Below are 55,908 nucleotides of genomic sequence, written 5' to 3'. Positions count from 1 at the left end.
CGCAGGGCGGGTGTCATGCCCCCGGCGCCGGCCGGCCCCGGTTTCCGGGTGCTGCGGAAAATTCTTGACGCGTTTTTTCGGGAACCTGGAACCGGAGGCGTCATGAACTCGTTACGTGCACTCGATCTCGCATTCCTGCGGTGAATTGGGCGTGATGGATGATCATTTTTCATTCGGCGTGCAGCGCGGTCCGGTGCCCATTGATCCGGAGCCTTTGATTCCGATATACCGGCAGGTAGTGATCGAGAGCGTGCGGAGAGTGATGAAGCGGTCCGGGTGTGGCGTAAAGGTGCGGCTATTGGCGTGATTTCGGCCGTACGGGAGCCACCGAAGCCGCGGTTATGTACCGAACCGTTTTTCGATTGAGCCGCAGGTTTAAGTGTCTCCGCATGGCGGTCGTTGCCCCCTCGGTCGGTAGGTAACTAGCCTTCCAATTCATCCCACCTCCACGCGAAGTTTCATGAAGGGGATCTTCCTTTGCTGAATTCAGTCCCCACGCTCATTGATTCGGCCGGGTTAGAGGCAGGCGGCGACCCGATGGGCCGGGCCGGCGGCGCGGACGCGCACCAGCAGCCCGACCAGCAAGGCATGTGTGTGGCGGGGCTCGACGCGGCCCTGACCATCCGGCAGGCGAACCAGGAGTTCTTCCGGCAGTTCAGCGGCTCGTCGGAGGAGCTGTGCGGCCGCAGCATCCGCGACGTGGTGCACCCGAGCGTCCAGCAGCCGCTGATGCGTCAGTTCTCCCACTTGCTCGAAGGCAAGCACCAGCGCTTCGTCACCCCCGTCATCGCCGTGCGCCCCGGCGGGGAGTCCGCCTTCACCGTTCCCCTCACCGCGATCGCGGTGAGCGGCGGACTGCCCGGCACCAACGCGGTCCTCGTCATGATGCCCACGGCCAAGGGCACCGAGGAGACGCGGGTGGTCACCAAACGCAAGAAGGTCCTCTCCGCGATGGACGCCCGCATCCTCGAGGGCATCGCCGCGGGCATCTCCACCATCCCCCTGTCCTCACGCCTCTTCCTGAGCCCGCACGGCGTCGAGTACCACGTGACCTGCCTGCTGCGGAAGCTGAAGGTGCGCAACCGCACCGCACTCGTCTCCCGCGCCTACTCCATGGGCGTGCTCAAGATCGGCACCTGGCCGCCCGAGGTCGTGGACGACTTCGTGAAGTGAGCGGGCCGCGAGGGCCGTGGCGCGGCAACCTCCCGTCCTGACGGTGGCCGCGGGGCATGGCGATGGGTCTCGTCCGGCCACAGCGCGGAGGCTCGCGGCAGGATGTGGCCCATGACCACCGACGTTTCGCCCGCGCAGCAGCCCACCGCCGCCGAGCAGGAGCGCGTCAGGCGCTTCTGGCAGGAGCTCGGGCTGCCCGGGCTCATCGACGTCCACACCCACTTCATGCCCGACCGGGTCATGCGCAAGGTGTGGGCCTACTTCGACGCGGCCGGTCCGCTCACCGCCCGGCCGTGGCCCATCACCTACCGCACCGGCGAGGACGAACGCGTCGCAAGGCTGCGCGCCTTCGGCGTGCGCCGGTTCACGGCCATGCTCTACCCGCACAAGCCCGGCATGGCCGCCTGGCTCAACTCCTGGGCCGCAGGCTTCGCCGCCCGTCACCCCGACTGCCTGCACACCGCCACGTTCTTCCCCGAACCCGGAGCGGCCCGCTACGTGCGCCGCGCCGTCGAGCAGGGCGCCCGCGTCTTCAAGGCGCACCTGCAGGTCGGCGGGTACGACCCCAACGACCCCCTCCTCGACCCCGTTTGGGACCATCTCGCCGGCCAGGGCATACCCGTCGTCGTCCACTGCGGCTCGGGACCCGCCCCCGGCGCCCACACCGGACCCGGCCCCACGGCCCGCCTGCTGCGGCGCCACCCCGGAACACGCCTGGTCATCGCGCACATGGGACTCCCCGAGTACAGCGACTTCCTCGACCTCGCCGACCGCCACCCCGGCGTGCACCTGGACACGACCATGGCCTTCACCGACTTCACCGAAGACGTCGCCCCGTTCCCGCGCCGGGAGACCGCACGCCTGCGGGAGCTCGGCGACCGCATCCTCCTGGGCACCGACTTCCCCAACATCCCCTACACCTACCACCACGCCCTGGAGTCCCTGGCCCGGCTGCGGCTGGGCGACGACTGGCTGCGAGCCGTCTGCCACGACAACGCCGCCCGCCTCTTCGGCCTGTGAACACCCCGTTCCGCGATGACGGGCGGCGGACGGGGGAGAGGCCGCGGCCGCGGCGGGGGACGGGCATGACAGCATGTGGCATGTCCATCACGCACCCCGGCGGCGATTACGCGATCACCGTCATCTACTCCGTACCCGCCGACGCCTGGCACCTGGAACTGGAGCTCGTCGCCGAGCAACTGACCTTGGTGCTCGCGAGCGTTCCCGACGAGGACCCGGCGCGGGAGCCGACGATGTCTTTCGACGCCGGCGGGCGGCACCTGCACGTCCCGCGCGACGTCATGCACTGGTTCATGGACCGCGTCGATGAGGAGATCCGCACGTCCCGCGCCTGGATGCGGCTGCGGCGCGAGCTCGTCGAGGTCATTCACCGGCTGCGCCAGGAGTACCTGGGTGACATCGATGACGACGATTTCCCTCGCGTTCTGGCGGAGGTACGCGCCGCGGTCCCCGAGGCGGACATTCCCGCCGTTCTTGAGGCCGCCTTCGGGCGGAGGCCCGACGGCACCTCCCTGCACCATGGAGGACCGGTCGGGTCCTGACCCTGCGTCAGTCTCTCCCGCCCCTTGCCGAGACGGACACGCAGACACGTCACGGCGGCCCCCGTCGCCGGCGGGGCGGCGTCGGCGAGGGCGGAATCCCGGTGGCGTGCCGCCGCCCGCCGTCCGCCGTCCGTCAGTGCCCCTTGGGGAAGGCGGCGCGCAGCGCGGAGCCGCGGGTGATGAACGCGACGCCGATGACGGGCAGCATGCAGACCACCTGCATCACGGCGTACCACGGCGGACAGACACCCGGGATCAGGTCGACGCCGATGATCGCGATCGGCATGATGACGGCGAGGGCGCTCACCCGCTCGAAGGCCCGCCGGGATCCCCGGGCGGCGGAGGCGGTCACCCGGTGGATCAGCACGGCGAGCACCGGCAGCAGGACGGCCCGCACCCACATGAACGTGTTCACCGTATGGCCGGTGCCCGCCACCGCGATGACCGCCAGGAGGGCGGCGGTGCCGAGTGCGCCGTAGATCTTGATGCTGTTCTTCGCCGTGGTGAAGGCGCTTTGCGTGCGGGGGTCGTTGAGGAGTGCCGCCGCGGCCGTGGTGTGCGTGCTGGTTTCGTTGGTCTTCATGCTCACTGACGCTACGAAGCGCCCGGCCGGCCCGGTATGGGCCTGGGCGCACGGGTGGGTGGGGCTAGCCCCACTCCTGGGCTGACCAGGGCAGGAGCGGGCTCCGCACGGTGCACAGTGGAAGCATCGAACGGGAAGCGGAGGAAGATTCATGAGACGACTGGGGACGTGGCCGGCACGCGTCGGCGTGGGGTTCGTACGGGCGTGTGCCGTGGCGGCCGTCAGCCTGCTGGTTCCGGCCGTGTGGGCCGCGGCCGCGGCGCTGGGGATCTGGTGGGGGCCGGGAAACCCCTGGTCGTGGACGGCGCCGTTCGCGATCGTGTGCGTGGGCACGCTCGCCCTGCCCCGCCCGGTCTGCCGGACGATCCGCTTCCTCGTCGCGCGGTGGGCCGCCACCGTCATCCCCGCCGGATACCGGCAGGGCGGCCCGGTGACGCGGTTGTCCACCGGGTACTGGTGGAACGGCTTCTCCTACGAGCGCAGCCGCCGGGACGCCGTCCTGGACCAGAAGATGCGGCTCTGGTGGAGCGACCCCGCCAACTGGCGCGACCTGCGGTTCACGGGGATCGTGCCGTTCACCGCGGGCGTGGTCGCCGCCCTCCCGCCGGCCGGAGTGGCCGCCGCGGTCCTCGGGTTCGCCCGGCCGGAGACCGCCGCGCACCTCGTCGGCGGACTCGGCCTGGTCGTGGCCGTCGCCTCCGCCCCGTACGCCTGGCGGCCCGTCGTACCGGTGGCCGTCCGCTTCCTCCGCCCCTCGCCCGCGATGGCGCTGGCGGACCGGGTGGACGAACTGACCGCCCAGCGCGCGGACGCGACGGTCGCGCAAGCCGCCGAGATCCGCCGCATCGAACGGGACCTGCACGACGGCGCACAGGCCCGCCTGGTCGCGCTCGGGCTCTCCGTGGCGACCGCCGGGAAACTCATGGATAGCGACCCGGACCAGGCCAGGGCACTGATGCGGGACGCACAGGCCGGCGCCACCGCCTCCCTGGCCGAACTCCGCGAGCTGATCCGGGGCATCAGCCCGCCCGTACTCAACGAACGGGGACTCGCCGACGCCGTCCGCGCCCTCGCCCTTGACATGCCCCTCGACGTGGCCGTCAGCGCCGCCACCCCGCTGCGCCTGGACCCGCCGATCGAGTCCGCCGTCTACTTCGGCATCGCCGAACTGCTGACCAACGCGGTCAAGCACGCCCGGGCGACCCGGGCGTACGTCACCCTCACCCGGGACGACACCGGCGTCATCGCCGAGGTCGAGGACGACGGCCGGGGCGGCGCCGGCATCCGGACCGGCGGCGGGCTCGCGGGCCTGCGCCGCCGCCTCGCCGCCTTCGACGGCACCCTGGAGATCACCAGCCCGCCGGGCGGTCCGACACGGGCGAGGATGATGGTGCCATGCGAATCGTTGTAGCCGAAGACCTCTACCTCCTGCGCGACGGGATGGTCCGACTGATCGAGGCGTGCGGACACGAAGTGGTGGCGACCGCGGCCACCGGACCCGAGACGCTCGACGCACTGCGGACATGGCGCCCGGACGTGTCCGTCATCGACGTCCGCATGCCGCCGAACCAGTCGGACGAGGGCCTGCAGGCGGCCCTCGCCGCCCGCCGCGAGATGCCCGGGCTGCCGGTCCTCATCCTCTCCCAGCACGTCGAGCAGCTGTACGCGCGGGAGCTCCTGGCCGACGGGTCCGGCGGTGTCGGCTACCTCCTCAAGGAGAGCGTGTTCGACGCCGACCAGTTCATCGGCGCCCTGGAGCGGGTCGCGGCCGGCGGGACCGCCATGGACCCGTCCGTCATCGCGAAACTGCTCTCCAACAGCTCCCCGGGCCGGGGGCTCGAGCAACTCACCGAACGCGAGTACTCCGTGCTGGGCCTCATGGCCGAGGGCCTGTCCAACCAGGCCATCGGCCGCCGCCTCTTCCTCAGCGACAGCGCCATCAGCAAGTACACCACCACCATGTTCGGCAAGCTGGGCCTCAACGATGACGACGACAGCAACCGCCGCGTCCGCGCCGTCCTCACCTACCTGAACAAGCCTTGACCCGATCAGGCGCCGTGATCGCCGCGTCGCCGGCGACCTGTGCCCGGCATTGCTCACGGCGACGGGGAGGAGCGTCACCGCCACGCCGCCTGGAGTACCAGCGCCCCGCACGCCACCACGTAGGCGGCGAGCCCGCACCACGCCCCGCGGTGGCCCATGTGCTCCGCCCGGGTGGGGCTGCCGCCCCGGGAGGTCCAGCTCCAGGCGAGGACCGTACCCGCCACGGCGAGGAGGAGGAACGCGAGCGTGGTGAGGTGGAGCCGGTCGATGAGGGTCAGCCCGGTGGAGCTGGTGATCACGTCATTGGCCTGCTGCATGTTGAGGACGACGACGAACAGGCCGCCGCCCAGGACGCCGAGCCTGTTGTGGATGCCCTCCAGCCGCGCGGTGGTCTCCAGCTCCTCGCGGTGGGAGGAGACGAGGAAGGTGGAGACGGCGATGAGTACGGCGAGGTAGAGCGGGATGGTCAGTTTCCAGAAGACGGTGGGAGCGGAGCGTTCGAGGTCGATCCGGATGTGCACCTGGTCGTAGGTGCTGCCGTTCTTCAGACTGTGGTCGCCGTACGTGGTGGTGTAGTGCTTGACGGCGCTGACCAGCCGGAATCCGGTCAGGTGCCAGCCCTGGGGGCGGATGTCCGGGTTGGTCTGCGCATCGGCGTTGTTCACGGTGAACCGGAAGTGGTTCGTGTCCTCCGGTGCGGTCAGGACGATCTCGATGCGGTGGCGGTCGAAGGGGAAGTTCCGTACGTCCCAGCGCTGCCGGAAGCTGGACTGCACCCGCACCTGGTCCAGTACCTGCCCGTCCTGCTCGATGATGTTCGGCTCGGAGGCGTTCGGGTCGTCGGCGTTGGCGTAGGAGACCTTGGGCAGTGGGTCGGCGCTCTTGTCCGGGCAGATGGTCCACAGCCACAACCGGGCGGAGAACCTGCCCTTGGCGGGATCGATGTCGTACAGGTCGCTGACGTAGGCGCTCAGCTCGCACCTGACGGGGCCCGTCCGGCCGGGCGGGACGGCGGTCGTCGCTGAGGCCGGGCCGGCGGCCGGCAGCCAGAGGGCGCATGCGGTGCCGAGAACGAGGAGGACGAGGGCCGTCACGGGGGATGACCGGGGGAGGGTGCCTTCGTGCCGCGGTTCCGTGGTCATAGGGCCCTAGGCTTCCCGCCTTCGGCCGGGCGGGAACGGTCGTGCGGACGCATGAGCCGCTGCCGGGAACGCGACTTTGCGCCGCCCTTCAGCGGGGGCGCCGGCCTTCAGCGGGGGTGGAACGCCCGGCGTCGCGGGCGCAGTACCATCAGCCCTCTGTAAATGATCACATCAACCGTTCCTGTTCCCGTTCCTGCTCCGGAGCAGGAACGGGAACAGGAGGGCAGAACTGTGTCGGGTGGAAAGACGTCCTGGCTGGCGGCGAGACGAGCGGAGCGGGCCTGGCTGGAAGCCGTCGGCCTGTTCGAGCAGGGAGCCACCGACCGGGCGGCGGCGCGCTTCGCGGACGCGGTGCGGGACGACCCCACCGCGGCCGACGCCTGGCTCGGCCTGCACGCCACGGGCCGGCGTCAGGACGAGGCCCTGGCCGCCATGGAGCAGCACGAGGCGAAGTTCGGGGCCCTGCGGGCGAAACACAGCAAATCCCTGGTGTCCCAGTTCCGGATCGGCGCGTACGTCAACTTCCCCCTGGTGACGAGCCGGGACCTGTGGCTGGCCGTCCACAGCGCCCTCCTGGACGCCGGCGCCCTCGGCGAGGCATGGCAGACGATGGCCGAAGCGGAGCCGGACTGCGACGGGATGCGCTTCCTCACCACGCGGTACGCCTACCTCTCGGAGGAGTGGAACTGGGTGCTGTCCTCCTCGACCGACATCGAGGAATCCCTGCTCGTGGCCGAGGCGCAGCTCTACGCCGCGCAGGCGCTCATCGCGCAGAAGGTCTGGCACGAGGCCCTCAACACCCTGACCTGGCTGTCGGAGGAGATGGAGGTCAACAGCCACTTCGAGGCCGAGGTGGCCTACTGGAGCGGTGTGGCCCACGAGGGGCTGGGTGCCCAGGAGCAGGCCCTCAAGCACTTCCAGTACGCCTACCGGCACTACCCCGGGCTGTACGACGTGGCGGAGCGGGCGCAGGTCGTCCAGGCCGGGGGCGGCTCGGCCGCCGTGGCGGCGGGGCAGCGCGCGGAGCTGCTCGCCCAGGCGCGGGCCGAACTCGACGGCATGATCGGCCTGGAGTCGGTCAAGCGTCAGGTCCACACCCTGATCGCCCAGCTGGAGATGGCGGGGCTCCGCGCGGAGCAGGGCATACCCACCCGCAGCCGGCCGCAGCACTTCGTCTTCGCCGGCCCGCCCGGCACCGGCAAGACCACGGTGGCCCGCATCGTGGGAAAGGTCTTCGCGGGGCTCGGCCTGCTGGAGCGCGGTCACGTCGTGGAGACGCAGCGCGTCGACCTGGTCGGCGAGCACCTCGGCTCCACCGCGCTGAAGACGTCGGCGGTCATCGACTCCGCCCTGGACGGCGTGCTCTTCATCGACGAGGCGTACGCCCTGGTCAACGACGGCTACAACGGTGGTGACGCGTTCGGCAACGAGGCGCTGCAGGTGCTCCTGAAGCGTGCCGAGGACGACCGCGAGCGCCTGGTCGTGGTTCTGGCCGGCTACCGCCGCGAGATGGAGGGCCTCCTGGCCACCAACCCCGGCCTGGCCTCCCGCTTCACCACGCACGTCGACTTCCCGTCGTACGCGCCGGAGGAACTGCGGGAGATCGCCGGCGTGCTGCTGGACGACAACGGCGACGTCCTGTCCCCGGCGGGCGCGAGCGCCCTGGAACGGAGCCTCAGCGGTGCGGCGGACAGGATCGACGCCCTCGGCAACGGCCGTTTCATCCGCAACCTGTGCCAGAAGGCCGCCGCCCACCGCGATCTCCGCCTCGCGGCAACGCCCCGCAACGGCGAGCCGTTGACGCGCGAAGACCTCGTCACCCTCCACGCGCCGGACGTCTTCGCGGCCTTCGACGAGCTGATGGACAGCGCTAAGGCGAGTACGGGCGCGGGCGGGCGGTCTTCGGCCGGAGCGTAACCGGAGAGTAAGGCGAAGGTTCCCGTAAGCCGTCGGGCCGGCCGCAGCGGTGGAGAGACCGCTGTGGCCAGCCCCCTCGGCTGCCGGGGCTCCGTTCCTAGCGGTCAGCCGGGAATCGCCCCCGCATCGGTGACCTCCGCGTTGCGGTCGCACCACACGAGCGAAGTGCCACCGGAGCGGGCCCGGTTGCCGAAGCGGAGGTACAGGTAGCCGTCGGGCTGGTGGCAGACGGCGTACCCGGTGAACGAGCTGCCGTAGCACTTGATCGACGCACCGTGCCCCTTGGTGCCCCTCTCGTACCGCCATGCGTCGCAGGAGAGGGCGGGCGCGGCGTCGCGTGCGGAAGCGGAAGCGGATCCGGATGGCGATGCGGAAGCGGGCACGGCGAGGCTCACCATGCCCCCGCCAGCAAGAGCGAGGGATGCGCTGACGGCCGCGACACGGTAGCGGAATCTCATGTGACCCCCTGTAGACGTTGCGGTCGATCGATGCCGAGGGGCGACGCTACTCACGGAGGCGGGCGCCCGGTAGGGCCCGGGCGGAGTTGGCCGGGAACCGGCTCTCGGAGTCCGCCAACGGCGCTGCCGGAGGTGCGACGGGGGTATACGAGCCGTTCGCGTTGCGGAGGAGCATTATCCGCTTCTTGTGGGTAAGTGCTCTCGTGACGTACGGGCATGACAGGTCACGACCCGCGACCCCAGGAGGAGAGCTACGTGATCGCATTCTCGCGGCCCGCGCTGGGCGACCCCGAACTCCGGGCCGTCGCGGAGGCCTTCGACAGCGGGACCGTCGGCTACGGGCCGCGGTCGCGGGACTTCGAGGGGCGCTTCGCCCGGCACCTCGGCGTCCCACCGGAGCACGTCGTCTTCCTCAACTCCGCGACCTCGGGCACGTTCCTCGCGCTCGAACTGCTCGGCCTCACCGAGGGGGACGAGGTGGTGATCCCGTCCCTGAGCTTCGTGTCCGGGCCCAACGCCACCCGGGCGCGCGGCGCCCGCCCCGTCTTCTGCGAGGTCGACCCGCGCTCCCTCAACCCGTCGGTCCGCGACGTCGAGCGGGTGCTCACCCCGCGCACCAAGGCGGTCCTGGTCCTGCACTACGGCGGCTGTCCCGGCGACATCGCCGGCCTGGCGGAGCTCTGCGCGCGGCGGGGCGTCGCCCTGGTCGAGGACGCGGCCTGCTCCGTGGCGTCCAGCGTGCGCGGAAGGGCCGCCGGGACCTTCGGCGACATGGGCGTCTGGAGCTTCGACCAGATGAAGATCATGGTGACCGGTGACGGCGGCATGCTCCACGTGCGCGACCCCCGCCTCGCCCGCCGGGCCCGCCGCCTCGCCTACCACGGCCTGGCCCGGCCCGACGACGGCTTCACCCCGCCGCCGTGGCGGTCCTGGGAGTTCGAGCAGCGGGAGATCGGCCGCCGGCTCGTCGGCAACGACCTGACCGCCGCGATCGGCGCCGTCCAACTGTGCCGCCTGCCCGGTCTCGTCGCCCGCAGGGAGGAGCTCGTCCGCCGCTACGACGACGCGCTGGCCGGCGCCGCGGGCATCCGGCGGCCGCCCCCGCTCCCCGGCGGGCACGTCTCCTCCCACTACCTGTACTGGGTGCAGGTGGACCGCCGCATCAGGGACGAGGTGGCCCGCCGCCTGCACGCCGCCGGGGTCGAGACGAGCTTCCGCTACGGGCCGCTGCACACGGTCCCGGCCTACGGGCCCGTACGCTCCCTGCCCGTGTCCGAGCGCGCCGCGGCGGAGACGCTGTGCCTGCCGCTGCACCCCGGGCTCACCGACGACGACGCACGGACCGTCGCGCACCTGTTGCGCGAGACCGTCCGCGCGCTCCGGCCGCGGGCGGCGTGACGCTTCAGAGGATGCCGCACTTGCCCGGCGTCCAGTGCGTCTGCGTCTTGACCGCGTACCGCGGCCAGCCCCGCTCGGTCACGAAGTGGCGCACCACCGCCCGGCAGGTCGCCGCTTCTCCCGCGACGTAGGCGACTCCCGGCCCGGGAGGCAGCTCCAGCCGGCGGACGGCCGCCACCAGCACCGGTGAGGCGGCCGCCGAGGCGCGCCCGCGGTGCACCCAGCGCAGCGTCCGCGCGCCGTCCGGCGCCGGGAACTCCGCCTCCGGGCCCGTGGTCTCCAGCACCCCGTGGGTCACGGCCCCGGGCGGGAGCGCGTCCACCATGGTGAGGAGCGGCACCGCTCCCGTCTCCTCGCCGACGAAGACGTGGTGGCGGGCCCGGGGGTCGAGCACGATCCGGTTGCGCGGGACCCCGGTCCGTACGCGCGCGCCGGGCGTCACGGCGCCCGCCCACGCGCAGCCCGGGCCGCCCGGGCGGTGCAGCGCGATCCGCAGGGTGAGCGAGGCGTCGGCCGGGGTGTGCCGCCACACCGAGTACGTCCGCAGGACGGGCCCCTGCGCGCCACCGGGAACCTCCACGGGGAGGTGGGCGCCCGGCTTGCAGGCGAACCGGGCGAAGGCGGGGCCGCGCAGCGTGACGTCCGTCATGCCGGGCACGGCGGCCCGGACCGCGGTGACCTTCGCCTCCAGCAGCCGCTCGTCCCGGAACCGCCTGCCCGGATACCCGTTCCGCTCCGCCTGGTGCATGTGCTCCGCCTTCCGCTCCCGGTGTCCCTCCCATTGTGCGGAACGTCAAGTGCCGCTTTCTTTCACCCCGCTGACAGGAGCGGAGGCACGGGTGATCCTGCCGGGCATCCTGGGCCGTGGTTCCCGTGATCGCTTCCCGCGCGCCCGGGCGCGCGGGCCGGCCGATGGAATGGAGAGGCAGCATGCTCGACAGGCGGACTGTGCTACGGGCCGGAGCGGTGGCGGCGGCCGCTGCCGCCACCGGCGCGACCGGTGCGGCGGCCGCGGGCCCGGCGGGTCCGGCCGCGCGGCGCGCAGGCGGCGGCGTCGACTGGAACGAGCTCGAACGCCGCCTGTCGGGCGACCTCGTCCTGCCTTCGGACAGCGGCTACGAACGGGCCAGGAAGCTCTACAGCGGCCAGTTCGACGGGATCCGGCCGCAGGCCGTGGCCTACTGCCGGAGCGAGGAGGACGTCCGGACGACCCTCGCGTTCGCCCAGGACCACGCCCTGCCCCTCGTCCCGCGCAGCGGCGGGCACAGCTTCGGCGGCTACTCCACGGGCGAGGGGATCGTCCTCGACCTCTCGCGGCTCAGCACGGTGGGGCTGACGCCCCGGAACACCGTCGTCATGGGGGCCGGCACCCAGCAGGTGGACGCCCTGACGGCGCTGTCGCCGCGCGGCGTCACCGTGGCGGGCGGCAACTGCCCGGGCGTCTGCCCCGGCGGGTTCGTCCCGGGCGGCGGGCTGGGCTGGCAGACCCGCAAGTACGGCATGGCCTGCGACCGCCTGGTCTCGGCCCGGATCGTCCTGGCCGACGGGCGGGCCGTCACCGCGTCCGCCGCCGAGCACCCGGACCTGTTCTGGGCGACGCGCGGCGGCGGGGGCGGCAACTTCGGCGTGATCACCAGCCTGGAGCTGCGGCCCACGGACGTGCCCACCCTCGTCAGCTACAACCTCACCTGGCCGTGGGAGGCCGCGCAGCGGGTCGTCGAGGCGTGGCAGCACTGGATCATCGACGGCCCGCGGGACCTGGGCGCCGCCCTGGCCGTGCAGTGGCCGGACGCCGGGACCGGCGCCCCGGTGGTCGTCGTCACCGGAGCCTGGCTCGGCGCGCCGGACGCCCTCGACCCCGTACTGGACTCCCTGGTGGCGTCGGTGGGCCGGGCGCCCGCCACGCGGTCGGCCAAGCGGCAGTCCGCGCACGACGCGATGATGGCGCAGTACGGCTGCGCCGAGCTGTCGCCCGAGCAGTGCCACACCGTGGGCTACTCGCCCGAGGCGGCCCTGCCCCGGCAGAACTTCTCCATCGACCGCAACCGGCTCTTCTCCGCGGCCATCCCGGCGCGGGGCGTCGAGCGGATCCTGGAAGCCTTCGCCGCGGGCCCCCGGGCCGGGCAGTTCCGCTTCCTGAGCTTCTTCGCCCTCGGCGGCGCCGCCAACCGCCCCGACCGCTCCACCACCGCCTACGTGCACCGCGACACGCAGTTCTACCTGGGCTTCTCGCTCGCCCTGAACAAGCCGGACTACAGCCGCGAGGACGAGACCGCCGGCCGGGCCTGGGCCGCGCGCGGGCTGCACACCCTCGACCCGCACTCCAACGGCGAGAGCTACCAGAACTTCATCGACCCCGAGCTGACCGACTGGCGCACGGCCTACTACGCCGAGAACTACGGCCGGCTGACCGCGGTCAAACGCGCCTACGACCCGCACCGCTTCTTCTCCTTCGCCCAGGCCGTCGGCTGACCGGAGCGCCCCTCGCAGCCGTGCGCCGCGGACTTCCGTGTGATTGAGTGAAGTCCGGTTCAATGGTGGACAGTTGAGGTGGAGGGGGCGCGCGTGCCGTTACTGCCGGGAGAGAAGGTGGAGCTGATCCGCTGGCCGGCGGAGTCCGACCGCCGGGAGCGCTGCCGCGACCGCGGGGTCATGCGGATCCTGGTGCTGGAGGCGGGCGCGGAGGCGCCCGCGAGCCCGGACCTCCGGGAGGACTGGGTGCGCGCCCCCATCAGCCCCGGGGACCTCCGGGCCCGTGCCGAGGCGCTGCGGATGCGGGCGGCCGCGGAATCCCGGCCCGTCGTCGAGCCCAACGGGGTCCTGCGCTTCCGCCGCCGCTCCGCCCTGCTCTCGCCCACCGGTGCGCATCTGGTGGCCCGGCTGGCGGCCTCCTTCACGGAGGTCGTCGCCCGCGACGACCTGCTCGCCCCGCAGCCCGGCCGGCCCCCGCTCAGCCGCAACGCGCTCGACCTGCACATCATGCGCATCCGCCGCCGGCTGTCGGCCCTGGACCTGCGCGTGCGCACCGTCCGCGGGCGCGGCTACGTCCTGGAGGCCGCACACCGGGCGGAGCACTGAGCCCGCCCGCACAGTCCGCACTGCCCGCACAGTCCGCACTGCCCGTGCCGTACGCACTGCCTCGTACCGTACGCACCACCCCGCACCGATCGCGTCGGCGCGCACCCGCGAGCGCCGGCGTACCCACGAGCGAGGAGGGCCGCCGTGCCGCAGCCGCAGCAGAACCCCGCCGGACGCCACAGCCCCGTCAGCCCAGGCGGTCCCGTAAGCCCTGTCGGTTCCGCCGGCCCTGTCAGCCGTGTCGACGTGCGGCTGGGGGAGCGCTCCTACGCCGTCCACGTCGGGCCCGGGGCGCGGGAGCTCCTGCCGGACGTCGTGGCGGCACTGGGCGCCCGGCGTGCCGCGGTCGTCACCGCACGGCCGCCGGAGACGGTGCCCGACCCCGGCGTGCCGTCGACGGTCGTCCAGGTGCGCGACGGGGAACGCCACAAGACCCTGGCCACCGTGGAGGACCTGTGCCGGCGGTTCACCACCTTCGGCATCACCCGCCACGACGTGGTCGTCTCCTGCGGAGGCGGGACGACCACCGACACGGCCGGGCTGGCGGCCGCGCTCCACCACCGCGGGGTGCCCGTGATCCACCTGCCCACCACACTCCTGGCCCAGGTGGACGCGAGCGTCGGCGGCAAGACCGCGGTCAACCTCCCCGAGGGCAAGAACCTCGTCGGGGCCTACTGGCAGCCCGCCGCCGTGCTGTGCGACACCACCTACCTGGAGACGCTGCCCCCCGAGGAGTGGACCAACGGCTACGGCGAGATAGCGCGCTGCCACTTCATCGGCGCGGGCGACCTGCGCGGACTCGCCGTCCACGAGCAGGTCACCGCGAGCCTGCGGCTGAAGGCGTCGATCGTCTCGGCCGACGAGCGCGACACCGGCAGGCGGCACGTCCTCAACTACGGCCACACCCTGGGCCACGCCCTGGAGACCGCCACCGGATTCGCCGTCCGCCACGGCATCGGGGTGGCCATCGGCACGGTCTTCGCGGGCCGGCTGGCCCTGGCCCTGGGGCGCATCACGGCCGGCCGCGCGGAGGAGCACGCCCGGGTCGTCCGCGACTACGGCCTGCCCGGGGCGCTCCCGGAGGACGCCGACGCGACCCTGCTGACCATGCTGATGCGGCGCGACAAGAAGGCCGCCGGCGACGGCCTGGCCTTCGTCCTCGACGGGCCGCGGGGCGCCGAACTCGTTCCCGGCGTCCCCGAGGACGTGGTCCTGCGCACCCTCGACGGAATGCCGAGGCAGAGCGGCCCCGCGGGGCTGTAGCAGGAAGGGCGTAGCCAGGAGGCCGTACGCCCCCGCGCCGGCGGCTCGCGGCGCGGGGGCGTACGGGCCCGCGGGCTCGTGCCCGCTCACCCCTTCCGCGTCACGGGCGCCGGGCCACGAGCAGCAGATAGCCGAACTCCCTGATTCCCACCAGGTCGCCCGGGTCGAACTGGTCCACCATCTCCTCCCCGAACTCCTCCGCGAGCTGCTGCTTCGCCGCGTTGATGCGCTCGGAGAGCAGGACGAACGTCTTCTCCAGCGTCTGGTCGCTGATGTCCAGGAACTCCTCCAGCCACAGCCCCGCCCCGCGCAGCAGGGGCGGGTAGGACTCGGCGGTCACCATCGTCATCATGAAGTCATGCAGGTAGCGCCGTACGGCGGTCTGGCCGGCGGCGGGGATGGGGGCACGTTCGAAGAAATCGGTGAGCACCAGCCGGCCGCCCGGCCGCAGCACCCGGCCCACGTGCGCGAGGACCTGGGCGCGGTCGGGCATGTGGATGATCGACTCCAGGGCGATGACCGCGTCGAAGCTGCCGTCCTCGAAGGGCAGTTCCATCGCGTCCGCCTGCCGGAACCGTGCCCGGTCGGCGACGCCTGAGGCCTCCGCCAGCGTGTTGGCCCGGGCGATCTGCTCCGTGCTGACGGAGATGCCGGTGACGTCCGCGCCGGTGCGGCGGGCGATGCGCACCCCGGGCGTGCCCACGCCGCAGCCCAGGTCGAGGACGCGCGACCCGGCGCCGATGCGCAGCCGGTCGGCCATCATGTCCGTGAGCCGGTCGGTCGCCTCCTCCAGCGGCACCCGGCTGTCGGGGGAGTCCCAGTACCCGAAGTGCAGGTTCTCGCCCAGGGAGGCGGAGCCCAGGGCGGTGAACCGGTCGTAGAGCGCGCCCACCTCGGCGGACACGGGCGACGGCATGGGCAGTTCGGTCAGGTCGGAGTGCGGCATGGAAACCCTCTCTGGAAGTCGGAACCGGACGTCGGACGTCGGAGGTCAGCACAGACGGAGGTCGCGGTACACGGCGTCGGCGATGCGGAGGATCCGCTCGCGGTGCCGTTCGTGCTCCACCTTCCCGTTGAGGTGGACGGCCACGGTGAGCCCGGCGTCGGGGTCCGCGAACGCCACCGCGGTCCACAGCCCGTCGTGCCCGTAGGACCGCGGGGAGGCGTGAGTGCCGAAGCTGGTGAACTCCTCGCCCAGGTGGCGGCATTCGAGGCGGAACCCCATGCCCCAGTCGGCGTTCCCGTACCGGTCGCGCAGGCCGGTGCGGTGCCGGGCGGTCAGCGCGGCGACGGTCGTCGGCGCGAGGACGCGCCCGCCGGGGGCGGCCCCGCCGCGCAGCAGCATGGTGAGGAAGCGGCCGAGGTCGCTCAGCGGCCCCCGGGTGTTCACGCCGGGGATGCACCGCGTGGTCGCGGCCTCGGTGGACCACCAGTGGGTGGGCTGGGGAGCCGACCGGGGGTTGCTCACGTGGATCAGCGGAAGCCGGTCACCGAAGGCCGTGAAGTCCTCCGGCGTCAGGTGCACGCGCGTGCCCGTCATCCCGCACGGCCCGAGGATCTCCTGCTCGACGTACGGGCGGTACTCCCTGCCGTCGACCACGGGAAGGATCCGGGCCAGGACGAACCAGGCCCACCACTGGCTGTAGTTGACGCCCGGGGCCCGCCGCGACCATGACGGGACCGCGACGCCGAAGGCCCGTCGCAGACGCTCGTCGTCCGGTCCGGCGACCACGCCGTGCAGCGGGTCGTCGCCGGTCGGCAGCGGGCCCGTGTGCGTGAGAAGGTCCATCGAGGTGATGGACTCCTTGCCCGCCCGGCCGAACGCGGGCAGGTAGTGGGCGACGGGCAGGTACGGGTCGTACGCCCCGGCTTCCCAGAGCCGGCCGAGCGCGGCCGACAGCAGGGGCTTGGCGCAGCAGTACCACAGCGGCAGCGAGCGATGGGTCATCGGGACGCCGGGCCGGGCCTCGCCCAGCCCCGCGTCCGCCAGGGTGACTCCGTCGAGGGAGACGTGCAGCTGGGCCCCCGGAGTCGAGGTGCCCACTTCGCGTTCCATCTCGCGCACGGTCCCGGGCAGGGCCTCCCGGGCGTGCTCAACGGCCTCGGCCACCCCGGCCGTTTCCCCGGCCCCGGCTGTCCCAGCAGTCTCCGCAGCCTTCCGGGGCCGGGGCTGAGGCAGTCCGGCCGCACCCCGGAGCGCGGCCACGTGCCCCGACCCGTCCCGCCGGAGCGCCGCGTCGATGAAGAACAGCAGGCTGAAGTTGCCCTCGGCGCGCACGTCACCGCGCTCGAAGACGCCGGCGCGCTCCTGCGACGAGCCCAGCAGCAGCGCGCGGGCCGCCGCGTGCGGCAGGGTGATCCGTAGCCCCGGCGACTCGCCCGCGGCGGCCGCGACGCCGAGGCGCCCGGCGGCCAGGTCCACCTCCACGTCCACCGCAGGGGGCGCCCCGGGCGGCGGATCGGTGATCTCCAGCCGGAGCCTCACGGTGTCGCGTACGCCGGCGGGCGGGCGTTCGAGGGAGCGGCCGGCGGCGAGCCAGGCCGTGGACAGGAACGGGTCGGCGGGTTTCGTACCGGGCACCGGGCTCATTCCTCCGCCTCCTCTGCCTTCTCCGCCCCGCCGGGACCGGTGTCTGTGCCGACGCGGGGGGCGATGTCGGTGAGGAGCCGGTCCAGACTCGTGGTGTGCGGGTAGTCGCGGAACCACAGCACGAACTCCTCCACGCCCGCCGCCAGCAGGCTCCGCGCGCGGTCCACGATCTGATCGGGCGTGCCGTACAGGCTCCGCCGCGCCAGCAGGTCCGGGTGGTGGCTCCAGAACTGCACCTCGTGCGGGGAGCACAGCCACCGGTCACGCTCCAGCACAGAGTCGAAGACCCGGCACTCGGCCGCCCAGGCGTGCCGCACCCCGCCGGGGTCCGTCCCCAAGGCCGTCCTGCGCTTACCGAACTCTTCGACAGCCGCGGCCACTTGACGCGTCTCGCCCGTCCACTGGACGGCGGAGCACTCCCGTACGGAGACGTCCGCGGGCAGGCGCGCCCCGGCCCCCTCCTCCCCGGCGTCCAGGCGCAGGACCAGCGGCAGCGGCTCCTGGTGCGGCGCCGGTACGCAGTGCGCGGCGTCCAGCCGTACGTGCTCCCCGGCGAGGGTCACCGGCCGGCCGCTCCACAGCGCGCGCAGCGCCTCGGCCGTCTCCCCGACGGCGCGGTGGGCCCGGTCGTCGCCGGCGGAGACCTCGCCCGGGGAGGGTTCGTCAGGCGGGGCGATCCCGGTGGAGCGGTGCTCCGGCACGTACGCGGCGGCGGTAAAGCCCAGTGCGAGCCGCCCGCCGCAGATGTGGTCCGCGCTCGCCGCCCGCTTGGCGAGCAGGGCCGCGTTGCGGAAGGGCGCCGGCGGGGAGAGCAGGCCCAGCTCCAGCCCCGGCACCGCGGCCGCCAGCCCGGCCAGCGCCGTCCAGCCCTCCCACACGGGCTCGGGCGCGCGCCGCGGCGTGGTGTCCGTGCGGTCCAGCAGCCACAGCGCGCCCCGCCCGTGCCGCCGGACGGTGCGGGCGGTCTCCAGCAGCAGCCGCCAGCCCTCGGCCCCGCCGGTGCCGGCCAGTTCACCGGCCGCCCCCTGCGGGGCGACGACGCTCCAGCGCGGGGCGGCCGCCGTCATCCGCGCCCCCCGCCGCACACGAGCGCGAGCAGGTGCCACGGCTGGTCGAGCAGGAAGTCGGGGCGCTCGGCGCGCAGCCGTTCCGCCGAGCCCTCGCCCCAGGTGACGCCGGCGGTGGCCGTGCCGGCGGCGCGCCCGCTGCGGATGTCGATCACCGCGTCGCCGACCATGACCGCTCCGTCGGCCGGTGCGTCCAGCCGGTGCAGTGCCTCGCGGACGATGTCCGGGTGCGGTTTGGGCCGGGGCACCTCGTCACTGCCGACGACCTCGTCGAGCAGGGGCAGCAGCTCGGTCCGGTCCAGGACGGCGCGGGCCCGGGAGCCGGACTTGCCGGTGGCGACGGCGGTGCGCACGCCCCGTTCGCGCAGGACGGCCAGCAGTTCCGGTACGTGCGGGTAGACCTTGACCCGGTCCATCAGCTCATGGCTCGCCCGGACGAACGGCCCCTCCATCTCGCCGGGCAGCCCCATCAGCCGCATGATGTCCGGGAAGTAGCGCCCCTGGTGGGTGACGTACTCCTCGAAGGGCGGTTCGCCCGTGCCCACCACCTCGCGGTAGGCGATCGCGAAGGCCTCGCGCATGACGTCGAAGCTGTCGATGAGGACGCCGTCGAGGTCGAAGACCACGGTGGCGAAGCGGCCGGGAGCGGGGGCGGCGGTCCGCGGCGGTACGGCCGGGGAGGCCGCGGCGGAGCGGGGCGGAGGAGTCAGGGGCATGGCAGGAGCTCCGTGGGTAGGGACGCCGGGGCCCAGACCCCGGCGTGGCTGACGACTTTCGTGAAGCGGTCCGTGAGCCGGTGGAAGACGGCTCCCGGGGACCCGGCGGGCGGGTGGGCCGCCGCGTCCAGCCCGCCCCAGGCGGCCATGGCCCGCAGCAGCAGCGGATCGGCCGGCACCCACCGGCCGTCCACCAGGAACTCCGCCCAGCAGTGCGGGGTGGAGTACGGCCTGGCCACGAGCAGCCCGAAGGCGAAGCGGACGCCGAGCCCACGCCGTTCGCCCTCCGCCACCAGCCACGCGGCCGCGCCCCCGCAGTCCGCCATGCGCGTCCGCCACATGAACTCCGGGTCCCAGCGGACGGCCTCCGGCAGCAGGAAGAAGCCGACCGGCTCCAGGGCGCGCAGCAGCTCCAGGACGGGCGGGGGGAAGGCCGGCCACTCCGGATGCGGCCGTACGGTGAGCCGGGCCAGGAGGGCGTCCGCGGGCGGGCCCGCCACCACGCGGCGCCGCCCGCCGGGCAGCAGCACTCCGTACGGGCAGGGGCCGGCGTGGCCGGGCACCGGGCACGACGCCTTCACGTCGACCAGCAGGCTCGGGGGTGCGGGGACCGAGGCCGTGCGCAGGGCCGCCGCCCAGGAGCGGATGGCCCGCCGCTGGACGGAGGCCAGTCCGAGGTGCAGGGCGGTGTTGCCGAGGTCGTAGCCGTCGAAGAGCCGGCCGGGGCCGTGGCCGGCGTGGGGCAGCCCGGCCGCCGTGAGCTCGTCCAGCAGCTCCGGTCCGATGCGGTGCAGGCGGCGTGCGCCTTGTTCGTCCACGGCGAAGCGGCGGTGCTCGTCGGGGACGAGCAGCAGCCGGTCCACGAGGGGGCGCAGCTCCCGCGCCGGGGGCGGCCGGGTCGGCACGTGAACGCTGATCTCCTCATCCTTTCGCCGGGGCGCGGTCGGCGCGGCCGTGGCAGGCTCCTACTGGATCGTCAAGCGGTCTGCGGGAGCGGTTCAGTCGAGGTAGCCGAGGGCCTGGAGGCGGGCGGCCACCTGTTCCTCGTCGCCCTGTGTGTAGGCGGGGCGCGGTGCGTAGGGGGTGTGGTCGCGCAGCGCGGGGATCACCTCGCGGGCGAACAGTTCGAGGGACTCGGCCCGGTGCCGCTCCTCCAGGCCCCCGAAGGCGAACTCGCCCAGCACGGTGTTGAAGTGGCCCTCCGCGGCCGCGGCCCGGATCCTCTCGGTCACCGTCTGCGGCGAGCCGACGAAGACCAGGTTGTGGTCGAGGAGGAAGCCGAAGTCGCCGGACCCGGCGAGGATGTCGGGCGTGCTCAGTTTGCTGGCCGGGGCGTGCTGCTCGCCGGAGCGCCGCACGGAGCTGTACTGGAGGGTCTTGGTGAAGGTCTCGGTGATGTGCGCGGCCGCGCGCGCCTCGGCCTCGGCGTCGGTGGGCGCCACGTGGACGAGGGTCCAGTAGCCGATGTCGGGGTCCGTGGCGTGGCCGTGCCCGCGCCACCAGTCGAGGTAGTGGCGGTAGACGAGGCCCATGGAGGCGCGCGGCACGATCATCGTCGAGCCCGTATGGGCGCCGACCGAGCTGAGGTGGCGCAGGGTGTTGCGGTTGGTGGTGGGCACCCACAGCGGCGGGTGGGGGCGCTGCAGGGAGGGGAAGGAGAGCGTGACGTCCCGCACTCGGTGCACGGGCCCCTCGAAGTCGATCGTGCCGTCGGTGCCGAGCGCGGTGCGCAGCAGCTCCACGGCCTCCCGGGTGAGCTCGTGACGGCCTGCGAAGTCGGCGCCGAAGGGCAGGAAGGGCTCGGGGCTGACGCCCGAGGCCAGCCCCACCTCCAGCCGGCCGCCCAGGAGGTGGTCGAGGGTGGCGACCTCCTCGACGAGGTGCATCGGGTGGCGCAGTGGCGGGACCCAGCCCATCGGCCCCACGCGGATGCGCTCGGTGTGCAGGGCCGCGCCCGTGCAGAACACCGCCGGGGAGGACATCCAGCTCTCGTGCGGCGTGCAGTGGTGCTCGACGGAGAAGGCGTAGTCGAGGCCGAGCCGGTCGGCGTCGCGGATCTCGCGCCACAGTTCGGCGTAGCGCTGCCCGGGGGTGATGCCGGGCCGGCCCCAGACGTGGGTGAAGTAGGCGAACTTCATGAGACCTCCCGCAGGGTCCGGCCGGCGGCCGAGTAGATGTGGTCGATGCAGGAAGCGAGGATGGTCACTTCGGCCATCGAGCCCTCGCCCAGGCCGGACGCCGGCCGCCCGCCGCCGGGGCCCCCGAGCCGGCGGGCGAGCTCGTCGACCTGCCGCTCGTATTCGATGCCCACGGGCTCGTCCGGCAATGCGACCGTCTCCTCGCGGCCCAGGCGCAGGACGGTGAGGGAGGAGCGCGGCAGGCGGTGCGGGCTGAAGCCGAAGGTGCCGCGCAGCGTGGCCACGCCCTCGGTGCCCTCGACCGTGAGGGTGGTGACGTCGAGGGCCTGGTGGGAGGCCCAGCGGGTCTCCAGGGAGATGCCCACCCCCGTGTCGGTGACCAGGAAGCCGCGGGCGGTGTCCTCGACGGGTTCCACGGGCCGGGCCGCCGGGCCGTCCTGGGGGCGCGGCCGCCAGTCGGCCGTGGCGTCGCCGCGCTCCATCCAGTCGGCCGACATGGTGCCGGCCGCCCGGACCACGCGCGGCCAGCCCAGCAGGTGGAGGCCCACGTCGAGCAGGTGCCAGCCCAGGTCGAGCAGGGCCCCGCCGCCCGACAGCCGCCGGTCGACGAACCAGCCGGTGCGCTGCGGGATGCCGGTGGCCCGGATCCAGCTCAGGCCCAGGTTGCGGATGGTGCCCAGGGTGGGCAGGAGCTCCGCCAGCCGGCAGACGTCGGTGCGGTGCCGGGCGGCGCTCCACGAGTACAGCGTCAGGTCACCGATGCTGCCCCGGGCGAGGTGGTCCAGGGCGAGTGCCTGGGCCTCGAAGAGGGTGCGGAACACCGGCTTCTCGACGAAGACCGGCACGTCGCGTTCGACGAGCGCCTTGGCCACGGGAAGGTGCAGGTGGTTGGGCAGGGCGATGACGGCCGCGTCCACGATGTCGGGGCTCAGCTCCTCCGGGTGCCGCAGGACGCGGGTGTGCCCGCCGCGGGGCACGGCCGAGCGGGCGGCCGCGGGGTCGTCGTCCACGACAGCGTCGACCCGGAACGCCGGGTGCGCCTCCAGCAGGGGCAGCCACACCTGCCGCGCGACCCAGCCCGCCCCCACCACCGCCAGCCGGAGCGGTTCGCGGTCGGCGGGCCGCGCGGATCGTTTGCCGGGTGCCTTGTCGGTGAAGGTCATCAGAACCGCGCACCGCCGTCGACGACGAGGGTGGTGCCGTTGACGTACGAGGCCGAGGGCGACATCAGGAACGACACGGCCGCCGCGACCTCCTCGGGCTCGCCGAGCCGGCCGGCCCCGATGAACTTGAGGACCAGGTCGCGCTCCGCCTCCGAGAAGTCCATCACCTCGGCCCGGATCGCCCCGGGGGCCACGACGTTGACGGTGATGCCGTGGCCGCCGACCTCTCCCGCCACGGACGCCGCCCACGGCTGGAGGGCGCCCTTGGTCGCGGCGTAGGCGCCGTGGCCCGGCAGCCCGCTCGTGCCCGCTCTTGAGCCGAAGAGCACGATCCGCCCGTAGCGGGCCCGCATCATCGGCTTCAGGCACGCCTTGGCGAGGTTGACCGCACCGGCCAGGTTCAGCTGCAGCAGCCGCTGCAGGCTCCGGTCGTCGGTGGCCAGGGCGAGCCGGCGGGTGCGCAGGCCCGCGGCCGCCACGCAGCCGTCCACCCGGCCGAAGCGCTCCACGGCGGCGGCCACCAGGGCGTCGGCCCCCTCGGGCCGGCTCAGGTCCGCCGCGACGGGCACGAGCGTGCCTCCCTGGCCCTCGGCCTGCTCCTGCAGTTTGCGCGCGGCCTCGGCACCGGTGTGGTAGCCGGCGACGACGGCGGCCCCGAGCGCGGACAGCTCCAGCGCGCAGGCACCGCCGATCTGCCCCGACGCTCCCGAGACCACGACCACGCGGCCGCTCAGTCCGAGCCGCTCCACGGCCCGTTCGGTGACGCTGCTCATCAGCCGGCCTCCTCGGCGGTGATCAGATGACACAAGGACTCCTCCAGCGGCAGGTGCCTGCTGATGCGGGCCCCTTCCCGGGACAGGCCGGCGATCAGGTCGCCGGCCGTGGGCCACGCGGTGCCGCCGTGCGTGAGCCAGTCCAGGGCCAGTTCGCTGCCCGCCCCGGCCGGGGGCAGGAAGACGTCGTCGACCAGCAGCCGGCCGCCGGGGCGCAGACTGCCCAGCAGCACGGCGGGTTCGCTGCCCGGGCCGGGGCCGTGCACGGCGTTGGCGACGACGCAGAGGTCGGCCGCGCCCCGGGGCGGCTCGGGGCCGGTGGTCACCCTGCCCTCCGCAACGGCCGCGGCGACGGCGGGCGCGGGCGGCCCGGAGAGCCGGCCGACGGTCAGCAGGTGGCCGCCGGCCGTGGGGTCGGCGGCCAGCAGGCGCTCCAGGTAGCGGCCCGGCCCGGCCGTAATCTCAACCATCCGTGCCCCCCTCTCCGGCTTCAGCAGCCGCAGGCCCAGTGCGGCCCGGGCCCGGGCGCTCGGGCCGTTCATGGCGCCCTGGTAGACGGTGACGAGCCCGTCCGGTCCGGCGGGCCCGGTCTCTTCGAAGGGCCGTCGCGCCACCCCGGTCCGGGCGACGGCGGCGATCTCCTCGCGGGTGACGGGGCCGCGCGAGAGGTGCTCCTCCAGCCGGACGAACGCGGCCAGTTCGGCGGCCCGCACGCGCGGCTCCCCGTCCCCGGCCGCTCCGGTGGTCAGTACCCCCAGCCCGGCGGCCGTCCGGAGCACCCACTCCAGCGCGTCGGCGTCGCACTCCAGCTCCCGGGCGAGGTCCGCCGCTTCGGCGCCCTCCGCCAGCCGGTCCAGCGCGCCCAGGCCGTGCAGCGCGAAGAGGACCTCGGAGGTCTTGTAGGCGCGCGCGGCCTCAGCCGCCCGCCGGGTCAGCCGGTAGCGGGGGGCGGCCCGGACCTTGCCGGCGGCGCTGGTGGGCAGGGCCGTACGGATCAGGAACTCGTCGGGCACCTTGTGCGCGGCCAGTTCGCGGCGGGCGTGCTCGCGCAGCGGCTCCGGCGCGAGTCCCGGCCGCAGGGCCGACACCTCCGCGACGATGCCGTCCTCACCCGGGTGACGCCCCCGCCGGGCGGTGACCCGCACCTCGCGCACGCCCGGATGCCCCCGCAGCACCTCCTCGATCTCCAGGGGGGACACCCAGCGGCCGCCCCGGCGGATCGCCCGGTCCTTCCGGCCGATGACGCGCAGTCCGTCCGGCACGGTCACGGCGAGGTCCCCCATGGCGTGCCAGATGCCGTCCACGCGGACGTGCAGCAGCCCGGGCGTGCCGCCGGGGACCGCCTCGCCGTCCTCGCCGGTCAGCCGGTACGCGATCCCGGGCAGGGGAGTGCCGACGCAGAAGGGCTCGATACGGGCCCGCCCGGCGAACACCGCACCCGTTTCGGTGGAGCCGTAGTTCCGGGCGAGCGGGGTGCCGAACGCGTCCTCGAAGGCGCGGTCCAGCCGCTCGTCCACCGGGCCGGCGCCCACCATGGCCAGCCGCAGGGCGGGCGCGGCGGCCGGGTCGGGGCGCTCCGCCGGGCCCGGGCCGTCGCCGGGCCGCGGCCGGGGGCCGCCCGCGCGCAGCCGCCGGGCCGCGAGCAGCCGGGCGATGCTGGGCACCAGCGCCACCACCGTGGCCCCGCCGGCCAGTTCCCCGGCGATCCGGCCCAGGGCCGTCGGCGGGACGGGCCGCAGCGAGGCACCGGACAGCAGCCCCCCGAAGAGCCAGCCCAGCGCGTAGGCGTGGGAGAGGGGGACCGGCAGCAGCAGGGTGTCCCGCCCGGTGAGCCCCACGCCGTCGCGGTAGCGGCGGCCCTCCGCGAGGAGGCTCGCCTCGTCACGTACGACGATCCTGCTCGCGCCGGTCGAGCCCGAGGTGGGCAGCAGGACGGCCGGGCCGGGCCCGGAGGGTTCCCCGGGCGGACCGGACAGCACCGGCGGCAGGTCGCCGTCCCCGTCCGGAACGGTCAGCGACCTGCCCCCGCCGGCCGCCCGCAGCAGCCGCCGGGCCTCGGCCTCCGGCGTGCCGGCTTCCAGGAGCAGCGGCCTGGTCCCGGCGGCCAGCAGGGCCAGGAAGGCCACCACCCACGCGGGGCCGTTCCCGGCGCACAGGGCCACCGCCTCGCCCTCCACGGTCCCGGCCCCGATCTCGTCCGCGGCCTTGCGCACCCGGTCCAGCAGCGTGCCCGCGTCCGTGCCCGGCAGCAGGATCCGCCCCGGCGGCAGCGCGCGCACCGCCTCCAGGAGGGTGTCCGCCTCGCCGTCGCCCATGTCACTTCCCCCCGGTGCGGAGGTAGTCGGCCTTGGCGTCGGCGATCATCCGGCGGATGCGGGGCGGCGAGTAGGTGGGCGCGGCGCACAGCTCGTCGAGGGTGATCTCGTCCTCGAAGTACATCGAGAGCGTGTCCCAGGGAGTGAAGCAGCCGTGGCACGCCGAGAGCCGCGGCCGGGGAGCGAGCAGGGCCCGGTAGAGGCCGCTGGTGCCGGCCTTCTCCAGCGTCTCCTCCCAGCTCTCCTCCAGGGCGTTGCCCATGTCGGAGAACCAGATGTTGGGGCAGGGGGTGACGACCCCGTCGCTGAAGGTGGAGACGACGAGCCGCGGCAGGTGGCAGCGGAAGGTGCGGCGCCCCTCGCGGTAGAAGCTCAGCAGCCGGTCGAAGTAGGGGCGCGGCGGGAGCACGGAGGCGAACTCGTCGTAGCGGTCGGCCAGTTCCTCCACGAGGCCGTGCTGCTCGGGACGCACCGCGAACCTCTCCGCGTCCGGGCCGCGGACGGGGAAGGGGAAGTACACCGGGGGCCGGGAGAAGCCCGTCAGCCACTCGGCGAACGCGCAGACCTCGGTGACGCTGCGGTCGTTGAGCACCGAGTAGATCTCCACGGGCAGCCCCGACTCCAGGATGCGGGAGATCGCGGCGACGACCTTGCGGTGCAGCCCCTCGGTGGGCACCCGGTGGCTGTTGCCGTGGTGGAGGTGGCTGTCCAGGGAGACCTGCAGGACGACGTTGCCCCAGGCGCGGAAGCGGTCCAGGTGCTCCTGCCGCACCAGCACGCCGTTGGTCTGGATCACCAGCACCTCGTGCTTGCCCGCCTCCTGTTCCAGGAAATCCATGATCCCCCGGACCAGGAAGATCTCGCCCCCCGTGACCTTGAGCAGCGGCAGCCCGAAGTGGCCCCGCAGCCGGTCGGCGACGGCGTCCAGCCGCTGCCCCAGCGGGCTGCCGGGCTCGTAGCTGTCACGCCGCGGCGGTTCGAAGATCAGCTGGAGGGAGTGGCCCTCCTTGAGGTTGCTCTGCCCGGTGAGGCAGTACGTGCAACTGAGGTTGCAGGAGTCCTCGTTGACGACGAGGTCGTTGCCGATCAGCGGCAGCAGCCGCTGCCCGGGTCCGGCAGCCGCCGACGAAGGAGTTCGCGGGGACATGAGTGCCCTTTCTTCGGTCATGGGGGCTACGCGCGGCGTGGGTCACGGCCTCCCTCCGCCGTCCGGGCGGGCCGCCCGCCGGCCGCGGGCAGCCAGTGGCGGTCGGCGAGCCGGTGCCCGTCACCGTCGCCGTGCCCGCGGGCCCGGGCGAGCAGCGCCTCGCGCAGTGCGGGGACCGAGCCGAAGTGGGCCCGGGCCTGGCCGGCGTAGCGGCCCGCGGCGGACAGCCAGCGCTCCACCGCCCCGGCCGGCAGCGGCTCGGTGCGCGGCCGCAGGCCCGCGTGGTCGCGCCCGCGCAGCCGGTAGGGAAAGTCCTCGTACCAGACGGTGCGCCCCGGTGCCAGGGCCTCGACCGCGCCCCGGACCAGCCGGTGGTCTACGTGCCCGCCCGCCGCGAGGGGCGCGTGCACCGTCACCGGCCCGGCGCACAGCGGGGCCAGCGCGGCGCGGACCTCCTCCAGCAGCCGCGCGTCGGCGGGATGCCGGGGGCCGAGGAGCCGCCGCGGTGCGGAGTAGAGGAAGCCGGAGCCGCCCGCTCCGGTGCGCAGGGCGGCGTCCGTGAAGCCGAGCGGTACGAGGACGGCGCCCAGTTCGGCGCAGGCGGCCGCGTCCTCGGCCTGCCGCACCCGGGGATCGGCGGTCTTCCGCCAGGTGCCGGACGCTTCGGCCGGTCCGGCGGCAGGACCTGTGAAGACCGTTTCGGCGGGGCCTGTGAAGACCGTGTCGGCAGGACCTGAGAAGACCGTGACGACGGTCGTCCGGCGGCCCTCGGCGGCCCAGCGCGCCAGACGGGCGCCCACGGACCAGACGGCGTCGTCCGCGTGCGGGGCGAGCACCACGTGACCGCCGGGCGCGGCGTGCGTACGGGTCGTCATCGCGTGCCGCCCCGTACCGTCGCGTCCGTCGCGGCGGCGACGGCGCGGACGTACTCCCCAGGGGTGCCGCCGGGCCCGAGCAGCGCCTCCAGGGCGTGCACCGAGGGGCGCGGGTGAAGGGCCCGGAAGCGGGTCAGGTTGCGGTGGTGCTGCTCCCAGCGCCCGGGCCGGGCATGGCTGAGGTGGACGCCCAGGGCGTCCGCGGCCAGGGTCCTGCGGAGGCCCGCCGCGTGCAGGCGGAAGCCGAACTCCAGGTCCTCGCAGCCCCAGGTGACCCCGAAGTCCTCGTCGAAGCCGCCCGCCCGCCGCCAGCGGTCGCGGTCGACGGCGGTGTTGGCGCCGACGAAGCCGAGCCAGGGCGCGACGTCCGGCAGGGCGCCGCCGGCCATGGCCTCGATGGTCCGCTCCAGGGCGTTGGCGACGAGCCGCCGGTGCGCGGCGGGCCCGGACGGTGCGAGCGCAGGCGCCGGGCCGAGGGCGGCGCGGGCCCGCCGGGCGTCCTCGGGACTCCCGCCCTCCAGGCTCTTCAACAGCCGTGCGGCGGTGGGTAGTTCGCGCGTCCGTCCGTGGGTGAAGGTATCCGGGTCCGCCGCCTCGGCGTGGGCCGTGAGGAAGTCCGGCCCCACCAGCACGTCGTCGTCCAGGAATACCAGGCGGGCCCCGCGGGCCGCGGCCGCACCGGCGTTGCGGGCCGCGGCCCGCCCCCGCAGCGGCCCCCGCACCACCCGCACCGGCAGGTGGCGGGCCAGCTCCCCGGCCACGGCGGCAGGGGTGGTTCCGTCGCCCGCCGGTCCCGGATCGTCGCCCGCCGGTCCTGGGCTGCCGCCCGCCGGCCCCGGATTGTCGTCGACCACGAGCACCTCGAAGGACGGCGTCCCCGGCCCCTGCCCGGCCAGGCAGGAGAGCGTCGCGCGCAGGCGCACCGCCGGCCCGCGGCTGGGCACGACGACGCTCAGCCGGGGAGCCGTTGCGCCACTGGGCACAGGCATCGCGTCAGAGCGCGCGGACGAGGCCCGCGAAGACCTCGGCCAGCCGGTCCAGCACCGGCACGTCGGCGAGCAGCACCCGGTGGTGCAGCCACACGCAGTCGCCGCCGATCCGCTCCGCCACGGGACAGTGCGCGGCCAGCTCCTCGGCGTCGCCCGGGACCGGCCCGTGCCGGAATCCCTCGGTGCGGTAGACCGGCGGGAAGCCGACGAAGGCGGGGACGCCCCGCTCGATCAGCCCGTCCACCAGCGCGAGCCGCCGCTGCGCGGTGATGCCGGGCAGCCGCACCATGGCCATGTAGTGCGCGTGCAGGGTGCCGCGCTCGTCCCGGCCCTGGGGCACCACCCCGTCGATCGCCGCGAGCGCCTCGCGCAGGTGCGCCCAGCGCTGCTCGCGGACCTTCAACTGATCGTCCAAGCGTCCTAGCTGGGCGCGCAGTACGCTCGCGGAGAACTCGTTCATGCGGTAGTTCGAGCCCTGGGTCAGGTGGGCGTAGAGCCGGTCTCCGGGCGGGCGGCCGCAGCAGTGCCGGAGGTACGCCTGCCGGTGGGACTCCTCGTCGGGCAGCAGCAGGGCCCCGCCCTCGCCCGCGGTCATCAGCTTGCCGTTCTGGAAGCTGAAGGCGGCGATGCTGCCGAGCTCGCCGGCCCGCCTGCCCTGCCACCGTGCGCCGTGGGCGTGCGCGGCGTCCTGCAGGAGGGGCACCCCGGTGTCCACGGACAGCTTCTCCAGCGCGTCCATGTCCGCGAACTGGCCCGCCATGTGCACCGGCATGATCGCCTTGGTCCGCGGCGTGACGAGCGCCGCCGCCGACTCGGGGTCCAGGCAGTAGGTGTCGGGCCGTACGTCGGCGGGCACCGGCACGGCCCCGATGCGCTGCACCGCCAGCGAGGAGGAGATGAAGGTGAACGCGGGCACGACGACCTCGTCGCCGGGGCCGACGCCCATCACCTCCAGGGCGAGTTCCAGCGCGTGCGTGCCGTTCGTCGTCGCCAGCGCGTACGGCGCTCCGTGATGGGCGGCGAATTCCCGCTCGAAGTTCTCGACCTCCGATCCTCCGTTGCGCCACCAGCCTTCCTGCGCGAGCGCCCGCAGAAGGCCGGTGCGCTCCTCCTCGCCGTGCTGCGGCCAGGAGGGAAAGAGCAGTTCTTCACCGGAGTCCGGCATGATGAGCAGCCTTTCGGTCTCGCGCTTGTGGTGGGCCGACTTCAGGCGCCGTTCGACGGAAGGACGGAAGGACGGAAAGCGATCCGGGGCCGCAGGAGCAGCCGCACGCCGCGTATCTCGCGGCCGGGAAACAGCCGGGAACAGGCGGGAATATGGGCCGGCCGAAGGGTCCGATGGGCGGCCGGGCAGGGGACATGCGATCCGGCCCCCGGTCGTGGGCCGGATCACATGCCCGTACATGAGCGTCCATCGGGGTAGTTGCCGGAGTCAACACCCCGGAGCACAACTCACCTACGAGCCACAGGATTTCGCCGCACCCGCCATGACCTGCGAACTCGGCGCCGCACAGACGGCCCGGGCGCGGTCGGAGGGGGTCACACCGGTCCGCGCGGACGGTTTTTCCGCCGGTGAAGTGGCGCAAATCGCGTGCCTGGAGCCGGCGGCGGGGCAGGCGTATGGTGGAGCGGGTTCCGTCCGGATACGTGCCGTGTGAAATCTGCCGCTGTACCGCCGAATCCGTACCGCCCCCGAGGGGAGAACCCTCCTGCAGGGGAGAACCTCCTGAGGGGAGAGCGCTCCCGAGCGGAGAGCCCTTCCGAGGGGAGACCGCTCCCCGCACCCGCCGTCCGCACCGTGGACGCTCCGCTCAGGGGCTGTTAATGTCCTCGGGCCATCGATGACCGGACGATTTCGCCTGCGGTCATGATGCGTCCAGAGCTGGAGGCAATTTCGTGCCACCTTCTCCGCCTTCCCCTCCTTGTCCCCGCGCCCTCGTCATCGGCATCGACGGAGGCACATTCGACGTCATCGACCCCCTCGTCGCGCAGGGCCGTCTGCCCCACATCGGCAAGCTGCTCGGCCAGAGCGCCCGGGCCGTCACCGACTGCACCTGGCCGGCCCACACGGCGCCCGGCTGGAGCACGTTCGTCAGCGCCAGCCGCCCCGGGGGGCACGGCATCTACCAGTTCCACGACACCCAGGACCCCGGCTACGGCGCCCGCGTCACCCGCTCCGCCGACCTGGGCCGCACCAGCGCGTGGGACTGGCTCGCCGCGCAGGGCCGCACCCTCGGCCTCGTCAACATCCCCATGTCCCACCCGCCGGCCGAGCTGCCGGGCTATCAGGTGACCTGGCCCCTGGAGCGTACGCTGCGGCACTGCCGGCCACCCTCCCTACTGCGCGAACTCGCCGCGGCCAAGGCCCACTTCCAGTCCGATCTGGCGACCATGTTCCGCGGCGACATGGCCTATCTGGAGGAGGCGGAACGCAACGTCGAGGCGCGCGTCCGGTCGGTGCGGCACCTGATGACCACCCGGCCCACCGACGTGGTGATGGTCGTCCTCACCGAGGCGGACCGCGTCGGCCACCACTACTGGCACTTCGGCGAACCGGACCACCCCGGCCACCTTCCGGCCCCGGAGGGCAGCGGCTGGGACGCCGCCGTCCCCCGCATTTATCAGGCCGTGGACCGTGCCGTGGGGGAGCTCCTGGAGCTCGCAGACGAGGACACCAGCGTCGTGCTCGTCTCCGACCACGGCCTGGGCACCGGGCGCCACGCGCTCGCGCTGCACATGCTCCTGGAGGAGGCCGGGCTGCTGGCCACCGCCCCCGGGGAGCGGCCCGAGGAAGGGGCGGCGAGCTGGTTCGCCGGCGCGGGGCGCCACGTGGACTTCCGGCGCACCCGCGTCTACATGCCCGTACCCGGCAGCTACGGCCTCAACGTCAACGTACGGGGACGCCAGCTGCGCGGCTGCGTCGCACCCCGCGAACGCGAGCGGGTCATGGAGGAGACCGCCGGGCTGCTGGCGGGGCTCACCGGGCCGGACGGGCGCCGGGTCTTCCGTGCCGTCGTCCCCCGGGAGGAGGCCTATCCCGGCCCGCACTGCGGCCGCGCGCCCGACCTGCTCCTGCTGCCGGACGACGAGAGCGTGCTGCCCGTCTGCGACGTGGGCGGCGAGGTGTGGCGGCCCAGCCCCCAGACGGGCCTGCACCGCCACCGCGGCATGTGGGCGCACCGCTCTCCCCGCATCCGCCCCGGCCGCCTGCCCGGGACCGTCGCGCTGACGGACACCATGCCCACCCTGCTGGCCGACCTCGGGGCTTCCTGGCCGCCGGACGTGCACGGCGCCCCCGTCCACGACGTCCTCGCCGGCGTGGACGTCCCGCCGCCCGACCCCCGCCTCGCGACGGTCCGCGCGGCCGCCGGACCCGCCGGCACGGCCGCCGCGGAGATCCCCGCCGGCACCGAGGACGCGTACACGAGCGAACGGCTGCGCGAGATGGGCTACCTCTGACAGCCCCCGGCCCGCGGCCGACGTCCGGGCCTCCTGGCACCCCGCCGCTCCCAAGGAGCTGAGGAGAAAGGTTTCCGCGCATGGAGAAGACCGTCACGGACGAGATCAAGGACCGCCTCCGCAAGGTGCTCGTCGACTCCCTGGAGCTCCCCATGGAGCCCTCCGGCGTCCCCGACCATGGGCTCGTGGACAAGCTGGGCCTCGACTCGATCAACACCATCGAGTTCCTCATCTGGGTCGAGAGCGAGTTCGGCATCGAGATCGCCGACGAAGACCTGTCGATCAAGCTCATCGACAGCCTCGACCTCCTGGCCGGCTACGTCCGCGAGCGCATGGCGTGAGCCCGGCAGCCGAACGCGCCCTGGTCATCGGGCTCGACGGCATGCCCCGGTCCCTGCTGACCCGGCTCGCCGCCGACGGCACCATGCCCCGCGTCGCCGGGCTGCTCGCCGAGGGCCACTGCGCCGAACTCCTCGCCCCCGTACCCGAGATCAGCTCCACCTCCTGGGCCACCTTCCTCACCGGGACCAACCCCGGCCGGCACGGCATCTACGGCTTCACCGACCTCACGCCCGGCGGCGGCTACCGCATCCGCTTCCCCGGCCTGCCGGACCTGCAAGAACCCCCGCTGTGGGAACTCGCCGCCCGGGCCGGACGGCGCACCCTGTGCCTGAACGTCCCCGGCACCTACCCCGCCCCCGGCACCGGCGGCGCGGTCGTCTCCGGCTTCGTCGCCCCCGACCTCGAACGCGCCGTCAGCCCGCCCCGGCTGCTGCCCCTGCTGCGCGACTTCGGCTACGAACTCGACGTCGAGGTCGGGGACGTCGCCGCCGACCCCGCCGCCTTCCTGGACCGGGCCGAGCGCGCCCTGCGCGCCCGCACCCGGGCCATGGACCACCTCCTGCGCCACGAACCGTGGGACCTGGCGGTCACCGTGCTCACCGAGACCGACCGCGTCTACCACTTCCTGTGGCGCGCCGTCACCGACCCCGGCCACCCCCTGCACGAGCGGCTCCGCGCCTTCCACCGCCTCGTCGACGACAGCGTCGCCGCGCTCGTCGCGGCCCTCCCCGCCGGCACCGAGCTCTTCCTGATGAGCGACCACGGCTTCGGCCCCGCCGCACACCAGGTCTACCTCAACGCCTGGCTCAGGGAGTCCGGCTGGCTCGCCCCGCTCGACGCCTGCCCCCGGCCGGACGCGCTCGACGCGCGCAGCACCGCCTTCGCCCTCGACCCCGCCCGCATCCACCTCAACCGCAAGAGCCGCTTCCCCGGCGGCGCCCTCACCGACGCCGAGGCGGACGACGCGGCCGCCGAGATCGCCCGGGAACTGACCGCACTGCGCTGCGACGGCACCCGCATCGGCCCCGACGCCGACGGGCCGCCGCTGCTGCGCTCCCTCCACCGCGCGGCCGACGTCTACCACGGCCCGCTCCTGGCCCACGCCCCCGACCTCGTGGCCGTGCCCGCGCCCGGCATCCAGCTGCGCGGCGGCTGGGGCGGCACCGCCACCGTGCGCACCGACGTCCTCAGCGGCACCCACACCCGCCACGACGCGGTCCTCTACCGCCGCGGCGCCGCCCCGCCGGACCCCCGGCGGGCCGCCGCGCCCTACGACATGACCGACGTGGCCCCCACCGTCCTCGCGTCGATCGGCATCCGCCCGGACGGCCTCGACGGCACGCCCGTGCTCGGCACGGCGGACCCGCCGCCCGGCGGCCCACCGGCCCCCCTCGACACCAGGGAGCAGTGATGAAGCAGGATCTCGGTCTGGTACCTTCGGCGCCCAAACCGGGAACGCTCGACCTGACGCTCGACCCGCGCATCACGGACCCCGCGTCCTTCCGGGTCAGCTTCCTCATCCTCCTCGACGGCGACCTCGTGATGTCCCCCGAGCACCTGGGCGTGGCCTACATGACCAGCGTGCTGCGCCACACGGGCTTCACCGCCGAGATCCGGGAGGTGGAGCACGGCGACGACGAGGCCGCCGCCGCGGTGGAAGCGCTCAAGGACTTCCGCCCCGACCTCGTCTGCTTCACCCTGATGAGCCTCAACCTGGGCAGCTGCCTGACGCTGTGCCGGCTGCTGCGGGAGGAGCTCCCCGGCACGGTGATCGCCTGCGGCGGGCCCGCCGGCACCTTCGCCGGCCTGGACGTGCTGCGCAACAACCCCTGGGCCGACGTCGTCGCCGTCGGCGAGGGCGAACCCACCGTCCTGGACCTCGTCCAGCGGCTGTACCTCAAGGAGCCGCTCTCCTCCGTGCGCGGCATCTGCTACCGCGATGCCGGCGGCACACCGCGCCAGAACCCCGCCCGGCCCCTCATCCACAACCTCGAAGACCTGCCCTTCCCCGCCCGGGACCAGCTCAGCCAGCACGGCGACAAACTGGAGTACGTCCGGGTGAGCACCAGCCGGGGCTGCGTCGCCAACTGCGCCTTCTGCTCCGCGCCGCACCTGAAGAACCGGGTGCAGGCCGGCAAGGCCTGGCGCGGCCGCGGCCCGGAGCAGATCGTGGAAGAGGTCGCCGCGATCGTCGAGCGCCACCAGTTCCGCACCTTCGACTTCGTGGACTCCACCTTCGAGGACCCCGACGGCGGCCGGGTGGGCAAGAAGCGCGTGACGGCCATCGCCAAAGGCATCCTGGAGCGCGGCCTGGACATCTACTACAACGTCTGCATGCGCGCCGAGAACTGGCGCGACACCCCCGAGGACCACGCCGTGCTCGACCTGCTCGTCGCCTCCGGTCTGGAGAAGGTCAACGTCGGCATCGAAGCCGGCACCGCCGAGGAACTCCAGCTGTGGGAGAAGCGCGCCACGGTCGAGGACAACGTCACCATCATCAGGATGCTGCGGGAGCACGGCGTCTACCTCGCCATGGGGTTCATCCCCTTCCACCCGTACGCCACCGTGGAGACCCTCGTCGCCAACGCCGCCTTCCTGCGCGACAACTCCGGGCACAACCTGCGGCGGATGACCGAGCGCCTGGAGATCTACCCCGGCACCGCCATCGTGCGCCGCATGGAGGGCGACGGCCTGCTCGACGAGAGCTACCTCGACCGGCTCGACCCCTACGGCTACGACTTCAAGGACCCCCGGGTCGGCCGGCTGGCCAAGCACTTCGCCCGGCTGTACAACAACGACGACTACCACCGCCACGGCGTCATCACCGAATACTCCTCCGTTTTCGCCTTCGAGACCTACAACGTCGTGCTGCAGACCTTCATCTCGCGCCTGCACCGCAGGTTCGGCCGGCTGCCCGGCGTCAACGACGTGATGGAGGCCTTCAAGGCCCGCGTGCACGAGGTCCGCCAGGAAATGGGCCAGTACAACTACGCCTTCTTCATGTCCAACCTCGAAGCCGTCATGAACGACACCCTCGACCCCGCCGAGCAGGCCCGGCAGGTGGTGGACGTCGAGCAGTACTTCCACGACCGGATGCAGCTCCTGCGCGACGAGCAGCTGCGCGTGGGCAAGGCGCTCACCCGCCTCGGCGCCCGCGTCATCGAGGTCAGCTCGACGATCCCCAAAGAACGGCCCGGCGGACTGCCCCGCCAGTACACCGGGGAGGGCAGCGGAGCCACATGGTGAGAACGGGGGAGGGCACGGCGGAACCCGCCCCGGCGCGGGTGGCCGTCTGCACCCTCAGCAGCAGGGAACTCGTCGAACCGCTGGCCCGCCTGCCCGGCGTGGCCCTGGCGGGCACCCTCATGACCGCCAACCTGGGCATCGAGGAGATCGTCCGGGCCCTGGCGCACGAACGCACCGTCCGCGGCCTGCTGGTCTGCGGCCGCGACTCGCCCCGCTTCCTGGCCGGGCAGAGCCTCGTCGCCCTCTTCCGCCGCGGCCTGCCGCCCGGCAGCGCGCGCATCCCCGGCGCCGCCGGCCACCTGCCCGTCCTGCGGTCCGTGACGCGGCGGGAGGTCGAGGAGGTGCGCGCCCGCGTGGAGCTCGTGGACCTGCGCGGCGAGCGCGACCCGGCGGTCCTGCGCACCGCCGTCGCGGCGCTGGTATCCGCCGTGCGCGAGGCCCCCGCGGACGGCCTGCCCCCCGGCGACGGCGCGGCTCCGTACGGACTCCAGGGCCCCGCCTTCGGCCTGCTGCACCCGGTGGGGCGGCGCAAGCCCCTCGACACGGGCATCGACGGCTTCGTCGTGATCACCGTGGACCGGGCCGGCCGGCGCATACGACTGCGCCACTACGACTCCGACGTGACGCCCCGGCACGAAATGCAGGGCACCCGCGGGGAGACCATGCTGCTCGGGCTCCTGGAGGCCGGCGTCATCGAGGACCCCGCCCACGCCGGGTACCTGGGCGGCGAACTGGCCAAGGCCGAAACGGCGTTGCGGCTCGGCCTGCACTACGAACAGGACCTGCCGCTGCGCCCGCCGGGACGGCCACCGCGCCGCGGCCCGCGGCGCACTACCGGGAAGGAGCGGACGACCGTGACCGACGTGCCCGCGCTGGAGGAGTTCCTGACCCTGGTGGCCCGCACGCTGGGGGCGCGCGAAACCGTGCTCGACCCCCACACGCCCCTCGGCGAGCAACTGGCCGTGGACTCCGTACGGGTCATCGAGCTCACCGTCGTGCTGGAGGAGGAGCTCGGGGCCGAGCTCCCCGACGACGCCGACGTGGCCCGGGCCACCCCCGCGGACCTGTACAAGGCACTGGTGGGCTGAGCGGAAACGCGGAGGAGGAGCATGGACAGGGTGTTGTTGCTCAACGGGCCCAACCTGGGGACGCTGGGCACGCGGCAGCCGGAGATCTACGGGAAGCAGACCCTGGCCGAGATCGAGGCCGAGGTCGCGGAGGAGATCCGCGGGCGCGGCTGGAGCCTGGTCGCCGAGCAGCGCAACGGCGAGGGAGAGCTCGTCGGCCTCCTGGAGCGCCACCGGGACGTGGTCGGAGCGATCGTCAACCCGGGCGCACTGATGATCGCGGGCTGGTCGCTGCGCGACGCGCTGGCGGACTTCGGACGGCCGTGGCTGGAAGTCCACCTCAGCAACGTGTGGGGCCGCGAGGCCTTCCGGCACGTCTCGGTGACGGCGCCGCTGTCCTCCGGCGTCGTGATGGGCATGGGGGCACTGGGCTACCGGATGGCGGCCCGGGCCCTGACCCTCATGGTCCCGGAAGGCTGACGGCCCGCCGTGCCGACCCGTGCCGCGTCAGGCCGGCCACACCTGCAGCTCCTCCTTGATGAGCCGTGCGCTCACCGCGTCGCACGCAGCGGGCAGCGGGCAGCCGGGCGGGAGGAGCCGTACGGTGAAGGGCCCGTCGGTGAGGCCGCGCCAGCGGTGGGCCGCGGCCCGGGCCGCGTGCGCGGCCATGGGGACCAGCACCGTCACCGGGCAGGACAGCCGCCCGGCGGCGACCGCCGCGCAGTCCTCCTCCGGCTCCCGGTCGCCGGCCCACAGCAGCACGTGGGAGGGCGGCGGATCCGCGCGCAGGGCGCCGGCCAGTACGGCGCCCACCCGGTCGCCGGTGGTGAACAGCGCCCGGGGCAGGGCGTCGCCGGGCGGGCCCGCGAGGCCCCCGGGCCCCCGGCCCACCGTCACTTCGGGCGCCAGCGCCCGGCGCCAGCTGTCCGCGGCACCCGCGCCTTCTCCGGCGGCCCGGCCGGCCACGACGACCAGCCGGGCCACCGGAGCCATGAGCCTTCCCGGCATGAATCCCTCCCCTTCCGTGCGCCGACGGCACCGGCGCGCCCTCCGTCGTCCGTCACGCGGCTACGGCAGGCCGTCCGTCATCCCGAGCGAGAAGTAGTTCTCGTAGCCCAGCAGGCGGCGCAGCCCGGGCTCGGCACGCGCGGCGACCTCCTCCTTCAGGCCGGTGAAGAAGTTCTGCTGCTGCCGGACGTAACCGCGGCAGTAGTAGTTGAGGATGCCGTGGCGCGGCCGGCCGGTGGTGTTGGCGCCCGTCTGGTGCCACAGCCGGCCGTCGAAGACCATCACGCTGCCGGCCGGCGCGCACACCGGGACGGCCGCGGTGTTGCCCTCGCCCCGCTCGTAGTCCGGCTGCCGCCCCAGCAGGTGGGAGCCCGGCACCAGCCGGGTCGCGCCGTTCTCCGCGGTGAAGTCGTCCAGCATCCACATGCTGTTGGCCACCAGGGCGTACGGCGGCCAGGGCGGGCGGGCGAAGGTCTGGTCGGCGTGCAGGTGCATCGGGGCCCCACCGGGCCCGGCGATGTTGGCATGGGTGCTGGAGAGCAGGAAACCGACCCCCAGCAGCTCCTCCATCAAGCGCATGACGGAGGGGTCCTGGACGTTCTCCTCGAATTCCTCGCCCTTGTTGAGCAGGCTGAAGACGCGCTGGTTGCCACCGTCGTAGAGAAAGGCGGAACCGTCTTCGCGTTCCCGCCCGGCGACCTCCAGAAGACGTCCCCGGAGCCTTTCGAACGCGCCCGGCGAAATCGGGCACTCAAGCAGACAGTATCCGTGATCGGCGAGGTCTCGTGCGGCTGTTTCGACGTCATTCGTCAGAGTCGCGCGCATATGGCGAGGCTAGCAGCCGCCATTACCCCGGAACAACAGCACGCCGGAACAACAGCGCGGTAATCCCCGCGACATGATTCCCGCACACGCCGGAAGGGCGGTTCCCACGATGACGTACGCACTCACGCGACCGGACGGGCGCATCAGGATCGGGGTCTGGCTGACCCCCCAGCACACCTCCGTGCGTGAACTGCGCGCCGCCTGGCGCGCGGCCGACTCCCTGGGCGTGGACTCGCTGTGGCTGTGGGACCACTTCTTCCCGCTCACCGGCGACCCCGACGGCAGCCACTACGAGGCGTGGACCCTGCTGGCCGCCCTGGCCGCCGACACCCGCGCCGCCCGGGTGGGCACCCTCGTCACCAACTACGCCTACCGCAACCCCGACCTGCTCGCCGACATGGCCCGCACCGTCGACCACCTCAGCGACGGCCGCCTCATCCTGGGCATGGGCGCGGGCTGGGTCGAACGCGACCTGAAGGAGTACGGATACCCCGTGCCCGGAGCGGGAGAGCGCGTCGCCGGGCTCGTTGACGCGGTGGCCCGGATCGACCGCAGGCTCGCCCGCCTCAACCCCGGACCGCTGGGCGCCCTGCCCCTGCTCATCGGCGGCGACGGCCGCAGGCGCCTGCTGCGCTTCGCCGCCGAGCGTGCCACCATCTGGAACACCATGGCCTGGCGCTTCGCCGAGGGCAACCGCGTGCTCGACCAGTGGTGCGCCGAGGTGGGCCGCGACCCGGCGGCGATCGAACGCAGCGCCTTCGTCACCCGTGACCAGACCGGCGAAGAGCTGCACCGGCTGGTGGCCGCGGGCGCCCGCCACCTGATCTTCCAGGTAGGGCATCCCTTCCGGCTGGACGGCGTGGAGCGGGCCCTGCCCTTCGCCCGCGAGGGACAAGAGGAACAAGTCGCGGACCCGGCCTAGGGGAGCAGCACGTCCGCCAGCCGGTCCACCTGCGACAGCGCGGCCGCGGTGGGGTGCAGGACCACCTCGTCCACCCCTCCGCCGGCCAGCTCTTCGACGGCCTCGCGGATCCGCTCCGGCGTGCGGGGCGTCTTCGCCACGAACTCCTCGGCCTCCGCGCCCAGCACGGAGAAGTAGTCCCGCACGAACGCCGCCGACTCCCGCTCCACGTCCTCGCCCAGCGCGAAGCGCGCCAGCGCCACGATGCGCGGCGCGCCGGAGCGCCCGCCCTCGGACCAGGCGCGGCGCACCCGTGCGGCGAACGGCAGGACCGCCTCCGGCTCCAGGCCCGGCGCCGTCCAGCCGTCGCCCCGGCGCACCACGCGGCGCACGGCCGCGTCGCTCAGCCCGCCCACCAGCACCGGCACCTCCGCACCCGCCGCGGGCACCGCGCCCCGCCCGAGCAGCTCCAGCTGCTCCTCGAAAGCCGCGCGCCGCCCCGCGAAGGGGCGCCCCGCGGCCTCGAAGTCGTCCCCCCGCACGCCCGGCCCCATCCCCAGGACGAGCCGCCCGCCGGACAGCGACGCCAGCGACGCCACCGACTTGGCCAGCACCGGCGCCGTGCGCAGCGGGCCGATCAGGACGTTGGTCAGCAGCCCGATCCGGGACGTCACCGCGGCCGCGGCGGCCAGCGTGAGCAACGGGTCGTGGCCCGGGTACACCAGCCGCTCCGTGACGGCCAGCGAGGCGAATCCGCGCTCCTCGGCCCTTCGCGCCCATTCCATTAAAAGGCGTCCGTCCGCGCCCGGTACGGTATTCGGCAGTGCAATGCTGATCCTCATCGTCCTCTTGCCCCCTGTCGTATATCTCCGGCGGCGCGTATGTTTTTTGCGGCGCTCATGTTTTCTCCACGCAGGATCCGCGCGCGGTCGCGCGCTGTGCACAGTGAGAGGAATCCCCGATGCCCGCTGCCCGTAAAGTGGCCGTGATAGGCCTCGACTCCGCGACTCCGCAGTACATGTTCGACCGGTTCGCCGACGACATGCCGGTGTTCACCGCACTGCGCCGCAATTCCCTGTGGGGACCGATGCGCAGTGTCGACCCGCCCATCACCATGCCCGCGTGGTCCTGCATGATGTCGGGCCGCACTCCCGGCGAACTCGGCGTCTACGGATTCCGGGACCGCGCCGCCCACGACTACGGCCCGCTGAAGTTCGCCACGTCCCACAGCATCCGGGCCCCGCGGATCTGGGACGAGATGACGGAGGCCGGGCGCCCCAGCGTCGTCCTCGGCGTGCCCGGCACCTACCCGCCCGCCCCCATCCGGGGAGCGATGGTCTCCTGCTTCCTCGCGCCCAGCACCCAGGCGCAGTACACCTCGCCGCCCGGCCTCGCCGCCGACCTGCACAAGCTGACCGGCGGCTACGCCCTGGACGTCGAGGACTTCCGTTCCCCCGAGCTCGGCCGCGTCTCGCAGCAGATCTTCGACATGAGCGAGCAGCGCTTCGAGGTCGCCCGCCACCTCGCGACCACCCAGGAGTGGGACTTCCTCTCCTTCGTGGACATGGGCCCCGACCGCCTGCACCACGGCTTCTGGAAGTACTGCGACCCCGGCCACCCCCGGCACGAGCCCGGCAACCCCCACGCCGGCCTCTTCCGCGACTACTACCGCGCCCTCGACCGGCACCTCGGCCGGTTCCTGGAGTGCCTGCCCGAGGACACCGCCGTGCTCGTCGTCTCCGACCACGGGGCACAGCCCATGGTGGGCGGCTTCTTCATCAACGAGTGGCTGCGCAAGGAAGGCCTCCTCGTCCTGGCCGAGGAGGCCGCCGGCCCCACACCCGTCAGCGCGGCCCGGATCGACTGGAAGCGCACCACCGCCTGGGCCGAGGGCGGCTACTACGGACGGATCTTCCTCAACGTCGAGGGCAGGGAGCCGCACGGCACGATCCCCGCCGCCGAGTACGAGAGCACCCGCGACCTCGTCGCCGCGGCGCTGGAGGCCGTGCCGGACGACCAGGGGCAGCCGATGGGCACCCGCGCCCTGCGCCCCGGCGAGCTGTACCCGGAGGTCAACGGCATCGCCCCGGACCTCCTCGTCTACGTCGGGAACCTGCGCTGGCGGGCCCTGGCCACCCTCGGCATGGGCAAGGGCCTCTACACGACGGAGAACGACACCGGGCCGGACCACGCCAACCACGGCGACACCGGCATCTTCGCGCTCAGCGCGCCGGGCGTCGCCCCGGGACAGGCCGTCGGCCTCTCGCTCTACGACGTGGCACCGACCCTGCGGGGGCTCCTCGGCCTCCCGCAGCACGGCTCCCGCCGCCCCGTCGCCTGACCTCATCCGCCCAGCAGCGCGTAGGGAGTGGGCGGCCCCGCCGGCCGTCCCGCCCCCTGCTCGCGGCCCTCGTGCACGGTGTGCCGCCGCCGGTAGGAGTCCAGTTCGTTCGTCAGCCGGTCCCAGACGGCGGAGGAGCCGCCCGCCCGGCCCGGCCGCTCCAGGTCGACCAGGCGGTAGTCGTTGATCCACACCCGGTCCGCGCGCAGCCGCTCGGCGACGGCGCGCGCCCGCGCCGGGTCGGCGGACCAGACACCGGCGCTGAGCCGGTAGCGGGTGCCGTTGGCAATGCGCACCGCCTCCTCGTCGTCGCCGGCACGGAGGACGGACAGCACGGGGCCGAAGATCTCCTCCTGCGCGACGGCGTCCCGCTCGCCCACCGAGGTCAGCACCGTGGGCCTGAAGTACGCGGCGGCATCCAGCCCTTCGGCCAGCTCGCCCGCGGCCGGGGAACCTCCGCCGCACGCCAGCCGCGCCCCCTGGGACAGGCCCAGCTCGGTGAAGCGCCGGGCCGTGCGCGCCTGGCTGCGCGACACCAGAGGACCGAGGTCGGTGGCCTCGTCCAGCGGGTCGCCCAGCCGCAGCCGCCCCACCCGCTCGACGAGCAGCCGCACGAAATCGTCGTGGACGGCGGCGTGCACCACGGCCCGGGTGCCCGCCATGCACACCTGCCCGTTGTGCAGGAACGCCCCCCACGCCACACCCTTCACGGCCTGTTCGAGATCGGCGTCCGCCAGCACGAGGTTGGGCGACTTGCCCCCCAGGTCCAGGCGGGTGCTCGTGCCCGCCGACGCCGCCCCCTGCCGTACGGCGTCCCCCGTCTCGTCGGAGCCGGTGAACGCCACGAGGTCCACCCCCGGGGCGCGCACCAGACTCTCACCGGTCACCGCACCCGGCCCCGTGACCACATTGACCACGCCCGGCGGCAGCCCGCACTCGTGCAGCAGCCGCACCAGGCGCAGCACGGACAGCGAAGCGAACGAAGCCGGCTTGATCACACACGTGTTGCCCGCGGCGATCGCGGGCGCGATCCGCCAGGCGGCCAGCAACAGCGGCAGGTTCCAGGGCACGATCGCGGCGACGACCCCGGCCGGCCGCCACAGCACGTACGCGCCGCCGTCCCCGGGCTCCCGCTCGGGCACGTGCTCCGCCCACCAGGCGCTCCACTCGAACGCCGCCGCCGCGCCGGGCACGTCCGCCCCCCGCGCCTTGCGCAGCGTCGCGCCGTTGTCGCGCACCTCCAGGTGCGCGAACTCCGCCGCCTCACCGGCCAGCCGCTCCGCCGCCGCGCGCAGCAGGCGGGCCCGCTCCCGCGCCGGCATCCGGGGCCAGGGGCCCTCGTCGAAGGCCTTCCGGGCGGCCGCCACCGCCCGGCGCACGTCCTCGGGGCCGCCGCTCGGCACGTCGGCCAGGTGACGCCGCGTCGCCGGCTCGAAGGTGCGCAGGACGGCACCGTCGCGGGCCGGCACGGCCAGGCCGCCGATGTACATGGGAACCTGCTCGGCCACGCTCTCCATGTGCCTCACCGTCTCCTCGTGTCGTCCGTGACGTGCGCCCCGCCGGAACGCGCGGGCGGCGGCCGCGCCGGAGCACGAGGGCCCCGGGGCGGCCGCCGCGCGCCGGCTACGCGGGCAGCGGCGGGATGTTGGGGTTGAACCGGAAGACGTTGCCCGGGTCGTGCCGCGCCTTCAGCCCCTGCAGCCGGGCGTAGTTCTCCGGCGTGAAGGCGCCGCGGGCGACCTCCACCGACGTGTTGTGGCCCGCGAGGAAGTTCAGGCACGCCCCGGGCGTCGTCCAGGGCCGCAGGGCGTCCACGAAGCCCTGCTGCGCCCGGTCGACGGACTCGATCGTCTCCGGCTCGATCAGGGAGGCGATGTAGGCGTTGAAGACCGCGTCCGGGAAGTGGCCCACCGCGCTGGGGACCTGCGGGGGCCGGGACAGGGCGCCGCCCAGGTGGCGCAGCTCCACGCCGTGCACCGCATTCGTCCCGGGGCCGGCCAGCTGCAGGATCAGGTCGGCGGCCTTCTCGTCGAGCCGGCGGAGCATGAAGGTCTTGCTGTAGCTCGCCACGGGCGACGGCGGGTCGTTATGGATCTCCCCGGCGCGCGTGTACGGCAGGGAGGCCACCGTGTCCATGACGACCGTGCCGGCCGCCCGGAGCTCGGCGAAGTGCCGCTCGGCCTCCTCGGGCTCCCCGAGGTAGGCCAGCCGGATGTGGGTGACGAACCGGCCGCGCAGTGGCCCCGGCAGCCCCTCGGCGTCGGGGTACTCGGCGAGGAACACCGAGGACGCCATCTCCTCCGGCATCCGGGGCGCCCACGCGAGCCAGGTCTTCAGCGCCGCCGGGGTCGACTCGGCGTCGAAGAACAGCCCGCCCCCGTACACCCGGCTCACGGGGAACAGCCGCACCTCCAGGGAGGTGACGATGCCGAGGTTGCCCTTGCTGCCGCGCACCCCCCAGAACAGGTCGGGGTGCTGCTCGGGGGTGACCTCCAGCAGCCGGCCGTCGGCGGTGACGAGGTCGAAGGAGGTGATGTGGTCGGTCGCGAAGCCGTACTTGCGCGAGAGGAGCCCGAGCCCCCCGCCGAGGGAGTACGAGACCGCTCCGACGAACGGCGCCGAGCCGTTGAGCGGCGCCAGCCCGTGCACGGCCGCCTCGTGGATCACCTGCTCCCAGCGGACGCCCGCCTCGATGCGCGCCGTGCGGGCCTGCGGGTCCACCCGTACACCGGTCATCCGCCGGGTGCCGATGAACACGTCGGTGGCGGGCCGGGAGATGCCGTGGCCGGTCGCCTGGACCGCCACCCCGAGGCCGCGCTCCGCGGCGAAGCGCACGGCCGCGATGACGTCGGCCGCGCCGGTGGCGCCGACGATGAGCGCCGGGCGGTGCGTGACGGACAGCTCGAAGCCGGCGAGCTCCTCGTCGAAGCCCTCCTCCCCGGGCAGCAGGACGGGGCCGGCGACGTGAGCTCTGAGCTCCTCGGCGTCCGGTGCGCCGAGCGGGACGGGCGCGCCCGGTGACTGGTGGCTTGCTGAATTCACCGATGAACCTTTCTGGATGGAGCGGGACGAGCGTCCGCGCCGGGCGGGCCGCGGGCCGCAGCCCCGCCGGGCGCGGAGGTTCGGGTCGGGCCGGTCAGTGCCGCGGTCCGAGGACCACCGGCAGCGACCGGACGGCGAGGGGCAGCAGTTCGCTGCTGTGCTCGATCTCCTCGGGCGGCACGGCCGGCGCGATGCCGGGGAACGCCGCGAGCAGCCGTGCGACGCCCACGGTCAGCTCGGCCACGGCGAGGTCGGCGGCCGGGCAGGCGTGCCGGCCCGCGCCGAAGGCGATGGCGCGGTCGGCGATCCGGCTGATGTCGAGGACGTCGGGGTCGGGGAAGACCTCCGGGTCGCGGGAGGCGGCCGCCACCAGCGGCAGCACCGCCTCCCCGGCGGCGATGCGGCTGCCGGAGAGCACCACGTCCTCGGTGGCGACCCGCAGCAGCCCGTCGTGGGTGGAGGGGTAGAAGCGCAGCAGTTCCCATACGGCCACCGGGACGAGGGCCGGGTCGCCGGCCAGCCGGGCGGCGAGGCCGGGGGAGGAGAGCACGCCGAAGAGGTGGCGGGCCAGGAGGTCCCGGATGGTGACGAAGCCGGAGATGACCAGGCCGTGGAGGAGCAGCCTGCGATCCTCGTCGGTCAGGCTCGCGGCGGCGTCCTGCGGGCCCGCGCCCAGGAGCGCGTGGGCGACGCTGTCGCCGGGCGCGGCCCGGCAGGCGGCGAGCAGGTCGCCCAAGGCCTTCCCGAGCCGGTCCCGGGCGGCCGCCAGGTCCTCCTCGGCGGCTCCCCGGGGCAGCAGCAGGAGCTCCACGTCGGAGGTGACGGCCCGCCAGCGGTCACCGGGGAACCCGAGCAGCTCGCAGGTGACACGGCCGGCGAAGGGCGCGGTGTACGCCGTGACCAGGTCCACGGTGCCGGCCCCGGCGGGCAGCCCGGCGAGGACGTCCCCGGCGATCTCCTCGATGCGCGGCACGAAGCGCGCGGCCCGCTCCGCGCCGAACGCGGCGGCCACCGGCCCCCGCAGCCGGGCGTGGTCCGGCGGGTCGAGGTCCACGATGCCGGACCCCTGCGAGCGGCCGAACCCCCGCCCGGGCAGCAGGGCCGCCCGGTGCCGGCTGAAGCGGTCGTCGGCCAGCACGGTCCGGACGTCCTCGTGGCGGGTGACCAGGCGGATCCGCGCCCCGTCGGCCAGCCGGACCTCGGGCACGGGGTCCTCGGCCAGGAGCCGTCCGAACGCGGGCGGGACCGTGCCCAGGGGGCCGGGCGGGAAGGGGAAGAGGGACGGAACGCGTGCGGTCATGCGGACCGGCCCCCGTCACCCCGCGCACCGGTGCGGTCCGGGCCCGGCCGGGCGAAGTCCCTTGCCAGGACGAGGTTGTCCAGCTGGTGCTCCACGACGATGTTGCCGCAGCCGTAGTCGTCGGCGATCAGCTCCACGTCCTCGGCGGACACCAGGTGGGCCGGGTCGGACAGCAGGGTCGCGATGCCCCGGGCCGGGGCGAGGACCTCCAGGGCGAAGCCCCGGGCCACGTGCTGGCGGTGGGTGTGGGCGGCGGCGATGAGGAAGGTGTCGTCGGTGTCGCAGATCAGGTGCCACAGGGCCCGGGCCTGCAGGAAGCGCCGGGGACGGTCGGTGAAGCGGCGGGCGGACACCAGGGCGGCCCCCTCCGCGCCCCGGCTCGTGCCGAGGGCGACCAGCCCGCGGTCCAGGTAGGGGACCTGTTCGGTGCGGTAGCTCATGAAGGGGGCCGGGTCGAAGGGCCGGGTGTCCTCCAGGCCGGCCCACGCGCGGACCCGGTGCGCCACCTCGTACCCGAGGTGCCAGGGGTTGTCGAGGTTGCCCGGGGCGAAGAACCGGGCGCTCACGTCGGCGCAGGCCTTCCGCAGCTCCACCAGGGCGTCGGCCGGCGCGGCGCCCTCGGGGGCCGTGCCCATCAGCGTGCGCGCCCGCGCCACCCACTCCAGCTGGTCGGCGATCCGCTCCGGCCGCACGCCGTTGAAGAAGTCACCGGCCAGCGGCTCCGGCAGCTGCTCGGCGGCCTTGACGATGTCGGCCTCGTACGGTTCGGCCTCGCTGTAGGGGTCGAGGCCCAGGCGCGCGGCGACGCGGCAGAAGGCGGCCTCCTCCTCGCCGGTGGAGCGGATCGCCGCCCACTCCTCCTGCAGCGGGGTGTCCGTGATGCCCTGCCCGGCCAGGCGGTCCGCGACGGCGTCCACGAACGCGGCCAGGGAGGCGGTGAACGCCGCGCTCTCCACACAGCTGTTGCCGCGGCTCGCGAAGTGGTCGCCGGGGCGGACGTCGGGCCCCATGTCGGGCATCCACACGATCCGGGTCTCCCGGCCCTCGGGCACGAAGAGCATGTCCGGCCAGCGGAAGCCGTCGCAGGCCGCGCGTAAGACGTGGCGGCGCGAACGGACCCACCACGCGCCGCGGTCGTCGCCGACGCCGTACTTGTAGGCGAAGCGGAGCTGGGATATCTGGGTGCCCGGCCGCGCGTCGGCCACGAGCGACCACCAGTTGAAGGCGATCCACTCGGCCATGGGGTAGAGGGAGCCGGTGACGTGCTCGCGGTACGTCCCGGCGCCGGGCTCCCGGATCAGGGTGACGGTCTCGGCGCCCACCGCTATGCGCAGGTCGGCCCGGGTCGCCTGCAGCTCGTCCCGGCCGCCGGCGGGGGCCTCGTGCCAATTCCACTGCAATTGGAACTCAGGAAGCATGGTCCGCCAGCCCTTCCGGCCATTCACTCGGGTGGAGTTCGTATCCGGTGTATTCGCCGGGGCGCCGGCCGGTCAGCCGGAATTCCACGACGGTGTCACCGGACCGGTGCCAGACATAGCGCGGGAAGCCGCTCAGCCAGGGGCCGCCGAGGTGTCCGGTGAGAATGCCGGAACGGAGTGTGCCCAGCGGGGCGGAGGCCAGGGAACCGGGCAGCTCCGGCAGCCCGGCCGGGCCCCGGCCGAAATCCCGGGGCGCGAATGCGGCCCCCGCGGAGAGTTCTTCGCGGGTGACACGTGCGGGGAGCGGGGACAGGGCGCGGCGTGGTTCCCGCCGCCGCCCGGGCGCTCGTAGGACCATGGTGCCCACCTTCCGGAGAACGGGGGATGTTCCGGAGAACCGGGTTGCGTGGAACGACAGTGGCGGCGGAGCCCGGGCGCGTCACCGGAACCGGGCCCCGCGGAAGGTCGCGCGCCTTGCCTACGACAGGGGCGCGAAGAGGTCGATCACGGTGCCGTCGGGGTCCTTGACGATGGCGTAGCGCTGGCCCCACACGGCATCCCACGGCTTGAGGTGGCCCTCGTAGCCGGCGCCGACGAGCTCGGCGTACTTGGCGTCCACGGCCGCGGTGTCGGGGAACTCGAAGGCGATGGCCACGCGGTGGCCGCCGCTCGGGGCCTCCCACTGCGGGTCGTACGAACGGATCGTGGCCGCCGTGTCCCAGGCGAGCCGGACGCCGCCGTCGAGCACCACCTCGACGTGCGGCGCGGCGTCGGCCTCGGCGGGAATCTCCACGCCCAGCAGGCGGTAGAACTCCAGCGACCTGGCCATGTCCTCGACGACCACCGCGAACAGGGAAATCCTTGCTGACATGCGTTTCCTTTCCTGCACTTTCTTGCACTTTAAAATGGGTCTCCGGGGGGCGGCCGTCTTCCGTCCGGGCCGGCCGGGCCGCGAAGTCCGAATGTGCTGGACCCGTGCAGGCTAGTGACCCATCGGCGGACTTGGCCAATCGCCGTATCGCTTCCGCGTGTCAACGCTGCCTATTGAGGGGCGATTTCAGGACAGCGGAACGCCGTCCCAATCCGACGGCACGTCACGCCCGAGCAGTTCGCACACGGTTGCGGGTATGTCGACGGGGGCCGCGACGCGCGAACGCGCGGCGCCGCCGGAGAAGCCCGGGCCCAGCGCCGCCCAGTAGGAATCGCGGCGGTGCCAGCCGCTCTGCCAGTCGCGGTGCACGTGGGAGGCCCACGCGGGATCCCCCAGGGGGAGGTAGCGCCAGTCCGCCGGCTCCAGGACGAGGTCCGGGGCCAGGTGGACGGCCTCGCCCGCGTAGACCTCCTCCCGCCGGTGCACGGCCGCCAGGAAGGGCCTGCCCGTACGGGGGTTGAGCCGCTCCAGCAGCGCCGCCGCGACCTCGGTGCGCACCGCCTCGTAGTCGCGCTCGGCGACCGTGCCGTGCTTGTACCGCCCGCGCAGGTTGACGTTCACCCCGTGCGTGCCCTGCACCGCCTCGAAGGCCCGGCTGCGTGCCCACTCGGCGCGGCCGTCCGCGGCGTGCGAGAGGAAGCCGCAGGACTCCAGCTCGGCGTTGACGGAGTGGTAGTTGCGCAGCGGGCCGAAACCGATCTCCGAGAACGCCAGGACCGTGGTGCGGTCGTCCGCCCGGTCCAGGACGTCCTGGATGACGCGGTCGCAGGTGCGGTACGCGGCGAGGACGGCGCTCGACTCCTCGTGCTCCGGCCCCCGTTCCAGCTCCTGCCAGTAGATGTGCGACGTCCGGTCGATGGAGGTGAGGTTGACGAGCACGACGTCGTGGTCCTCCAGCAGCGCGAGCGCCGCGCGCCCGCGCTGGACGTCCGCCTCCAGCAGGGAGGGCAGCAGCTCGTCACGGTCCTGGCCGGTCCAGAACACCGAGACGTCGTGGACCGGCCGGACGCCCCGCGCCGCCAGGGTGCGCTGCAGGCTCCGCGGATGGCAGGCGTGGAGGGTGGCGTACATCGGATAGGTGATCAGCGAGCCGTCGAACGGCTCGGGCGGATGGGTGCCGAACACGCCGATCGAGGCGAACCTGACGCCGGTGAACACCTCCTGCTGCCACAGCACCGGGAACCGGCGGTCCTTCGAGGTCAGGACCTGCGGGGCGTACTCGGGATCGTGGCAGGTCCAGTAGGAGTAGAAGCCGTGCCGCCCGGCCCGCCGCCCGGTCAGGACGCTCAGCAGGCCCGGCGGCTCGTACGGGGTGCCCTCCGCGCGCAGCGGCCCGTGGACGCCCTGCGCGCGCAGCCGGGCGAAGCCGGGCAGCAGACCCTTCGCGCACCACCGCTCGAGCAGCTCGGGCGCGGCGCCCTCGGTGATGATGACGACGACACGCTGGCGAAACGTCACGTACGACTCCCTCGGTCTGCTGGGCAGTTGGCATACCGGTCATCGGAGAACGTGGGGGAGCGAGCGGCGGAGGGGCGGGGAGTGGGGGCGGAGGAGACGAAGGATCAGGCCGCGCGCAGCAGGCGCAGGCGATCGCGGGCCGCCTTCGGCAGACCCGACACCACACGGTCGTATGAGTGTTCCACCATCTCCCGCACCTCCTCCACGGGAACGGTTCCGTTCAGGACAACCGTGTTCCAGTGGCGCTTGTTGACGTGATAGCCGGGCTCCACGGCGGCGTACTGCTCCCGCAGGTGCAGGGCCAGATCCGGCTCGCACTTCAGCGTGACCTGGGCCGGACGCTCCCCGGAGGGGTCCTGGAGGATCGCGAACACCTTGCCCTCCACCTTGAACACCGTGGCCCCGGGCCCGAACGCCTCGTCGTCGAAGGCCTCCGGCAGCTCCAGCGCGAAGTCCGACAGTTCCTGCGGGGTCATGGGCGGTCCTTCTTCCGGTGGCGGGCGGCTGTTCCGCCGCACGGGGCGAGTGGGGTCTTCCGCCAGCGTAGGGCCGTGCGGGACCCGTGATGCGCCCGGGCACGGCCGCTGATCCACGATGGCCGAAACCCGGCGGAGAGTTCCGGCCCCCACCGGGCCACCGGCGGAGGCATTCTTGACGCGCCGCTCCGGGCGTTGCGAGAGTTTCCCCCGGCCCCGCAGTCTGTCCGGGGCCTGCCCGTCCTCCCGGTGCTGCCCGGTCGCAGCCCCGGTGTCCGCGCGCCTGAAGCGCGTCACTTCCTCACCCGAGCGGGCCGCGCCCGGCCCCGGCCCGCCCCACCGCCGGCCACCCGGTGCCCCGGAGCCCGCCGGTCACCCGCGCCCCCGGTGCGCCGGGCGCCCACGGCCGCCCGGCCCCCGTTCGCCGCCCCGGCCCCGCCGGGACCCCGCCGCCTGCCCCGAACGCCCTGTGGAGGAACCCCCGTATGACTGCGGAGCGGACGCACGACGACCAGGCCCGCGCCACCGCCGAGGAGACCGTCAACGACATCCTGCAAGGGGCCTGGAAAGCCCGCGCCATCCACGTCGCCGTCGAGCTCGGCCTGCCGGGACTCCTCCAGGACGGCCCCCGCACCGCCGCCGACCTGGCCGCCGCGGCCGGCGCGCACGAACCCACGCTGCGCAGACTGCTGCGCCTGCTCGCCGCCTCGGGCATCTTCGAGGACCTCGGGCACGACGACCTGTACGGGCACAACGCCCTCTCCGAGGTGCTGCTGCCCGACCCCACCAGCCCCGTGGCCACCGACGCCCGCTTCCAGGCCGCTCCCTGGCACTGGCGGGCCTGGGAACGGCTCGCCCACAGCGTCCGCACCGGCGAAGCCTCCTTCGACGTCGCCAACGGCGTCTCGTTCTGGGAGCTCACCCAGCAGGACCCACAGGCCCGGGAGCTGTTCAACCACGCCATGGGATCGGTGTCCCTCGCCGAGAGCCGGCAGGTCGCCGAGGCCTACGAATTCTCCGGCGCGGGCACCGTCGTCGACATCGGCGGCGGCCGCGGCAGCCTCATGGCCGCCATCCTCGAGCGCGCCCCCGGCGCCCGCGGCGTCCTCCTCGAGCGCCCCGCGGTCGCCGGCGAGGCCCGCGCCCTGCTGGAGGGCCGGGGCCTCGGCGAGCGCTGCGAGGTCCTCCCCGGCGACTTCTTCGAGACCATCCCCGCGGGCGCCGACCTCTACCTCATCAAGCACGTCCTGCACGACTGGGACGACGAGGACGTCCTGCGCATCCTCCGCAGGATCGCCGTGGCCATGGCGCCCGCGTCCCGGCTCCTCGTGATCGACAACCTGATCGACGAACGGCCCGCGGCCTCGACCCTCTTCGTCGACCTGCTCCTCCTCGTCCTCGTGGGCGGGGCCGAGCGCTCGGAGAGCGAGTTCGCCACCCTGCTGGAGAAGGCCGGCCTGGCCGTGGAGCGCTCGCTGCCCTGCGGCTCCGGCCCGCTGCGCATCGTGGAGATCCGCCGCGTCTGACCCGCACAGCGCCTCGCCCGCATCCGACCACAGCTGTAAGGAGTATCGACACTATGACGGTGCTGGGTCTGGGGGGCTCCGGACACGACTGGTCCTCCTGCGCCTCCGACGGCCGGGAACTGGTGGCGGTCGACGAGGAGCGCCTGGTCGGCAGCAAGTACGGGCTCGGCGCGGACCTCCTGGCGGGCCTCAGCCGCCGTGCCTGCCTCGACGCCCTGGCCACCACGGCCGGGGACGTCGACCACGTGGTCTGCTGCGAACTCGTGCCCCGCCCCTTCTACCACTCGTTCCGCAAACGCGTGACGATCGTCAATCACCATCTCGCCCACGCCTACAGCGCGTTCGGCGCCTCCGGTATGACCCGGGCCGCCGTGCTGGTCTGCGACAACTCCGGCAGCCTGGTCACCGGCCGGAAGGACGGGCCGGGCCCGCGTGAAGCGGAGACGATCAGCGGCTTCACCGCCGACGAGTCCGGGATCCGCCTCGTGAACCGCGTCAGCGGCGCCCACCTCGTCGACGCGGCGTCCGAGAGCGCCTACTACCAGCCGGGGGAGACCGACAACTCCCTGGGCCACTTCTACCGCGCCGCCAGCCTGGCCCTGGGCCTGTCCTACACGGGACCGAAGACCCGCTACCCGGTCAGCGAGGACGGCAAGACCATGGGCCTCGCCCCCTACGGCGACGACCGCTTCACCGACCAGGTCGCGGAGCTCGTCACCCTGCTGCCCGGCGGCGGCGTGAGCATCTCCGCGAGCAAGGTCAACCACGCCTTCGAACGCCTCGTGGCCTCGGGGGACTTCGATGACCGCGCCGCCCTCGCCCACGCCGCCCAGGAAATCCTGGAACGCGCCCTCGTGCACTGTGCGAACGACCTCCACCGCCGCACCGGCCTGACGGACCTGTGCATCGCCGGCGGCGTCGGCCTCAACAGCGTCGCCAACGGGCGCGTCCTGCGCGAAACCCCCTTCGAACGCGTCTTCGTCGTACCGGCCGCCGGGGACAACGGCATCAGCCTGGGCTGCGCCTACTACGGCCTCCACCAGCTGGAGGGCAGGCCCCTGACCGGCCTCCCGGCGCTCCGGACGGCGTACCTAGGGCCCGCCTACGCGACCGCCAGGGCCGACGCCGCCCTCGCCGCCTCGGGCTTCACTGTGGAGACCCCCGACGACCTGCCCGGCCGGGTGGCCGCCCTGCTCGCCGAAGGAAAGATCATCGGCTGGTTCGACGGCCGCTCCGAGTTCGGCCCCCGGGCCCTGGGGCACCGCAGCATCCTCGCCGCCCCCTACCCCGCCTCGGTCCGCGACCACCTCAACGACCACGTCAAACACCGCGAGTGGTTCCGCCCCTACGCCCCCGTCGTCCGCCAGGAGCGCGCCCACGACTACTTCGACCTCGACCAGCCCTCGCCCTTCATGCTGATCGTCGCCCGCGTCACCCGGCCGGACGCCGTACCGGCCGCGGCCCACGTCGACGGCACCGCCCGGCTGCAGACCCTCGACGCCGGGCAGAACCCGAAGGTGCACGCCCTGCTCGGCCGCTTCGAAGAACTCACCGGCTGCGGGGTGCTGCTCAACACCTCGTTCAACGTCGCCGGCCGCCCCATCGTCGAGACACCCGAGGACGCCGTCGAGGCCTTCGCAAGCATGCGGCTCGACCACCTGGTGGTCGGCGACCGGCTGGCGACCAAGGCCTGAAGGACCTGAAGGGTCACCCGAGTCACCCTGAGTGACCTGAAGGACCGTACCCCGGCGGCAGGGAGGAGACTTCAGCGGTGGACGTCCCGGTGCTCGTCGTCGGAGGAGGGCCGACGGGCCTGGCGACGGCGCTCTTCCTCGCCCGCCACGGCGTGCGCTGCCTGCTCGTCGAGCAGCACACGACCACCTCCGCCGTACCGCGCGCCACCCACGTCAGCCGGCGCTCCATGGAACTCTTCCGCGAAGCCGGCCTGGAGGAGGAGATCCGCCGGGCCGGCTTCGAAGTGGTCCGGGAGGACGACCCCCGGGCCCGGGACCGGCCCGGCAGTTTCCTCCCCAGGGTCGTCCTCGGCGCCACCTCGCTCGCCGGCCTGCACCACGCCGAGGTGCTGGAGACGGGCGAGGAAGAACTCGCCGTACCCGGCCCCTGCGCCCCCTTCTGGTGCGGACAGGACCGCATGGAACCCCTGCTCGCCGAGGCCGCCGCACGCAACGGCGCCGACGTACGCTTCGGGCACGAGCTCACCGGCCTGCGCACCGGCCCCGACGGCGCCCGCGCCCGGATCCGCGCCGGCGCCACCGGGCGCACCTACAGCGTCGACGCCCGGTACGTCGTCGCCGCCGACGGCGCCCGCGGCAGCATCGCCGAACGCGTCGGCATCACCCGCGAGGGACACGGCACGCTCGCCCACCGCGTGAGCGTGCTCTTCCGCGCCGCCCCCGGCGCATGGGACCGCACCCGCAGGTTCTTCATGTGCATGATCCGCAACCCGGGGTTCGACGGCGCGGTGATGGAACTCAACACCCCCGACCACTGGTGCGCCGCGGTGGACCACGACCCGGCGCTCGCCGAGCCGGACGGCACCTACGCGGAGCGGACCTGCCGCGCCCTGGTCCTGGCCGCGATCGGCGACGAACACGCCGACGCGGAGATACGCACCGTCTTCCACTGGAGGGCCCGGCACCGCATCGCGGCCCGCTACAGCACCGGACCGGTCTTCCTCATAGGGGACGCGGCGCACCTGCACCCCCCGTCGGGCGGCTACGGATCCAACGTCGGCTTCCAGGACGCGCACAACCTCGCCTGGAAAATCGCCGCGGTCACCGGCTCCTGGGCGGGCCCCGGGCTCCTCGCCACCTACGACCAGGAGCGCCGGCCCGTGGGAAGCGCCACGGCACAGCAGTCCATGCTCCTCGACGGCGTACCCCCGCAGGCCCTGGGCGGCGCAACCCTCTGCGACCCCCGGACCCTGATCATGGGATACCGCTACCGCTCCACAGCCGTCCTCGGCGCCCCGCCAGGCCCGGCGTTCCCCGCGGCCTTCGCCCTGACGGCCGATCCCGGCACCCGGCTGCCGCACCTGTGGCTGCGCACCACCGTGGGCACCGACGTCTCCACACTGGACCTCTGCCACGGCCGCCTCACCCTCCTCTCGGCCCACCCCGCCTGGGCGCGGGCGGCCGACCGCCTCGCCGACGCGACCGGACTCCCCGTACGCGGCCTGCACGTGGCCGCCGGCGGTGACGGCGACCTCCGCGACCCGTCCGCAACCTTCACCGAGGTCTGCGGAACCGGGCCCGGGGGAGCCGTATTCGTACGGCCGGACGGCATGGTGGCCTGGCGCACGACGGACGAGGACCCGCCCGGCCCGGAGCGGGCCCACGCACTCCTCGCCTCCGTCGTGGGACGCGTCCTGTCCCTGCCGGTGCCGGACCGGGCACGCATCGCTTACACCACGACTCGGCGAACCGGGAGCGACGGATGACCACCTCTCATTCCTTCCCCTCTCATTCCTTCCACCCCTTCTGCACGTGCTGGCCGGGGGCCACCGTGTGGCTGACGGGCCTGCCGAGCGCGGGCAAGACGACCATCGCTCGGGCGCTGGCCGCGCGGTTGCGCGGCGACGGCCGGCGGGTGGAGGTGCTCGACGGCGACGAGAACCGCGCCGTCCTCACCGCGGACCTGGGCTTCTCGCGCGAGGACCGGTACACCAACGTCCAGCGCGTCGGCCTGCTCGCCGAGGTGCTGGCCCGCAACGGCATCGTCGCTCTGGTGCCGGTCATCGCCCCCTACGCCGACAGCAGGCAGGCCGTGCGCAAACGCCACGAGAGCTCCGGCACCGCCTATCTGGAGGTGCACGTGGCCACCCCGCTGGAGGTGTGCGCGGCCCGCGACGTCAAGGGCCTGTACGCCCGGCAGGCGGCGGGCACGCTCACCGGCCTCACCGGCGTGGACGATCCGTACGAGGCGCCGGCCGACCCGGACCTGCGCATTTCTGCGCACGAACAGGGTGTCGAGGAGTCCGCGCACGCTGTGTTCCGGCTCCTGCAGGCGAAGGAACTCGCATGAGCGGAAGCGCTCCCGGTAGTCCGTATGTTCCGTATGCGTTGTCGCATCTGGATGTGCTGGAGTCGGAGGCGGTGCACGTCTTCCGGGAGGTGGCGGGGGAGTTCGAGCGGCCGGTGCTGCTGTTCTCCGGCGGC

General features: G+C 73.8%; 50 protein-coding genes and 1 pseudogene. 23 read left to right on the top strand and 28 right to left on the bottom strand.

The window, feature by feature from the left end; translation table 11 throughout:
• Positions 1-537 precede the first annotated feature (537 nt).
• The 3 genes from IF61_RS0127495 (at position 538) to IF61_RS0127485 (ending at position 2,735) form a co-directional block, all read left to right on the top strand.
• Entirely contained in the window at positions 538-1,173 is a 636-nt protein-coding gene (locus tag IF61_RS0127495; RefSeq protein ID WP_107043147.1) for a LuxR C-terminal-related transcriptional regulator, read from the top strand.
• 111 nt (positions 1,174-1,284) lie between these two features.
• The gene (locus tag IF61_RS0127490; RefSeq protein ID WP_030369229.1) at positions 1,285-2,193 is read left to right on the top strand and encodes an amidohydrolase family protein; all 909 of its coding nucleotides are present in this window, start codon (positions 1,285-1,287) and stop codon (positions 2,191-2,193) included.
• 80 nt (positions 2,194-2,273) lie between these two features.
• Positions 2,274-2,735 carry a hypothetical protein gene (locus IF61_RS0127485; RefSeq protein ID WP_030369228.1) on the top strand — a complete coding sequence of 154 codons (462 nt, stop codon included), beginning with the start codon at positions 2,274-2,276 and terminating at the stop codon, positions 2,733-2,735.
• Positions 2,736-2,868: 133 nt separating this feature from the next.
• Here IF61_RS0127485 and IF61_RS0127480 read toward each other — a convergent pair whose 3' ends face one another.
• On the bottom strand, positions 2,869-3,318 hold the full coding sequence (locus tag IF61_RS0127480) for a hypothetical protein (RefSeq protein ID WP_030369227.1): 450 nt from the start codon (positions 3,316-3,318) through the stop codon (positions 2,869-2,871).
• A 151-nt stretch (positions 3,319-3,469) separates the two neighbouring features.
• Between IF61_RS0127480 and IF61_RS0127475 the strand changes: the two genes are divergently transcribed.
• Together IF61_RS0127475 and IF61_RS0127470 are read left to right on the top strand one after the other, a co-directional pair.
• Entirely contained in the window at positions 3,470-4,729 is a 1,260-nt protein-coding gene (locus tag IF61_RS0127475; protein ID WP_030369226.1) for a sensor histidine kinase, read from the top strand.
• Positions 4,714-5,361, top strand: a complete 648-nt coding sequence (locus IF61_RS0127470; protein WP_030369225.1) for a response regulator transcription factor — start codon at positions 4,714-4,716, stop codon at positions 5,359-5,361. Before IF61_RS0127475 ends, IF61_RS0127470 begins: the two co-directional genes overlap by 16 nt.
• Positions 5,362-5,435: 74 nt before the next feature.
• Here the strand turns inward: IF61_RS0127470 and IF61_RS0127465 are convergent, their stop codons facing one another.
• A complete protein-coding gene (locus IF61_RS0127465) occupies positions 5,436-6,503 on the bottom strand; it encodes a ligand-gated ion channel (protein WP_030369224.1) in 1,068 nt (355 codons plus the stop codon).
• Positions 6,504-6,734: 231 nt separating this feature from the next.
• Here IF61_RS0127465 and IF61_RS0127460 point away from each other — a divergent pair, with 231 nt between their 5' ends.
• Positions 6,735-8,420: an AAA family ATPase gene (locus tag IF61_RS0127460; RefSeq protein WP_245684643.1), complete on the top strand. Its 1,686-nt coding sequence runs from the start codon at positions 6,735-6,737 to the stop codon at positions 8,418-8,420.
• A gap of 104 nt (positions 8,421-8,524) precedes the next feature.
• On the opposite strand, the gene IF61_RS0127455 is transcribed toward IF61_RS0127460, so the two are convergent.
• Positions 8,525-8,878: a hypothetical protein gene (locus IF61_RS0127455; protein ID WP_169748853.1), complete on the bottom strand. Its 354-nt coding sequence runs from the start codon at positions 8,876-8,878 to the stop codon at positions 8,525-8,527.
• A 255-nt stretch (positions 8,879-9,133) separates the two neighbouring features.
• Between IF61_RS0127455 and IF61_RS0127450 the strand changes: the two genes are divergently transcribed.
• Complete coding sequence (locus IF61_RS0127450) at positions 9,134-10,276, top strand: DegT/DnrJ/EryC1/StrS family aminotransferase (protein ID WP_030369221.1); 1,143 nt, start codon at positions 9,134-9,136, stop codon at positions 10,274-10,276.
• A 4-nt stretch (positions 10,277-10,280) separates the two neighbouring features.
• Here IF61_RS0127450 and IF61_RS33645 read toward each other — a convergent pair whose 3' ends face one another.
• Entirely contained in the window at positions 10,281-11,024 is a 744-nt protein-coding gene (locus IF61_RS33645; RefSeq protein WP_052393106.1) for a siderophore-interacting protein, read from the bottom strand.
• A 182-nt stretch (positions 11,025-11,206) separates the two neighbouring features.
• Between IF61_RS33645 and IF61_RS0127440 the strand changes: the two genes are divergently transcribed.
• The 3 genes from IF61_RS0127440 (at position 11,207) to IF61_RS0127430 (ending at position 14,617) form a co-directional block, all read left to right on the top strand.
• Positions 11,207-12,748, top strand: coding sequence for an FAD-binding oxidoreductase (locus IF61_RS0127440; RefSeq protein ID WP_030369219.1), 1,542 nt, complete (start codon positions 11,207-11,209; stop codon positions 12,746-12,748).
• A 93-nt stretch (positions 12,749-12,841) separates the two neighbouring features.
• On the top strand, positions 12,842-13,354 hold the full coding sequence (locus tag IF61_RS0127435; protein WP_157848695.1) for a winged helix-turn-helix domain-containing protein: 513 nt from the start codon (positions 12,842-12,844) through the stop codon (positions 13,352-13,354).
• A 246-nt stretch (positions 13,355-13,600) separates the two neighbouring features.
• On the top strand, positions 13,601-14,617 hold the full coding sequence (locus IF61_RS0127430) for a 3-dehydroquinate synthase family protein (protein WP_030369217.1): 1,017 nt from the start codon (positions 13,601-13,603) through the stop codon (positions 14,615-14,617).
• A gap of 100 nt (positions 14,618-14,717) precedes the next feature.
• Here the strand turns inward: IF61_RS0127430 and IF61_RS0127425 are convergent, their stop codons facing one another.
• The 13 genes from IF61_RS0127425 to IF61_RS0127365 form a co-directional block, all read right to left on the bottom strand.
• Positions 14,718-15,563, bottom strand: coding sequence for a methyltransferase domain-containing protein (locus IF61_RS0127425; RefSeq protein ID WP_245684642.1), 846 nt, complete (start codon positions 15,561-15,563; stop codon positions 14,718-14,720).
• 45 nt (positions 15,564-15,608) lie between these two features.
• The gene (locus IF61_RS0127420; protein ID WP_052393103.1) at positions 15,609-17,207 is read right to left on the bottom strand and encodes a serine hydrolase domain-containing protein; all 1,599 of its coding nucleotides are present in this window, start codon (positions 17,205-17,207) and stop codon (positions 15,609-15,611) included.
• Positions 17,204-18,274, bottom strand: a complete 1,071-nt coding sequence (locus IF61_RS0127415; protein ID WP_157848694.1) for an LLM class flavin-dependent oxidoreductase — start codon at positions 18,272-18,274, stop codon at positions 17,204-17,206. The genes IF61_RS0127420 and IF61_RS0127415 overlap by 4 nt, the downstream gene beginning before the upstream one ends.
• Positions 18,271-18,990, bottom strand: a complete 720-nt coding sequence (locus IF61_RS32810) for an HAD-IA family hydrolase (RefSeq protein WP_078660545.1) — start codon at positions 18,988-18,990, stop codon at positions 18,271-18,273. Before IF61_RS32810 ends, IF61_RS0127415 begins: the two co-directional genes overlap by 4 nt.
• Complete coding sequence (locus tag IF61_RS0127405; RefSeq protein WP_030369212.1) at positions 18,981-19,895, bottom strand: transglutaminase-like domain-containing protein; 915 nt, start codon at positions 19,893-19,895, stop codon at positions 18,981-18,983. The genes IF61_RS32810 and IF61_RS0127405 overlap by 10 nt, the downstream gene beginning before the upstream one ends.
• Before the next feature lie 93 nt (positions 19,896-19,988).
• On the bottom strand, positions 19,989-21,128 hold the full coding sequence (locus tag IF61_RS33640) for an LLM class flavin-dependent oxidoreductase (protein WP_052393102.1): 1,140 nt from the start codon (positions 21,126-21,128) through the stop codon (positions 19,989-19,991).
• Positions 21,125-22,291 (bottom strand): Gfo/Idh/MocA family protein, encoded by a 1,167-nt coding sequence (locus IF61_RS0127395; RefSeq protein WP_052393101.1) that lies wholly within the window; start codon positions 22,289-22,291, stop codon positions 21,125-21,127. Before IF61_RS0127395 ends, IF61_RS33640 begins: the two co-directional genes overlap by 4 nt.
• The gene (locus tag IF61_RS0127390; RefSeq protein ID WP_030369209.1) at positions 22,291-23,064 is read right to left on the bottom strand and encodes an SDR family oxidoreductase; all 774 of its coding nucleotides are present in this window, start codon (positions 23,062-23,064) and stop codon (positions 22,291-22,293) included. The genes IF61_RS0127395 and IF61_RS0127390 overlap by 1 nt, the downstream gene beginning before the upstream one ends.
• Positions 23,064-25,379 (bottom strand): AMP-binding protein, encoded by a 2,316-nt coding sequence (locus IF61_RS0127385; protein ID WP_030369208.1) that lies wholly within the window; start codon positions 25,377-25,379, stop codon positions 23,064-23,066. The genes IF61_RS0127390 and IF61_RS0127385 overlap by 1 nt, the downstream gene beginning before the upstream one ends.
• Position 25,380: 1 nt before the next feature.
• On the bottom strand, positions 25,381-26,526 hold the full coding sequence (locus tag IF61_RS0127380; RefSeq protein ID WP_030369207.1) for a radical SAM protein: 1,146 nt from the start codon (positions 26,524-26,526) through the stop codon (positions 25,381-25,383).
• A 26-nt stretch (positions 26,527-26,552) separates the two neighbouring features.
• Entirely contained in the window at positions 26,553-27,401 is an 849-nt protein-coding gene (locus tag IF61_RS0127375; protein ID WP_030369206.1) for a PIG-L deacetylase family protein, read from the bottom strand.
• A complete protein-coding gene (locus IF61_RS0127370; RefSeq protein WP_078660543.1) occupies positions 27,398-28,390 on the bottom strand; it encodes a glycosyltransferase family 2 protein in 993 nt (330 codons plus the stop codon). The genes IF61_RS0127375 and IF61_RS0127370 overlap by 4 nt, the downstream gene beginning before the upstream one ends.
• Before the next feature lie 4 nt (positions 28,391-28,394).
• Positions 28,395-29,555, bottom strand: coding sequence for a DegT/DnrJ/EryC1/StrS family aminotransferase (locus tag IF61_RS0127365; RefSeq protein ID WP_030369204.1), 1,161 nt, complete (start codon positions 29,553-29,555; stop codon positions 28,395-28,397).
• Positions 29,556-30,286: 731 nt separating this feature from the next.
• On the opposite strand from IF61_RS0127365, the gene IF61_RS0127360 reads away from it, so the two are divergent.
• The 6 genes from IF61_RS0127360 to IF61_RS0127335 all read left to right on the top strand — a co-directional run bounded on the left by IF61_RS0127360 (position 30,287) and on the right by IF61_RS0127335 (position 36,984).
• On the top strand, positions 30,287-31,849 hold the full coding sequence (locus IF61_RS0127360) for an alkaline phosphatase family protein (protein ID WP_030369203.1): 1,563 nt from the start codon (positions 30,287-30,289) through the stop codon (positions 31,847-31,849).
• A gap of 80 nt (positions 31,850-31,929) precedes the next feature.
• Positions 31,930-32,190 carry an acyl carrier protein gene (locus IF61_RS0127355; protein WP_030369202.1) on the top strand — a complete coding sequence of 87 codons (261 nt, stop codon included), beginning with the start codon at positions 31,930-31,932 and terminating at the stop codon, positions 32,188-32,190.
• Positions 32,187-33,602 carry an alkaline phosphatase family protein gene (locus tag IF61_RS0127350; RefSeq protein WP_030369201.1) on the top strand — a complete coding sequence of 472 codons (1,416 nt, stop codon included), beginning with the start codon at positions 32,187-32,189 and terminating at the stop codon, positions 33,600-33,602. Before IF61_RS0127355 ends, IF61_RS0127350 begins: the two co-directional genes overlap by 4 nt.
• Positions 33,602-35,437, top strand: coding sequence for a B12-binding domain-containing radical SAM protein (locus tag IF61_RS0127345; RefSeq protein ID WP_030369200.1), 1,836 nt, complete (start codon positions 33,602-33,604; stop codon positions 35,435-35,437). The genes IF61_RS0127350 and IF61_RS0127345 overlap by 1 nt, the downstream gene beginning before the upstream one ends.
• On the top strand, positions 35,431-36,525 hold the full coding sequence (locus IF61_RS33635) for a DUF4346 domain-containing protein (protein WP_052393100.1): 1,095 nt from the start codon (positions 35,431-35,433) through the stop codon (positions 36,523-36,525). Before IF61_RS0127345 ends, IF61_RS33635 begins: the two co-directional genes overlap by 7 nt.
• 21 nt (positions 36,526-36,546) lie before the next feature.
• Positions 36,547-36,984, top strand: coding sequence for a type II 3-dehydroquinate dehydratase (locus IF61_RS0127335; protein ID WP_030369198.1), 438 nt, complete (start codon positions 36,547-36,549; stop codon positions 36,982-36,984).
• 27 nt (positions 36,985-37,011) lie between these two features.
• Here IF61_RS0127335 and IF61_RS0127330 read toward each other — a convergent pair whose 3' ends face one another.
• Together IF61_RS0127330 and IF61_RS33630 are read right to left on the bottom strand one after the other, a co-directional pair.
• The gene (locus IF61_RS0127330) at positions 37,012-37,512 is read right to left on the bottom strand and encodes a hypothetical protein (RefSeq protein WP_157848693.1); all 501 of its coding nucleotides are present in this window, start codon (positions 37,510-37,512) and stop codon (positions 37,012-37,014) included.
• Positions 37,513-37,572: 60 nt separating this feature from the next.
• Positions 37,573-38,337, bottom strand: a complete 765-nt coding sequence (locus IF61_RS33630) for a phytanoyl-CoA dioxygenase family protein (protein WP_052393099.1) — start codon at positions 38,335-38,337, stop codon at positions 37,573-37,575.
• A 109-nt stretch (positions 38,338-38,446) separates the two neighbouring features.
• On the opposite strand from IF61_RS33630, the gene IF61_RS0127320 reads away from it, so the two are divergent.
• A complete protein-coding gene (locus IF61_RS0127320) occupies positions 38,447-39,259 on the top strand; it encodes an LLM class F420-dependent oxidoreductase (protein ID WP_030369195.1) in 813 nt (270 codons plus the stop codon).
• Here IF61_RS0127320 and IF61_RS0127315 read toward each other — a convergent pair.
• Positions 39,256-40,080 (bottom strand): LLM class flavin-dependent oxidoreductase, encoded by an 825-nt coding sequence (locus IF61_RS0127315; protein WP_030369194.1) that lies wholly within the window; start codon positions 40,078-40,080, stop codon positions 39,256-39,258. The genes IF61_RS0127320 and IF61_RS0127315 overlap by 4 nt on opposite strands.
• A 119-nt stretch (positions 40,081-40,199) precedes the next feature.
• Between IF61_RS0127315 and IF61_RS0127310 the strand changes: the two genes are divergently transcribed.
• On the top strand, positions 40,200-41,579 hold the full coding sequence (locus IF61_RS0127310; RefSeq protein ID WP_030369193.1) for an alkaline phosphatase family protein: 1,380 nt from the start codon (positions 40,200-40,202) through the stop codon (positions 41,577-41,579).
• Positions 41,580-41,581: 2 nt separating this feature from the next.
• Here IF61_RS0127310 and IF61_RS0127305 read toward each other — a convergent pair whose 3' ends face one another.
• The 8 genes from IF61_RS0127305 to IF61_RS0127270 form a co-directional block, all read right to left on the bottom strand.
• Positions 41,582-43,096 carry an aldehyde dehydrogenase family protein gene (locus tag IF61_RS0127305; protein WP_052393098.1) on the bottom strand — a complete coding sequence of 505 codons (1,515 nt, stop codon included), beginning with the start codon at positions 43,094-43,096 and terminating at the stop codon, positions 41,582-41,584.
• A 106-nt stretch (positions 43,097-43,202) separates the two neighbouring features.
• Positions 43,203-44,621 (bottom strand): FAD-binding oxidoreductase, encoded by a 1,419-nt coding sequence (locus IF61_RS0127300; protein ID WP_078660542.1) that lies wholly within the window; start codon positions 44,619-44,621, stop codon positions 43,203-43,205.
• A 94-nt stretch (positions 44,622-44,715) separates the two neighbouring features.
• Entirely contained in the window at positions 44,716-45,921 is a 1,206-nt protein-coding gene (locus IF61_RS0127295) for a cytochrome P450 (protein WP_030369190.1), read from the bottom strand.
• Entirely contained in the window at positions 45,918-47,339 is a 1,422-nt protein-coding gene (locus tag IF61_RS0127290) for a hypothetical protein (protein WP_157848691.1), read from the bottom strand. Before IF61_RS0127290 ends, IF61_RS0127295 begins: the two co-directional genes overlap by 4 nt.
• A complete protein-coding gene (locus IF61_RS0127285) occupies positions 47,329-47,697 on the bottom strand; it encodes a hypothetical protein (protein WP_030369188.1) in 369 nt (122 codons plus the stop codon). Before IF61_RS0127285 ends, IF61_RS0127290 begins: the two co-directional genes overlap by 11 nt.
• A gap of 120 nt (positions 47,698-47,817) precedes the next feature.
• Positions 47,818-48,210 carry a VOC family protein gene (locus tag IF61_RS0127280; RefSeq protein WP_030369187.1) on the bottom strand — a complete coding sequence of 131 codons (393 nt, stop codon included), beginning with the start codon at positions 48,208-48,210 and terminating at the stop codon, positions 47,818-47,820.
• 186 nt (positions 48,211-48,396) lie between these two features.
• The gene (locus IF61_RS0127275) at positions 48,397-49,728 is read right to left on the bottom strand and encodes an alkaline phosphatase family protein (protein WP_030369186.1); all 1,332 of its coding nucleotides are present in this window, start codon (positions 49,726-49,728) and stop codon (positions 48,397-48,399) included.
• Between the two features lie 104 nt (positions 49,729-49,832).
• Entirely contained in the window at positions 49,833-50,204 is a 372-nt protein-coding gene (locus IF61_RS0127270) for an MmcQ/YjbR family DNA-binding protein (protein WP_030369185.1), read from the bottom strand.
• Positions 50,205-50,689: 485 nt separating this feature from the next.
• Between IF61_RS0127270 and IF61_RS0127265 the strand changes: the two genes are divergently transcribed.
• From IF61_RS0127265 to IF61_RS35535, 5 genes and pseudogenes are all read left to right on the top strand, one after another.
• Positions 50,690-51,730 carry a methyltransferase gene (locus IF61_RS0127265; protein WP_052393097.1) on the top strand — a complete coding sequence of 347 codons (1,041 nt, stop codon included), beginning with the start codon at positions 50,690-50,692 and terminating at the stop codon, positions 51,728-51,730.
• A gap of 53 nt (positions 51,731-51,783) precedes the next feature.
• Positions 51,784-53,424: a carbamoyltransferase family protein gene (locus tag IF61_RS32800; RefSeq protein WP_052393096.1), complete on the top strand. Its 1,641-nt coding sequence runs from the start codon at positions 51,784-51,786 to the stop codon at positions 53,422-53,424.
• A gap of 77 nt (positions 53,425-53,501) precedes the next feature.
• Complete coding sequence (locus IF61_RS0127255) at positions 53,502-55,190, top strand: FAD-dependent oxidoreductase (protein WP_052393095.1); 1,689 nt, start codon at positions 53,502-53,504, stop codon at positions 55,188-55,190.
• Positions 55,187-55,774 carry an adenylyl-sulfate kinase gene (cysC, locus tag IF61_RS0127250; RefSeq protein WP_052393094.1) on the top strand — a complete coding sequence of 196 codons (588 nt, stop codon included), beginning with the start codon at positions 55,187-55,189 and terminating at the stop codon, positions 55,772-55,774. The genes IF61_RS0127255 and cysC overlap by 4 nt, the downstream gene beginning before the upstream one ends.
• Positions 55,771-55,908, top strand: a pseudogene (locus IF61_RS35535) (sulfate adenylyltransferase subunit CysD); the annotation flags it as partial. The gene cysC and the pseudogene IF61_RS35535, both read left to right, overlap by 4 nt.

It is taken from the genome of Streptomyces roseoverticillatus (assembly GCF_000719265.1).
In the GTDB taxonomy this organism is placed as follows: Bacteria; Actinomycetota; Actinomycetes; order Streptomycetales; family Streptomycetaceae; genus Streptomyces; species Streptomyces roseoverticillatus.
Note: the sequence above shows the minus strand (reverse complement) of the source record. Positions and strands in the feature narration are given on the sequence as shown.

What these genes read in the sequence shown, in the direction of transcription:
- IF61_RS0127490 (WP_030369229.1), top strand. Translation starts at nt 1,285, where the DNA reads ATGACCACCGACGTTTCGCCCGCGCAGCAGCCCACCGCCGCCGAGCAG.
- IF61_RS0127285 (WP_030369188.1), bottom strand. Translation starts at nt 47,697, where the DNA reads ATGGTCCTACGAGCGCCCGGGCGGCGGCGGGAACCACGCCGCGCCCTG.
- IF61_RS0127265 (WP_052393097.1), top strand. Translation starts at nt 50,690, where the DNA reads ATGACTGCGGAGCGGACGCACGACGACCAGGCCCGCGCCACCGCCGAG.
- IF61_RS0127355 (WP_030369202.1), top strand. Translation starts at nt 31,930, where the DNA reads ATGGAGAAGACCGTCACGGACGAGATCAAGGACCGCCTCCGCAAGGTG.
- IF61_RS33630 (WP_052393099.1), bottom strand. Translation starts at nt 38,337, where the DNA reads ATGCGCGCGACTCTGACGAATGACGTCGAAACAGCCGCACGAGACCTC.
- IF61_RS0127280 (WP_030369187.1), bottom strand. Translation starts at nt 48,210, where the DNA reads ATGTCAGCAAGGATTTCCCTGTTCGCGGTGGTCGTCGAGGACATGGCC.
- IF61_RS0127290 (WP_157848691.1), bottom strand. Translation starts at nt 47,339, where the DNA reads ATGCTTCCTGAGTTCCAATTGCAGTGGAATTGGCACGAGGCCCCCGCC.
- IF61_RS0127480 (WP_030369227.1), bottom strand. Translation starts at nt 3,318, where the DNA reads ATGAAGACCAACGAAACCAGCACGCACACCACGGCCGCGGCGGCACTC.
- IF61_RS33635 (WP_052393100.1), top strand. Translation starts at nt 35,431, where the DNA reads ATGGTGAGAACGGGGGAGGGCACGGCGGAACCCGCCCCGGCGCGGGTG.
- IF61_RS0127485 (WP_030369228.1), top strand. Translation starts at nt 2,274, where the DNA reads ATGTCCATCACGCACCCCGGCGGCGATTACGCGATCACCGTCATCTAC.
- IF61_RS0127315 (WP_030369194.1), bottom strand. Translation starts at nt 40,080, where the DNA reads ATGAGGATCAGCATTGCACTGCCGAATACCGTACCGGGCGCGGACGGA.
- IF61_RS0127495 (WP_107043147.1), top strand. Translation starts at nt 538, where the DNA reads ATGGGCCGGGCCGGCGGCGCGGACGCGCACCAGCAGCCCGACCAGCAA.
- IF61_RS0127305 (WP_052393098.1), bottom strand. Translation starts at nt 43,096, where the DNA reads ATGGAGAGCGTGGCCGAGCAGGTTCCCATGTACATCGGCGGCCTGGCC.
- IF61_RS0127375 (WP_030369206.1), bottom strand. Translation starts at nt 27,401, where the DNA reads ATGACGACCCGTACGCACGCCGCGCCCGGCGGTCACGTGGTGCTCGCC.
- IF61_RS33640 (WP_052393102.1), bottom strand. Translation starts at nt 21,128, where the DNA reads ATGAAGTTCGCCTACTTCACCCACGTCTGGGGCCGGCCCGGCATCACC.
- IF61_RS0127440 (WP_030369219.1), top strand. Translation starts at nt 11,207, where the DNA reads ATGCTCGACAGGCGGACTGTGCTACGGGCCGGAGCGGTGGCGGCGGCC.
- IF61_RS0127310 (WP_030369193.1), top strand. Translation starts at nt 40,200, where the DNA reads ATGCCCGCTGCCCGTAAAGTGGCCGTGATAGGCCTCGACTCCGCGACT.
- IF61_RS0127345 (WP_030369200.1), top strand. Translation starts at nt 33,602, where the DNA reads ATGAAGCAGGATCTCGGTCTGGTACCTTCGGCGCCCAAACCGGGAACG.
- IF61_RS32810 (WP_078660545.1), bottom strand. Translation starts at nt 18,990, where the DNA reads ATGCCCCTGACTCCTCCGCCCCGCTCCGCCGCGGCCTCCCCGGCCGTA.
- IF61_RS0127380 (WP_030369207.1), bottom strand. Translation starts at nt 26,526, where the DNA reads ATGTCCCCGCGAACTCCTTCGTCGGCGGCTGCCGGACCCGGGCAGCGG.
- IF61_RS0127270 (WP_030369185.1), bottom strand. Translation starts at nt 50,204, where the DNA reads ATGACCCCGCAGGAACTGTCGGACTTCGCGCTGGAGCTGCCGGAGGCC.
- cysC (WP_052393094.1), top strand. Translation starts at nt 55,187, where the DNA reads ATGACCACCTCTCATTCCTTCCCCTCTCATTCCTTCCACCCCTTCTGC.
- IF61_RS0127420 (WP_052393103.1), bottom strand. Translation starts at nt 17,207, where the DNA reads ATGAGCCCGGTGCCCGGTACGAAACCCGCCGACCCGTTCCTGTCCACG.
- IF61_RS0127365 (WP_030369204.1), bottom strand. Translation starts at nt 29,555, where the DNA reads ATGCCGGACTCCGGTGAAGAACTGCTCTTTCCCTCCTGGCCGCAGCAC.
- IF61_RS32800 (WP_052393096.1), top strand. Translation starts at nt 51,784, where the DNA reads ATGACGGTGCTGGGTCTGGGGGGCTCCGGACACGACTGGTCCTCCTGC.
- IF61_RS0127425 (WP_245684642.1), bottom strand. Translation starts at nt 15,563, where the DNA reads ATGCCGCACTCCGACCTGACCGAACTGCCCATGCCGTCGCCCGTGTCC.
- IF61_RS0127320 (WP_030369195.1), top strand. Translation starts at nt 38,447, where the DNA reads ATGACGTACGCACTCACGCGACCGGACGGGCGCATCAGGATCGGGGTC.
- IF61_RS0127470 (WP_030369225.1), top strand. Translation starts at nt 4,714, where the DNA reads ATGCGAATCGTTGTAGCCGAAGACCTCTACCTCCTGCGCGACGGGATG.
- IF61_RS0127415 (WP_157848694.1), bottom strand. Translation starts at nt 18,274, where the DNA reads ATGACGGCGGCCGCCCCGCGCTGGAGCGTCGTCGCCCCGCAGGGGGCG.
- IF61_RS0127295 (WP_030369190.1), bottom strand. Translation starts at nt 45,921, where the DNA reads ATGACCGCACGCGTTCCGTCCCTCTTCCCCTTCCCGCCCGGCCCCCTG.
- IF61_RS0127465 (WP_030369224.1), bottom strand. Translation starts at nt 6,503, where the DNA reads ATGACCACGGAACCGCGGCACGAAGGCACCCTCCCCCGGTCATCCCCC.
- IF61_RS0127455 (WP_169748853.1), bottom strand. Translation starts at nt 8,878, where the DNA reads ATGAGATTCCGCTACCGTGTCGCGGCCGTCAGCGCATCCCTCGCTCTT.
- IF61_RS0127390 (WP_030369209.1), bottom strand. Translation starts at nt 23,064, where the DNA reads ATGAGCAGCGTCACCGAACGGGCCGTGGAGCGGCTCGGACTGAGCGGC.
- IF61_RS0127370 (WP_078660543.1), bottom strand. Translation starts at nt 28,390, where the DNA reads ATGCCTGTGCCCAGTGGCGCAACGGCTCCCCGGCTGAGCGTCGTCGTG.
- IF61_RS0127385 (WP_030369208.1), bottom strand. Translation starts at nt 25,379, where the DNA reads ATGGGCGACGGCGAGGCGGACACCCTCCTGGAGGCGGTGCGCGCGCTG.
- IF61_RS33645 (WP_052393106.1), bottom strand. Translation starts at nt 11,024, where the DNA reads ATGCACCAGGCGGAGCGGAACGGGTATCCGGGCAGGCGGTTCCGGGAC.
- IF61_RS0127395 (WP_052393101.1), bottom strand. Translation starts at nt 22,291, where the DNA reads ATGACCTTCACCGACAAGGCACCCGGCAAACGATCCGCGCGGCCCGCC.
- IF61_RS0127475 (WP_030369226.1), top strand. Translation starts at nt 3,470, where the DNA reads ATGAGACGACTGGGGACGTGGCCGGCACGCGTCGGCGTGGGGTTCGTA.
- IF61_RS0127330 (WP_157848693.1), bottom strand. Translation starts at nt 37,512, where the DNA reads ATGCCGGGAAGGCTCATGGCTCCGGTGGCCCGGCTGGTCGTCGTGGCC.
- IF61_RS0127335 (WP_030369198.1), top strand. Translation starts at nt 36,547, where the DNA reads ATGGACAGGGTGTTGTTGCTCAACGGGCCCAACCTGGGGACGCTGGGC.